Source organism: Bacillus sp. FSL K6-1033 (genome assembly GCF_038630765.1).
Lineage (GTDB): Bacteria > Bacillota > Bacilli > Bacillales > Bacillaceae > Bacillus > Bacillus altitudinis.
On record NZ_CP152041.1, the window covers coordinates 519,042 to 575,364 of the forward strand.

General features: G+C 41.4%; 61 protein-coding genes, 7 tRNA genes and 1 riboswitch (2 of these 69 only partly in view). Of the genes, 54 read left to right on the forward strand and 14 right to left on the reverse strand.

Features of this window, described 5'->3' with window-relative positions:
- Positions 1-890: the 5' portion of an Nramp family divalent metal transporter gene (locus tag MHH31_RS02465; RefSeq protein ID WP_342495239.1), read on the reverse strand. 388 nt of this gene lie to the left of the window's left edge; the window shows 890 of its 1,278 coding nt (coding positions 1-890); it begins with the start codon at positions 888-890; the stop codon falls past the left edge of the window.
- 229 nt (positions 891-1,119) lie between these two features.
- Positions 1,120-1,380, reverse strand: coding sequence for a GlsB/YeaQ/YmgE family stress response membrane protein (locus tag MHH31_RS02470; RefSeq protein ID WP_003214275.1), 261 nt, complete (start codon positions 1,378-1,380; stop codon positions 1,120-1,122).
- Positions 1,381-1,536: 156 nt separating this feature from the next.
- Here MHH31_RS02470 and MHH31_RS02475 point away from each other — a divergent pair, with 156 nt between their 5' ends.
- The gene (locus MHH31_RS02475) at positions 1,537-2,367 is read left to right on the forward strand and encodes an EcsC family protein (protein WP_342473889.1); all 831 of its coding nucleotides are present in this window, start codon (positions 1,537-1,539) and stop codon (positions 2,365-2,367) included.
- A 26-nt stretch (positions 2,368-2,393) separates the two neighbouring features.
- Here MHH31_RS02475 and MHH31_RS02480 read toward each other — a convergent pair whose 3' ends face one another.
- Positions 2,394-3,491 (reverse strand): TRAP transporter substrate-binding protein, encoded by a 1,098-nt coding sequence (locus tag MHH31_RS02480; RefSeq protein WP_342495240.1) that lies wholly within the window; start codon positions 3,489-3,491, stop codon positions 2,394-2,396.
- Between the two features lie 82 nt (positions 3,492-3,573).
- On the opposite strand from MHH31_RS02480, the gene MHH31_RS02485 reads away from it, so the two are divergent.
- The 8 genes from MHH31_RS02485 to MHH31_RS02520 all read left to right on the forward strand — a co-directional run bounded on the left by MHH31_RS02485 (position 3,574) and on the right by MHH31_RS02520 (position 12,250).
- The gene (locus MHH31_RS02485) at positions 3,574-5,178 is read left to right on the forward strand and encodes a sensor histidine kinase (protein WP_342495486.1); all 1,605 of its coding nucleotides are present in this window, start codon (positions 3,574-3,576) and stop codon (positions 5,176-5,178) included.
- Positions 5,175-5,858 (forward strand): response regulator, encoded by a 684-nt coding sequence (locus MHH31_RS02490; RefSeq protein ID WP_017366653.1) that lies wholly within the window; start codon positions 5,175-5,177, stop codon positions 5,856-5,858. Before MHH31_RS02485 ends, MHH31_RS02490 begins: the two co-directional genes overlap by 4 nt.
- 124 nt (positions 5,859-5,982) lie before the next feature.
- Entirely contained in the window at positions 5,983-7,251 is a 1,269-nt protein-coding gene (gene dctP / locus MHH31_RS02495; protein WP_007496516.1) for a C4-dicarboxylate transporter DctP, read from the forward strand.
- A 209-nt stretch (positions 7,252-7,460) separates the two neighbouring features.
- A complete protein-coding gene (locus MHH31_RS02500; RefSeq protein ID WP_007496515.1) occupies positions 7,461-8,483 on the forward strand; it encodes an AI-2E family transporter in 1,023 nt (340 codons plus the stop codon).
- Positions 8,484-8,546: 63 nt separating this feature from the next.
- Positions 8,547-8,680, forward strand: a riboswitch (cyclic di-AMP (ydaO/yuaA leader).
- A gap of 77 nt (positions 8,681-8,757) precedes the next feature.
- Positions 8,758-9,999, forward strand: a complete 1,242-nt coding sequence (locus MHH31_RS02505; protein ID WP_025206789.1) for a dicarboxylate/amino acid:cation symporter — start codon at positions 8,758-8,760, stop codon at positions 9,997-9,999.
- A gap of 126 nt (positions 10,000-10,125) precedes the next feature.
- Positions 10,126-11,052: an ABC transporter ATP-binding protein gene (locus tag MHH31_RS02510; protein ID WP_041092990.1), complete on the forward strand. Its 927-nt coding sequence runs from the start codon at positions 10,126-10,128 to the stop codon at positions 11,050-11,052.
- Positions 11,030-11,797: an ABC transporter permease gene (locus tag MHH31_RS02515; RefSeq protein WP_342495241.1), complete on the forward strand. Its 768-nt coding sequence runs from the start codon at positions 11,030-11,032 to the stop codon at positions 11,795-11,797. The genes MHH31_RS02510 and MHH31_RS02515 overlap by 23 nt, the downstream gene beginning before the upstream one ends.
- Before the next feature lie 117 nt (positions 11,798-11,914).
- Positions 11,915-12,250 carry a hypothetical protein gene (locus MHH31_RS02520; protein WP_017366657.1) on the forward strand — a complete coding sequence of 112 codons (336 nt, stop codon included), beginning with the start codon at positions 11,915-11,917 and terminating at the stop codon, positions 12,248-12,250.
- Positions 12,251-12,348: 98 nt separating this feature from the next.
- Here MHH31_RS02520 and fbpB read toward each other — a convergent pair whose 3' ends face one another.
- Both fbpB and MHH31_RS02530 read right to left on the reverse strand, forming a co-directional pair.
- On the reverse strand, positions 12,349-12,498 hold the full coding sequence (gene fbpB, locus MHH31_RS02525) for a Fur-regulated basic protein FbpB (RefSeq protein ID WP_017366658.1): 150 nt from the start codon (positions 12,496-12,498) through the stop codon (positions 12,349-12,351).
- Between the two features lie 338 nt (positions 12,499-12,836).
- The gene (locus MHH31_RS02530; RefSeq protein WP_008346934.1) at positions 12,837-13,157 is read right to left on the reverse strand and encodes a thioredoxin family protein; all 321 of its coding nucleotides are present in this window, start codon (positions 13,155-13,157) and stop codon (positions 12,837-12,839) included.
- A gap of 185 nt (positions 13,158-13,342) precedes the next feature.
- Between MHH31_RS02530 and MHH31_RS02535 the strand changes: the two genes are divergently transcribed.
- From MHH31_RS02535 to MHH31_RS02565, 7 genes are all read left to right on the forward strand, one after another.
- Positions 13,343-14,425 (forward strand): D-alanine--D-alanine ligase, encoded by a 1,083-nt coding sequence (locus MHH31_RS02535; protein WP_039169882.1) that lies wholly within the window; start codon positions 13,343-13,345, stop codon positions 14,423-14,425.
- A gap of 81 nt (positions 14,426-14,506) precedes the next feature.
- Positions 14,507-15,871 (forward strand): UDP-N-acetylmuramoyl-tripeptide--D-alanyl-D-alanine ligase, encoded by a 1,365-nt coding sequence (murF, locus tag MHH31_RS02540; protein ID WP_024720484.1) that lies wholly within the window; start codon positions 14,507-14,509, stop codon positions 15,869-15,871.
- A gap of 26 nt (positions 15,872-15,897) precedes the next feature.
- On the forward strand, positions 15,898-16,590 hold the full coding sequence (locus tag MHH31_RS02545) for an alpha/beta fold hydrolase (protein WP_008346929.1): 693 nt from the start codon (positions 15,898-15,900) through the stop codon (positions 16,588-16,590).
- Between the two features lie 127 nt (positions 16,591-16,717).
- Entirely contained in the window at positions 16,718-17,056 is a 339-nt protein-coding gene (locus tag MHH31_RS02550) for a hypothetical protein (protein ID WP_017358401.1), read from the forward strand.
- A gap of 166 nt (positions 17,057-17,222) precedes the next feature.
- Positions 17,223-18,713, forward strand: a complete 1,491-nt coding sequence (locus MHH31_RS02555; protein ID WP_041507152.1) for a DEAD/DEAH box helicase — start codon at positions 17,223-17,225, stop codon at positions 18,711-18,713.
- A gap of 110 nt (positions 18,714-18,823) precedes the next feature.
- Positions 18,824-19,303, forward strand: a complete 480-nt coding sequence (locus MHH31_RS02560; protein WP_342462282.1) for a PH domain-containing protein — start codon at positions 18,824-18,826, stop codon at positions 19,301-19,303.
- Positions 19,293-20,789 carry a PH domain-containing protein gene (locus tag MHH31_RS02565; protein ID WP_342495242.1) on the forward strand — a complete coding sequence of 499 codons (1,497 nt, stop codon included), beginning with the start codon at positions 19,293-19,295 and terminating at the stop codon, positions 20,787-20,789. The genes MHH31_RS02560 and MHH31_RS02565 overlap by 11 nt, the downstream gene beginning before the upstream one ends.
- A 56-nt stretch (positions 20,790-20,845) precedes the next feature.
- On the opposite strand, the gene MHH31_RS02570 is transcribed toward MHH31_RS02565, so the two are convergent.
- A complete protein-coding gene (locus MHH31_RS02570; RefSeq protein WP_342495243.1) occupies positions 20,846-21,451 on the reverse strand; it encodes a rhomboid family intramembrane serine protease in 606 nt (201 codons plus the stop codon).
- Positions 21,452-21,545: 94 nt separating this feature from the next.
- Here MHH31_RS02570 and acpS point away from each other — a divergent pair, with 94 nt between their 5' ends.
- From acpS to MHH31_RS02640, 14 genes are all read left to right on the forward strand, one after another.
- Positions 21,546-21,911, forward strand: coding sequence for a holo-ACP synthase (gene acpS, locus MHH31_RS02575; protein WP_342495244.1), 366 nt, complete (start codon positions 21,546-21,548; stop codon positions 21,909-21,911).
- Positions 21,912-22,071: 160 nt separating this feature from the next.
- On the forward strand, positions 22,072-23,088 hold the full coding sequence (locus MHH31_RS02580; RefSeq protein WP_342495245.1) for a DUF4367 domain-containing protein: 1,017 nt from the start codon (positions 22,072-22,074) through the stop codon (positions 23,086-23,088).
- A 135-nt stretch (positions 23,089-23,223) separates the two neighbouring features.
- Positions 23,224-24,405 (forward strand): alanine racemase, encoded by a 1,182-nt coding sequence (alr, locus tag MHH31_RS02585; RefSeq protein ID WP_342495246.1) that lies wholly within the window; start codon positions 23,224-23,226, stop codon positions 24,403-24,405.
- Positions 24,406-24,699: 294 nt separating this feature from the next.
- Complete coding sequence (locus MHH31_RS02590; RefSeq protein WP_003214273.1) at positions 24,700-24,981, forward strand: hypothetical protein; 282 nt, start codon at positions 24,700-24,702, stop codon at positions 24,979-24,981.
- 4 nt (positions 24,982-24,985) lie between these two features.
- Positions 24,986-25,336: a type II toxin-antitoxin system endoribonuclease NdoA gene (gene ndoA / locus MHH31_RS02595; protein ID WP_003214169.1), complete on the forward strand. Its 351-nt coding sequence runs from the start codon at positions 24,986-24,988 to the stop codon at positions 25,334-25,336.
- 114 nt (positions 25,337-25,450) lie between these two features.
- On the forward strand, positions 25,451-26,281 hold the full coding sequence (locus MHH31_RS02600) for an RsbT co-antagonist protein RsbRA (RefSeq protein WP_058336383.1): 831 nt from the start codon (positions 25,451-25,453) through the stop codon (positions 26,279-26,281).
- A gap of 4 nt (positions 26,282-26,285) precedes the next feature.
- Positions 26,286-26,654: an RsbT antagonist protein RsbS gene (gene rsbS, locus MHH31_RS02605; protein ID WP_003214235.1), complete on the forward strand. Its 369-nt coding sequence runs from the start codon at positions 26,286-26,288 to the stop codon at positions 26,652-26,654.
- 2 nt (positions 26,655-26,656) lie between these two features.
- Positions 26,657-27,058, forward strand: a complete 402-nt coding sequence (locus tag MHH31_RS02610; RefSeq protein WP_003214085.1) for an anti-sigma regulatory factor — start codon at positions 26,657-26,659, stop codon at positions 27,056-27,058.
- 10 nt (positions 27,059-27,068) lie between these two features.
- Positions 27,069-28,076 (forward strand): PP2C family protein-serine/threonine phosphatase, encoded by a 1,008-nt coding sequence (locus MHH31_RS02615; protein ID WP_017358394.1) that lies wholly within the window; start codon positions 27,069-27,071, stop codon positions 28,074-28,076.
- A gap of 59 nt (positions 28,077-28,135) precedes the next feature.
- The gene (locus MHH31_RS02620; RefSeq protein ID WP_017358393.1) at positions 28,136-28,465 is read left to right on the forward strand and encodes an anti-sigma factor antagonist; all 330 of its coding nucleotides are present in this window, start codon (positions 28,136-28,138) and stop codon (positions 28,463-28,465) included.
- Positions 28,462-28,950, forward strand: a complete 489-nt coding sequence (gene rsbW / locus MHH31_RS02625; RefSeq protein WP_041507147.1) for an anti-sigma B factor RsbW — start codon at positions 28,462-28,464, stop codon at positions 28,948-28,950. Before MHH31_RS02620 ends, rsbW begins: the two co-directional genes overlap by 4 nt.
- On the forward strand, positions 28,916-29,704 hold the full coding sequence (sigB, locus tag MHH31_RS02630) for an RNA polymerase sigma factor SigB (RefSeq protein WP_012009000.1): 789 nt from the start codon (positions 28,916-28,918) through the stop codon (positions 29,702-29,704). The genes rsbW and sigB overlap by 35 nt, the downstream gene beginning before the upstream one ends.
- The gene (locus MHH31_RS02635) at positions 29,704-30,303 is read left to right on the forward strand and encodes a PP2C family serine/threonine-protein phosphatase (RefSeq protein WP_024719202.1); all 600 of its coding nucleotides are present in this window, start codon (positions 29,704-29,706) and stop codon (positions 30,301-30,303) included. Before sigB ends, MHH31_RS02635 begins: the two co-directional genes overlap by 1 nt.
- A gap of 76 nt (positions 30,304-30,379) precedes the next feature.
- Positions 30,380-32,539 carry a Tex family protein gene (locus MHH31_RS02640; RefSeq protein WP_017358390.1) on the forward strand — a complete coding sequence of 720 codons (2,160 nt, stop codon included), beginning with the start codon at positions 30,380-30,382 and terminating at the stop codon, positions 32,537-32,539.
- 19 nt (positions 32,540-32,558) lie between these two features.
- Here the strand turns inward: MHH31_RS02640 and cmpA are convergent, their stop codons facing one another.
- Complete coding sequence (gene cmpA / locus MHH31_RS02645; protein WP_008346893.1) at positions 32,559-32,693, reverse strand: cortex morphogenetic protein CmpA; 135 nt, start codon at positions 32,691-32,693, stop codon at positions 32,559-32,561.
- 99 nt (positions 32,694-32,792) lie between these two features.
- Between cmpA and MHH31_RS02650 the strand changes: the two genes are divergently transcribed.
- The 13 genes from MHH31_RS02650 (at position 32,793) to MHH31_RS02710 (ending at position 40,882) form a co-directional block, all read left to right on the forward strand.
- Complete coding sequence (locus tag MHH31_RS02650; RefSeq protein WP_216896078.1) at positions 32,793-33,266, forward strand: SprT family protein; 474 nt, start codon at positions 32,793-32,795, stop codon at positions 33,264-33,266.
- A gap of 191 nt (positions 33,267-33,457) precedes the next feature.
- Positions 33,458-34,435 (forward strand): thiamine pyrophosphate-dependent dehydrogenase E1 component subunit alpha, encoded by a 978-nt coding sequence (locus MHH31_RS02655; protein ID WP_061418061.1) that lies wholly within the window; start codon positions 33,458-33,460, stop codon positions 34,433-34,435.
- Between the two features lie 20 nt (positions 34,436-34,455).
- On the forward strand, positions 34,456-35,493 hold the full coding sequence (locus tag MHH31_RS02660) for an alpha-ketoacid dehydrogenase subunit beta (RefSeq protein WP_342495247.1): 1,038 nt from the start codon (positions 34,456-34,458) through the stop codon (positions 35,491-35,493).
- Between the two features lie 17 nt (positions 35,494-35,510).
- On the forward strand, positions 35,511-36,641 hold the full coding sequence (locus MHH31_RS02665; RefSeq protein ID WP_342495248.1) for a dihydrolipoamide acetyltransferase family protein: 1,131 nt from the start codon (positions 35,511-35,513) through the stop codon (positions 36,639-36,641).
- Positions 36,642-36,659: 18 nt separating this feature from the next.
- Positions 36,660-38,039: a dihydrolipoyl dehydrogenase gene (lpdA, locus tag MHH31_RS02670; protein WP_342495249.1), complete on the forward strand. Its 1,380-nt coding sequence runs from the start codon at positions 36,660-36,662 to the stop codon at positions 38,037-38,039.
- A gap of 108 nt (positions 38,040-38,147) precedes the next feature.
- The gene (locus tag MHH31_RS02675) at positions 38,148-39,995 is read left to right on the forward strand and encodes a sigma-54-dependent Fis family transcriptional regulator (RefSeq protein WP_160758187.1); all 1,848 of its coding nucleotides are present in this window, start codon (positions 38,148-38,150) and stop codon (positions 39,993-39,995) included.
- A 209-nt stretch (positions 39,996-40,204) separates the two neighbouring features.
- Positions 40,205-40,279: transfer RNA gene (locus tag MHH31_RS02680), tRNA-Asn, on the forward strand.
- 4 nt (positions 40,280-40,283) lie between these two features.
- Positions 40,284-40,374, forward strand: a tRNA-Ser gene (locus tag MHH31_RS02685).
- A 9-nt stretch (positions 40,375-40,383) separates the two neighbouring features.
- Positions 40,384-40,455 (forward strand) — tRNA-Glu (locus MHH31_RS02690).
- Between the two features lie 25 nt (positions 40,456-40,480).
- A tRNA-Gln gene (locus tag MHH31_RS02695) sits at positions 40,481-40,555 on the forward strand.
- A gap of 31 nt (positions 40,556-40,586) precedes the next feature.
- Positions 40,587-40,662: transfer RNA gene (locus MHH31_RS02700), tRNA-Lys, on the forward strand.
- 7 nt (positions 40,663-40,669) lie between these two features.
- Positions 40,670-40,752 (forward strand) — tRNA-Leu (locus MHH31_RS02705).
- Between the two features lie 46 nt (positions 40,753-40,798).
- A tRNA-Leu gene (locus tag MHH31_RS02710) sits at positions 40,799-40,882 on the forward strand.
- A 428-nt stretch (positions 40,883-41,310) separates the two neighbouring features.
- Here MHH31_RS02710 and MHH31_RS02715 read toward each other — a convergent pair.
- A complete protein-coding gene (locus tag MHH31_RS02715; protein ID WP_058336374.1) occupies positions 41,311-42,285 on the reverse strand; it encodes an NAD(P)-dependent alcohol dehydrogenase in 975 nt (324 codons plus the stop codon).
- 178 nt (positions 42,286-42,463) lie between these two features.
- On the opposite strand from MHH31_RS02715, the gene MHH31_RS02720 reads away from it, so the two are divergent.
- The 4 genes from MHH31_RS02720 to MHH31_RS02735 all read left to right on the forward strand — a co-directional run bounded on the left by MHH31_RS02720 (position 42,464) and on the right by MHH31_RS02735 (position 44,951).
- Positions 42,464-42,799 carry a helix-turn-helix domain-containing protein gene (locus tag MHH31_RS02720; protein ID WP_342495250.1) on the forward strand — a complete coding sequence of 112 codons (336 nt, stop codon included), beginning with the start codon at positions 42,464-42,466 and terminating at the stop codon, positions 42,797-42,799.
- Positions 42,800-42,944: 145 nt separating this feature from the next.
- Positions 42,945-43,739, forward strand: coding sequence for an alpha/beta hydrolase (locus MHH31_RS02725; RefSeq protein ID WP_342495251.1), 795 nt, complete (start codon positions 42,945-42,947; stop codon positions 43,737-43,739).
- Between the two features lie 215 nt (positions 43,740-43,954).
- Positions 43,955-44,461, forward strand: coding sequence for a GrpB family protein (locus MHH31_RS02730; protein WP_144668423.1), 507 nt, complete (start codon positions 43,955-43,957; stop codon positions 44,459-44,461).
- A gap of 286 nt (positions 44,462-44,747) precedes the next feature.
- Positions 44,748-44,951 (forward strand): cold-shock protein, encoded by a 204-nt coding sequence (locus MHH31_RS02735; RefSeq protein ID WP_003214229.1) that lies wholly within the window; start codon positions 44,748-44,750, stop codon positions 44,949-44,951.
- Positions 44,952-45,229: 278 nt separating this feature from the next.
- On the opposite strand, the gene MHH31_RS02740 is transcribed toward MHH31_RS02735, so the two are convergent.
- Together MHH31_RS02740 and MHH31_RS02745 are read right to left on the reverse strand one after the other, a co-directional pair.
- Positions 45,230-45,691: a CarD family transcriptional regulator gene (locus MHH31_RS02740; RefSeq protein ID WP_309173839.1), complete on the reverse strand. Its 462-nt coding sequence runs from the start codon at positions 45,689-45,691 to the stop codon at positions 45,230-45,232.
- Between the two features lie 250 nt (positions 45,692-45,941).
- The gene (locus MHH31_RS02745) at positions 45,942-46,991 is read right to left on the reverse strand and encodes an NAD(P)-dependent alcohol dehydrogenase (protein ID WP_050826995.1); all 1,050 of its coding nucleotides are present in this window, start codon (positions 46,989-46,991) and stop codon (positions 45,942-45,944) included.
- 223 nt (positions 46,992-47,214) lie between these two features.
- On the opposite strand from MHH31_RS02745, the gene MHH31_RS02750 reads away from it, so the two are divergent.
- Positions 47,215-47,616, forward strand: coding sequence for a MerR family transcriptional regulator (locus MHH31_RS02750; protein ID WP_017366673.1), 402 nt, complete (start codon positions 47,215-47,217; stop codon positions 47,614-47,616).
- Positions 47,617-47,658: 42 nt separating this feature from the next.
- Here the strand turns inward: MHH31_RS02750 and MHH31_RS02755 are convergent, their stop codons facing one another.
- The gene (locus MHH31_RS02755; protein ID WP_024719190.1) at positions 47,659-48,390 is read right to left on the reverse strand and encodes a glycoside hydrolase family 16 protein; all 732 of its coding nucleotides are present in this window, start codon (positions 48,388-48,390) and stop codon (positions 47,659-47,661) included.
- Between the two features lie 266 nt (positions 48,391-48,656).
- Here MHH31_RS02755 and MHH31_RS02760 point away from each other — a divergent pair, with 266 nt between their 5' ends.
- The 5 genes from MHH31_RS02760 (at position 48,657) to MHH31_RS02780 (ending at position 53,229) form a co-directional block, all read left to right on the forward strand.
- Positions 48,657-49,229 (forward strand): TetR/AcrR family transcriptional regulator, encoded by a 573-nt coding sequence (locus tag MHH31_RS02760; RefSeq protein WP_342495252.1) that lies wholly within the window; start codon positions 48,657-48,659, stop codon positions 49,227-49,229.
- A 79-nt stretch (positions 49,230-49,308) separates the two neighbouring features.
- Positions 49,309-50,748 carry a DHA2 family efflux MFS transporter permease subunit gene (locus MHH31_RS02765; RefSeq protein ID WP_019743363.1) on the forward strand — a complete coding sequence of 480 codons (1,440 nt, stop codon included), beginning with the start codon at positions 49,309-49,311 and terminating at the stop codon, positions 50,746-50,748.
- A gap of 186 nt (positions 50,749-50,934) precedes the next feature.
- Positions 50,935-51,828 carry an alpha/beta hydrolase gene (locus MHH31_RS02770; RefSeq protein WP_272511998.1) on the forward strand — a complete coding sequence of 298 codons (894 nt, stop codon included), beginning with the start codon at positions 50,935-50,937 and terminating at the stop codon, positions 51,826-51,828.
- A 150-nt stretch (positions 51,829-51,978) separates the two neighbouring features.
- A complete protein-coding gene (locus MHH31_RS02775) occupies positions 51,979-52,356 on the forward strand; it encodes an MmcQ/YjbR family DNA-binding protein (protein ID WP_342495253.1) in 378 nt (125 codons plus the stop codon).
- A gap of 111 nt (positions 52,357-52,467) precedes the next feature.
- On the forward strand, positions 52,468-53,229 hold the full coding sequence (locus MHH31_RS02780) for an SDR family NAD(P)-dependent oxidoreductase (protein ID WP_272511997.1): 762 nt from the start codon (positions 52,468-52,470) through the stop codon (positions 53,227-53,229).
- A gap of 152 nt (positions 53,230-53,381) precedes the next feature.
- On the opposite strand, the gene MHH31_RS02785 is transcribed toward MHH31_RS02780, so the two are convergent.
- A complete protein-coding gene (locus tag MHH31_RS02785; RefSeq protein WP_336619541.1) occupies positions 53,382-53,954 on the reverse strand; it encodes a UPF0715 family protein in 573 nt (190 codons plus the stop codon).
- Positions 53,955-53,979: 25 nt separating this feature from the next.
- Here MHH31_RS02785 and MHH31_RS02790 point away from each other — a divergent pair, with 25 nt between their 5' ends.
- Complete coding sequence (locus MHH31_RS02790; protein WP_048001236.1) at positions 53,980-55,128, forward strand: type II asparaginase; 1,149 nt, start codon at positions 53,980-53,982, stop codon at positions 55,126-55,128.
- 34 nt (positions 55,129-55,162) lie between these two features.
- On the opposite strand, the gene MHH31_RS02795 is transcribed toward MHH31_RS02790, so the two are convergent.
- Both MHH31_RS02795 and MHH31_RS02800 read right to left on the reverse strand, forming a co-directional pair.
- Positions 55,163-56,056 carry an alpha/beta hydrolase gene (locus MHH31_RS02795; protein ID WP_342495254.1) on the reverse strand — a complete coding sequence of 298 codons (894 nt, stop codon included), beginning with the start codon at positions 56,054-56,056 and terminating at the stop codon, positions 55,163-55,165.
- A 56-nt stretch (positions 56,057-56,112) separates the two neighbouring features.
- Positions 56,113-56,323, reverse strand: the 3' portion of a protein-coding gene (locus MHH31_RS02800; protein WP_019743356.1) for a MarR family transcriptional regulator. The gene runs 242 nt beyond the window's last position; 211 of the gene's 453 nt are visible here — the last part of the coding sequence; its start codon lies beyond the right edge, outside the window — the gene reads right to left on this strand; it ends in the stop codon at positions 56,113-56,115.

Here is a 56,323-nt window from a genome sequence, read left to right on the forward strand (position 1 = left end):
AGAGTTCCAAAATGCTGAAATGCTACATCTAAATCCTCAATAAAAAGACCATTTTTAAAAAATAAAGCAGCTGCTACAATCAACATGCTGGCATTGATGGCGCCAGCAACTACCATCGCAATGAGGATGTCTAAAAACTCAAAACGAAAAATCAGCTTTTTCTCTTTTTCCGTTCTGCCGACGACTCTTCTTTGCGTTAAGGCTGAATGGAGATAGATCGCATGCGGCATCACCGTAGCGCCTAAAATACCAGCGGCAAGCAGTACGCTGTCTGTCCCTTCAAACCTTGGAATGAACAGTCCACCGGCGACACTTGCAAGATCAGGTTTGGCGACAAAGGTTTGTACAGCGAAAGCAATCACGACAACAAACAGCATGCCGGTAATTCCTGCTTCTAACGCTCGATAACCTCGTCTTTGGAGCTCTAAAATGGCAAAAGAACCGATCGCTGCAATAATCGATGCTTCAAGCAGCGGGATACGAAAGAGTAAGTATAAACCAAGGGCAGCCCCGATAAATTCGGCTAAATCTGTGGCGATAATGACGAGTTCGCCCTGAATCCATAAACCAATCGAGACTGGTTTTGGAAACTCTTCTCGAGCAATTTCAGGTAAATTTTTCCCTGTTGCGATTCCAAGCTTTGCAGACAAAGACTGGATGAGTAAGGCCATGAGATTGGATATGAGAATGACCCATAACAGAAGGTAGCCATATTTCGAGCCAGCTGCAATGTTGGTCGCAAAGTTTCCTGGATCAATATAGGCAATGGCGGCGATAAAAGCAGGCCCGAGAAAAGGAAGGAGCCTTCTAAATCCTTTCACCTTTCCTTCAAGTGCACGCTCCGCTGCCACTGACATGTGGGCTTGTGCCTCGATGTATTTGTTTGTCATATGTCATCACCTAGATTCTACAAAGTTTTGCTTTGGCACAAAAAGTTTCCTCGATGCAATTTTTAATCATCATATGCCCATCTTCATGAAAAGTCAACTATCTGAACTAATAGGTTTGTTTATCATATGTAAGTGAAAAAAATAGATACCTTGTCAATCAACACATAAAAAACACCGCCTCTTATCTTAGGCGGTGCATCCTCTGCTTCCTCTTCTTTTGTATCGTTTTTTAAGAAACCCTTGATCCAACGCTGCGGAAGATCAAGCTTAAAATAATGACGAAAATGGCTGCTCCTAAGATCGCTGGAATGATCGCAAATCCTGCCAGACTAGGACCCCACGTTCCAAGTAATCCATGACCAATCCAAGCACCTGCAAGCCCAGCAATCATTGAACCGATCCAGCCTCCTGGTACACTGCCTCCAGCGAGTGCACTCCCAATGAGACCAATGACAATCGCCACAACTAATGAAATCAGAAATCCTAACATGTTGATCACTCCTCTTTTGTTTGTTTACTAAGCAATAACCGTTTTAAAAGAGATTAAAACCTTTCGGAACCGCTTCAATGTTCGATACATATGATGGACAAGGATTGTGTATAATAACAGACATATACTTGAACGGCATCTAAGGAGGCAAATGGCATGGAGGAAAGAGAGTGGCTAAAAGCACAATTAAAAGAGATTGAAAAATGGGAGAAAGACCAGCAAAAGGTATGGTTTTGGGAGAAACTTAGCCGGCTTCCATTTCAAATGCTGGACAAGCTGACCCCTGCCTTTATTCAAAAGAAAATCGGTGTGTTATTAGATGAGATGGGGCACTACATTCAATCAGGCGGTGTCTATTTGACGTCAGAGAAAGGCATTATTCATCAATTTCAAAAGAAATGTGCCGATGAATCGATTCAGCGTATTGAAGATATTGAGGCGGCTCCGATCGAGGTTATGGATGTCATTAGTGATCAGATGGGGAAAAACCGAACAAACCTCGCCACTGTACAAGGTGCGACAACAGGTGTCGGAGGTATGTTTACATTAGCGGCAGATATTCCGGCTGTCCTCGGTCTCTCTTTAAAAACATTACAGGATATCGCCGTCACCTATGGCTATGATCCGAAAAATAAAGAAGAACGAGTCTTTATCATTAAATGTTTACAGCTGAATTCTGCTGACGTTGTTGGGAAAAAATCAATATTAAAAGAGCTGAAGAGCTATCATGCATCAGAAGGGAAGCACGAAAACATGATCTCTCAAATTCAAGGATGGCGTGAGGTCGTATATAACTACCGTGATTCGTTTGGCTGGAAGAAGCTGTTTCAACTTGTCCCAATTGCGGGGATTTTGTTTGGTGCAGCGTCCAACCGCTCACAGTTAAAAGGAATTGCCGAAACAGGCATCATGCAATATCGAAAGCGCAGAATATTAACAAGATTAGAGGAGCTCGCTCAGCAAGAACAGCGTGACTCCGGCGCATAAAAAAATCCCTTTCTCGAAGGGATTTTTTATTTGGTCTCAGCATCTTCTTCAAACGCTTGAATCGGAGAATATTCATAGCGTGCCCGGAGCTCGCGGATTTGTTTGATCAAGGTGGAACCGATGATCCTTTCTGCTTCATCATATAAAGGATCGAGCGCCTTCATCCATTTTTGCCGCTCTGCTGGTGTTAATTCGTGTATGGCAATTGGAGATTCGCGTTTAATATCCTCCAGCTGATCCTTATTCATCTGTTCTGCATGTTTTTCGTTCCATGCCGTTGTTTCTTCCATCGCTTCGAGTAAAATTCGCTTCGTCTCAGGTGTTTGACGATCAAAAAAGGATTGATCTGTTAAGACGACATATCCTAAATACCCGTGATTACTGATCGTCATATAGTCTTGTATATGATAGAATTTTTTTGAATAAATATTTGAAATTGTATTTTCTTCACCATCTACTTTTTTTGTTTCTAGCAGCTGAAATGTTGAATTAAACGATTCCTGATAGGGTTTTGCGCCAAGAAGCTTGAATTGCTTTTCAATCATGTCACTTTGCATAATACGGAGAGATTGCTTTTTTAAATCACTAGGCTGCTTGATTGGGCCTTTATTCGAAGTGATTTGCTTAAAGCCATTTGTCCAGTAGGCCATTCCCTTTAGTCCGTCTTTTTGCAGTGTGCCGAACAGTCTCTGTCCAATCGCACCATGTAACCCTTCTTGGACAGCAGCGTAGTTAGAAAAGGCAAAGGGCAGATCAAGTGCCAGCCATTCAGGGGACAGCATGCCGAGCTTTGACGTAGACGGAGCAATAAATTGAACTTGATTCTCTTTTAGTGCATTAATTTCTTCAATATCAGAATAAAGACTCCCGTTTGAAAAGATTTGAATGCTGATCCTGCCGTCGGATTTTTCATGAACAAGCTCAGCAAATTTCTTTGCAGCCAGCCCTTTTGGGGTATTATCTGCGACAACATGGCTGAATTTGAACACAAGCTGATCCTTCAGCCCAGTCTGTTCATCGTCGAAGGTCGTCGCTGATTTAGGCATCATATGATAAAAACCAAAGTATAAAGCGGTTACAAAACCGATGATGAGCAATAGCGTATAGGCGAGTAAATTCTTCATGCGTCAGATCCCCCTTATGTCAAGGATACTTGACAGAGGAAGAATTCGTAAAGATACAGGTGAAAAAATGATGAGAAATCGACTGAAATTACAACAATTATCTATTAGATGGAAGCTCACCATCCTCACATATTTCGTTGTCATTTTTGCCCTTTTAATCGGAGGAATTGTTCTAGTCGGGGGAATTCAGCAAACAGAGGAACGAGAACTTCGAAAAAGGCTCATGAACACGGCAAGGACAGTAGCTGAGATGAATGAGGTAAAGCAGGCATTGGATGATCAGACAAAGGAGCGTGCTCGGTTGCAGCATGCCATTGAAGAGATTCGGATTATCCAAGATGCTGACTACATTGTTGTCATGGATATGGATCACGTGCGATTGACACATCCAGTAAAAACAAGGATTGGCCAGCGCTCTGAGGGGACAGATGAAGAACCTGCCTTTGCAGAGCATATCTATTTCTCAGAAGCACAGGGAGAGCTTGGCACAGCCATTAGAGCCTTTTATCCAGTAAAAGATGAAAAATTTAACCAAACAGGGGTTGTACTAGTCGGAAGAACATTGCCGAGTATGGCAGATATATTAGGAGAAATGAAGCAGGATATCCTCATGATCCTTTTGCTCACGCTCAGCTTTGGTCTTGTCGGTTCATTTTTGCTCGCCCGTCATATTAAACAGCAAATGTTTAAGCTGGAGCCGCATGAGATTGTCAGAATGCTAGAGGAACGCACCGCTACCTTTCACTCCATTAATGAAGGGGTCATTGCCATTGATAACCAGCACATGATCACCATTTTTAATGAAAAAGCAAAGCAAATTTTCAGCGTGACAGGTGATGTAGTGGGCCGAAATATTTGGGATGTGCTGTCAGATACAAGGCTTCCAGAAATCATTGACCGCGCAGAACCCGTCTACAATGAAGAAATTCATATGAGCGGAAAGCGGATCATGAGCAGCCGAATTCCAATTGTGATGAAAAAGAAAATCATCGGAGCGGTTGCGATTTTTCAGGACCGGACAGAGGCGGCCAAATTGGCGGAGGAATTAACCGGGGTGAAGAACTTCGTTGATGGCCTGCGGGTGCAAAATCATGAACATATGAATAAGCTTCATACAATTGCGGGATTAATTCAGCTGGGGAAAGCCGATCAAGCACTCGATTTAGCGTTTCAAACGACCGAAGAGCAGGAGCATGTGACGGACTTTCTCCACCGTGTGATACAGCATGACGCAGTGGCAGGTTTATTGATGAGCAAGATAAGAAGGGGCAAGGAGCTTGGAATCAAGGTTGAAGTAGATGAAAATAGCAGTCTGCGCGATTTCCCAGAGCGGCTGGATCAGCATGATATGACGAAGCTACTTGGCAACCTGATCGAGAACGCCTTTGCCGCGTATGATACTGTAGGAAGAGACACAAAACTTATTTCTATTAGTATTGATCAAACAGAGGATGTCCTTGCGATCTTAATTGAAGATTATGGATCTGGAATAGAAGAGGACATGATTCCTCATATTTTCGACAAAGGCTTTACTCACGGTAAAGAAGGCGGAACAGGCTACGGACTGTATATTGTAAAAACGATTATCGACAAAGGGATGGGAAATGTAGAAGTCACATCAAGCATCGGCATTGGTACCACCTTCTCAATCGAATTCCCAATGACAATAGAGGAGAGAGACAGATGACTCAGATTAAGGTGCTATTAATTGAAGATGACCCGATGGTGCAAGAAGTCAATAGAGAGTTCATTAAGAGCGTCCCTGGCTTTCAAGTTGCGGCTGTAGCAGGAAATGGCGAGCAGGGCATCCAGCTGATCAAAGACATTCGCCCAGATCTTGTGGTGCTCGATGTGTATATGCCTAAAAAAGATGGCGTCAAAACACTGCAAGACATCAGAAAGCAAAAGATGCAGGTGGATGTGATTGTTATTTCGGCAGCAAAGGACAAAGAGACGATCGGCACCATGCTTCAAAATGGTGCCCGAGATTATATTATTAAGCCATTTAAGTTTGAACGGATGAAAGAATCTCTTGAAAGCTATAAAGCGTTCAAATCAAAAATTCGTACCGCAGCAGAATTTTCTCAAGAGATGCTCGATGATATCATACGAAAGCCTGCAGTTAAGCAGGAAGAGACATGGCTTCCTAAGGGGCTGAATGTGCATACGATGAATGAAATTAAAGCCTATATGCGTCTGCAAGAAGGAGCGCAGTCTGCAGAGGAAGTCGCCAATGCACTTGGGATTGCACGTGTCACGGCACGCCGTTATTTAGACTTCCTTGTAAAAGAAGGCGAGCTGAAATTAGATATGCAATATGGCGGGGTCGGACGCCCTGTGAATAAATATATCGTACATTCTGACTAAGAGACCAAAAAGACCAAAATGTACGATATGTCCATAAGCTTCACAGCCTTTGATGAAATCGCTATCATTTACCTACAGATAACAGTTAAGCGTTTACATCAAAGGGTGAGGGAGTTGATTTTTTATGAAGAGGCTATTGAAGAACCTGACATTTCAGGTCATTGCAGCTGTCATTATCGGGATCATTGTTGGGATGGTTTGGCCAAACGTCGGGAAAGAAATGAAGCCGCTTGGTGACACATTTATTAATGCAGTGAAAATGGTCATTGCACCCATTATTTTCTTAACCATCGTACTTGGGATTGCCAAGATGGGGGATATGAAAAAGGTTGGAAAAGTTGGGGGAAAAGCTTTTATCTATTTTGAAGTTGTGACGACGCTTGCGCTTGTCATCGGACTGTTCGTGGTCAATATCATGAAGCCGGGAGCAGGTCTTGACTATAGTAAGCTTGAAAAAGGGGATGTCTCGCAATATACCCAAAATGGGGGACAGGGTATCGACTGGATGGAGTTTGTCACACACATTGTGCCATCTAACATGGTAGATGCCTTTGCAAAGGGAGATATTTTACAGGTCTTATTCTTCTCTATTTTATTCGGTGTTGCGCTCGCTGCACTTGGCGAGAAGGGGAAAGGCATCATCGAATGGCTTGATAAACTGTCGCTTGTCTTCTTTAAAATCATTGGTTACATCATGCGTGCCGCGCCATTAGGGGCATTTGGAGCAATGGCTTATACAATCGGACACTTCGGTTTAGCTTCAATTAAACCACTGGCTAGTCTGATGCTTTCCGTTTATATGACGATGTTCCTGTTTATTTTCGTCGTGCTGAACATCATTTGTAAAATGTATGGCTTCAGCCTGTTCGGTTACCTCCGTTTTATCAAAGATGAAATTTTAATTGTTCTTGGCACAAGTTCTTCAGAATCTGTCCTGCCAAGAATGATGGATAAAATGGAACGCTACGGGTGCTCTAAGTCGGTTGTTGGACTTGTCATTCCGACAGGCTATTCCTTTAACTTAGATGGAACCTCAATCTACTTGTCCATGGCCGTGGTCTTCTTAGCGCAAGTGTTTGGGGTGGATCTATCCATCGGACAGCAGATCACGATTATCCTTGTTCTGATGCTCACATCAAAGGGAGCAGCTGGAGTCACAGGAAGCGGATTTATCGTGCTAGCTTCTACACTTGCTGCACTTCAGGTTATCCCGCTAGAAGGTCTTGCACTGCTATTAGGGGTAGACCGTTTCATGAGTGAAGGAAGAGCGATTACGAACCTGATTGGAAATGGAATTGCTACAATTGTTGTAGCGAAAAGTGAAGGGGAATTTGACGAAGCGAAGAGTAAAACAGCGCTACAGGAAATGCGAAATATAAAGCAGGCTGTTTAGTATAAAAACAACCAAAAACCGAAACCTTATGTCTACATGGGGTTCGGTTTTTTCTTGTGTAAAAAAAGAAAAAACATAAAAGCTTGATTAATTTAGGACGAATCGTAAGACCTCATTGACCTTTTGTTATATAATTTACAGAAAGATCCGATATAATGAATATGAGATCCAACGAAAAATAGACTTTAGTCCTGGCAGGTGTGTAACGTATGGCGGCATTTTTTAAATTGTTCGAAAAACCTGGTGTCAAGAGGTTTTCAGTATTTGTAGTATTAGCCACAGCATTATATCTATTAAGAGGAATGATGAATTTAATCCTCCTGACCTTCATTTTCACTTTTTTAATGAACCGGTTAGAAGAGGTCATAAGAGGCTTTTTAAATCGCTTCCTGAAAATAGGACAGAAATCAGTCATCACCATTTTGTACATCCTTCTGGCTGGTGGATTGACGTTTGGCGGCTTTGTGTTTGTGCCCATCATTGCTAAACAGGTGGAACAGTTATTTCATTTAGGGAAAAAGATTGCAGATCATCCACAAGATTTACCCTTCTTTGACGTCGTCACCAATGTGTTCGGAGATTTCAAAATATCTTCTTTCTTCGAGAAAGGGTTTAATTTCCTCTATACATACTTAACAGATTTCAGCACGTTCAGTATCCAGGTCATTATGTCCTTAATATTAAGCATGTTCTTCCTGTTCGAAAAGGAACGCCTCATTCAATTCATGAATAAGTTCAAAACGAGTAAAATCTCCGTGTTCTATCATGAAATTGCCTTCTTTGGACGTAAGTTTTCCAGAACATTTGGTAAGGTACTTGAAGCACAGTTCATCATTGCAACAGTTAACTGTGTCTTAACGACAATTGCGCTTGGCATTATGGGCTTTCCGCAATTATTTGGATTAGCAGTCATGGTCTTCTTGTTAGGTTTAATTCCGGTAGCGGGTGTGGTCATCTCCCTCGTTCCACTCAGCATCATTGCGTATACACTTGGAGGCGGAATGTACGTCCTATATATTGTGCTGGTGATCGTGATCATCCATGCCATTGAAGCCTACTTCTTAAATCCGAAGCTCATGTCAGCTAAAACAGAGCTCCCTATTTTCTTCACGTTTATTGTCCTGATCTTTTCTGAACACTATATTGGCATTTGGGGACTGATTATCGGCATCCCAATCTTTGTGTTTATCTTAGATATCTTGGAGGTCACGAATAAGGAAGAAAGTAATTAAAAAGTTCATATGAACCTGTTTACAATTTTCTAAAAATAAGGTATAAATAGTATGAAAATATCATATTACCACACGCTTAATCCTTCTAAAGGAATGGGGGACCCAAGTTTTTGGGGTGAATTTTTCTTATTTAAGAAAAAAGGACATCTCTTCGTCCTAACCCGTCAGCTAACCTCATCAGCGTGAAGAGAGTAGACAGTGGTACACGTATGGACACGCAGGCCCACGAGAAGACTCTCTCGTGGGCCTTTTTGACGAGGAAGGGGAGATTTTATTGAAGCTTGCGACGAAAATTATTATTGCTTTAATTGTAGGTGCAATCACAGGACTACTGCTCAACATTTTTGCTCCAAATGTATTCAAAGTGTTAGACCCTTATCTATTTACACCTCTAGGTCAAATCTTCTTAAACCTGATTAAAATGTTAGTTGTACCGATTGTCTTCTTTTCGATCACACTTGGTGTAGCAGGCCTTGGCGATCCGAAAAAACTTGGCAGAATCGGCGTAAAAACCATTACTTACTTTCTACTCACTACAACTTTTGCCATCATTATTGGCATTTCATTGGCCTTACTTATTAAGCCAGGCGCATTTGGCAATTTTGATACGAAAGCGGCAGAATATTCCGCTGAGGAAGCCCCATCAATGGCAGATACACTACTCAATATTATTCCAACCAATCCAGTCCAATCTCTAGTTGAAGGAAATATGCTTCAAATTATCGTCTTCTGTGTATTTTTAGGTCTTGGCATTGCCTTGCTCGGTAAAAAAACAGAAGGTTTGCTGAAGCTGTTTGAACAAGGAAATGAATTAATGATGTATCTTGTCGGTGTTGTGATGAAATTCGCACCGTACGGGACATTCGGTTTGATCGCAACGGCAATTGGCAGTCAGGGGCTCGATGCCATGAAAGCGATGGGACTTTACTTCTCAGTCGTCTTAATTGCGCTGATCTTGCATTTCTTCCTGACCTATGGGTCAACCGTTGCCCTATTAGCTAAACGAAATCCAATGGCATTCTTCAAAGGATTTTCTCCAGCGATGGTTGTGGCATTTAGTACATCAAGCAGTAACGCAGTACTGCCAGTATCAATGGAAACAGCTCAAAAGCGTTTGAAGGTGCCAGAACCTATTTCAAGCTTTGTGCAGCCGCTAGGTGCGACCATTAATATGGATGGTACAGCGATCATGCAAGGGGTTGCGACTATTTTTATCGCACAAGTGTATGGAGTTGAATTAACCCTTGTTCAAATGCTGACAGTTGTCTTAACGGCAGTACTAGCAAGTATTGGCACAGCAGGTGTCCCAGGGGTAGGGCTCATCATGCTAGCCATGGTTTTAAATTCCGTGAATCTTCCTGTTGAGGGCATTGCGCTGATCCTTGGCATAGACCGCTTATTAGACATGGCAAGAACCGTGGTCAATATTACAGGTGACGCAGCATGTGCGGTGATTGTTTCTGAAACCGAGAAGAAACATGAGAAGGAAGCACCAACACCTAATTTATCACTGTAACAACAAAAAGGGCTGACTGGATCAGCCCTTTTTTTCGTGGAACGGCTTGTCTAGCGTGATATACTTTTTACAGGATGAGCGGCCGTAACTGCCGCCATAGGTTTTACATCAGAAGGAGGAACCACTTTGCAGTCTGCTGTTCTACACATAGAGAACGTCGATAAACAAATTGGCCGGCATCAAATTTTACAACATATTTCGATGGACATTAGGCAAGGGGAAATTGTCGGTTTACTTGGACCAAATGGGTCTGGAAAAACGACCTTGATTCGATTGATTGTTGGCTTGATGAAAAAAAACAACGGCCGGATCATCATTAATGGATATTCTCAAGATGATGATCATCTAAAGGCGATGTCATCTGTTGGGGCGATCATAGAAAATCCGGAATTTTATTCATATTTAACAGGTTTTGAAAACCTTGAGCTGTATGCGTCTATGCATGATGGAGTTTCAGAAGAGCGCATTTTTGAAGTGGTAAAAAGAGTTCGTCTGGAGCACGCCATTCACCAGAAGGTCAAAACGTATTCACTAGGGATGAAACAAAGGCTCGGGATTGCACAAGCCATTTTGCATAAGCCCAATCTGCTCATTTTAGATGAACCAACAAATGGGCTTGATCCCGCAGGAATGAAGGAGTTTCGAGAGCACTTGCAAATGCTTGTACAAGAAGAAGGTGTCTCTGTGTTATTTGCTACACATCTTTTGCATGAAGTAGAAGAGCTTTGTGACCGCATGATCATCATCCAAAAAGGACAGATCAAAGCCAATACAAACCTTCGCGACATGGAAGGAAAAGAGCAGGTGCTGATGAATATTCAGCCAGTAGAAAAGGCAGTTTCATGGCTAGATACGCAAGGATATACATATGAACAAAGGGATCAGCATGTGCTGGTTCAACTGAATAAAGACCGTGTGCCGGAGCTGAATAAACAGCTTGTCTTAGCAGAATTTGATGTACTTGAAATGACGCCTCAAAAACAATCAATTGAAGAGGCCTTTATGAAATGGACGGAAGGCGGGACGGCAGATGCTTCAACTCATCAAGAATGAACATAAAAAAATCACGAGACAAAAGATCACATTCATTGCACTTGGACTGATTGTTGTCTTTCAATTGACGATGGCTCTAGCATTGAAACAAGTCATTTCCGGGCTTGGCGGGCAAGATACAGTCGCGAACTATTTTGCTTATTCCACGAATGTTGTGTTTATTTTACAAGTGTTCGCTGTCGTGATTGGCGCCACATTGATCTCAACAGAGTTTCAAAAAAGAACCATCAAGTTCTTGTTGATCCGGCCAAAGACAAGGCTTCATATTTTCTTGTCAAAATACATCACTCTTGTGCTGATGGTCCTTTACCTGTTTGTTTTTTATTATGTGTTCGCTTTTCTTTTTGGCCTTATTTTCTTTGGTACTGATTTTGATGAAAGCACTGGGCGGTTATTTCTGCACACATTTGCTGTGATTGGATCACAGTGGGTGGAAGTGGTCATGATGGCAAGCTTTGCTTTTCTGTGCTCAAGTTTGTTTAGAAACAGTCTGATTGCACTTGTGACTTCATTTTTCGTCTTATACGCGGCGAAATCACTAGTGTCGATCATGTCTCTGTTAGAAAATCAGTGGGGGAAAATTCTACTTTTCGCTAATACGGACTTCACACAATACAGTTTTCAAGGTCCGCCGCTCTTTCAGGGCATGAGCCCTCTGTTTTCGCTATTCATTGTAGGGGCGCATTTCGTTTTCTTTGTTGGTGCTGCTTGGCTCCTTTTTTGGAAGCGTGATGTAAATGTGTAAAAATTGTGTCAAATAACAAGAAAAATTCGTGACATCTTTGTGAAAACGAGTCTGTATTTCACGATAACCGGCTGATTTTGTCTTATAATAAGACAGAGTCATGGAGGTGGCACTATCGTGAAAAATTTTATTACGGCTTTACCTATTTTGCTGCTGTTGTCGTTTTCGTTTGTGTCTTTTGCCTTCCAGTTTGATCATCTTGTTTATTTCAGACTAGCGCTAGGGATCTTTTCATTAGCGGGTCTTTTCTTTCTGTATACACTTAAAAGAAACATGAAATGGTTCATGGTCTATTTATATGCGAGCTGGATCGTTCTTGCTGCCGTTACGACATTTGAAGAACCCGTGTTTTCACAATTCTTCTTCGGTGGTTTAACGATGACAATGGGTTATCTAACATATATGCTCATCTATTTAGGAATGAAGCAAGACCGTGTAGCGAAATCACATTAAAACAAAAGCCGATAAAATCGAAGAATAGATTTTATCGGCTTTTTCTTTTCTTCAGGCAAATAAAAAAGCAGCCATCTGTTTGACTGCTCTTCTTGTGTTTATGATTCACGTCCAGCAGCGGCAAGCTGCTTCTGGTGCTTTTTGTCGATGGTTGCGTATATACTTTCCATCATCTTAGGGTCTCGCATGATCGCTTCTTTGTTTTCTTCAATCAATTGCTGATACGTTTTGATTTTCTTCTTAGACATGTAACTCAACGCTCCTTTGGTAGAATGGACTCTATAAGATTTCACACAGATGAAATTGATAATCATTTTCAATTAGCATCTCCATTATACAAAGCAGAATGTCATAAGTAAAGATTCAATTCAGAAAATTCACGTAACCGACATATTCCCATCCATATCGACGATGAATTCTTTCCCAGGAAATAATCCGCTGTCAAACCTTGTCATGAAATCAGATCAAACATTCCTGTCGATGTTGAAACATTTTAGCCGCACATCTCGTCTTATGAAGAGATTTGATTTAAAAGGATATAAAAAAGACACCAGCATGAGTTGGCTAATGTCTCCATTCAAATGAGTTATGAAACGTGTTCTTGAAGAAACTCTGTTACTTCTTCAGGTGATTTAGCGTTGGCACTGTGTAAATGACCTGTTTTTTCGCCATTTTTGAAAATTAACAGGCTAGGAATTCCCATGACCTGATACGTTTCCGCTAACTCAGGAAAGTCGTCTTTGTTTATTTCAAACCATTCATTCTGAGCATAAGCCTCTAAGATGTCTGGAATGAACATGTCCATTCTAGTGCAATCAGGGCACCATGTCGCAAAGAATTTAACGATGACCTCTTTGTCTGATTGAATGATTTCGTTGAATTGTTCAGTGCTTGTAATTTTTTTCAATTTGTCACAACTCCTTTTCAATGTCATTTTAATATAAAATAAAGGCGAATGACATACAAATGCTCGGGGGGGCGCTTACAACCTTTACAAATCATTTCAATTCCGTAACAACAAAAATTAATTAGAGCATTTTTGCTTGAAAGTGATAAGATAGTAAAGATGAATTTTAGTGGGGGGAGTATCCATTGAAAATAAGTTTAGGATTGGTTTACGGCGGAAAGTCAGCCGAACATAATGTATCACTGCAAACAGCCCTTGCAGTTACGAAAGCACTTAACACTGAGAAGTTCGATATACATCCAATTTATATTACAGAAGAGGGCGAATGGCTAAGAGGAGAAAAACTCACTGAACCAGTATCAAACGTCAAAATGCTTCAATTTGAACAAAATGCAAAGACGTTTTTACCAACTTCTTTAAATGAAAGCATGTTTCCACAACCTGCATCTGCTGATGAAAAGATTGATGTTGTCTTTCCATTGCTACATGGGCCAAATGGTGAAGATGGGACCATGCAAGGGTTACTTGAACTAATGAATATCCCGTATGTCGGTAACGGCGTTCTTGCGTCTGCTGCGGGTATGGATAAAGTCATGATGAAAGATGTGTTTGCTCAAGCTGGGCTTGCGCAGGCAAAGCATCTTTCCTTCAATAAAAAGGATTATGAGAAAGCCATATCAGACAGTCTAGAACAGGTAGAAGCAGTTCTCGGGTATCCTTGTTTTGTGAAACCTGCCAACATGGGATCAAGTGTCGGAATTAGTAAATGCCGCAGCAAAGAAGAGCTGCAAACAGCATTTGATTTGGCTTTCCAATATGATCGTCGTGTTGTTGTGGAAGAAGGCGTTGTAGGACGAGAAATCGAAATTGGTGTATTAGGAAATGACGAGCCGAAATGCTCAGTCGTTGGTGAAATTGCACCTAAAACAGATTTTTATGACTACAAAGCAAAATATGAAGATGGCGATACAGATTTGATCATTCCTGCGAGTGTGTCAGAGGAAGAGTACAAGACGATTCACGATATGGCGATTAAGGCATTTAAAGCCATTGATGGATCTGGCCTCGTACGTGCAGATTTCTTCCTAACAGAAGAAGGCGAAGTGCTGATCAATGAAGTGAATACAATGCCAGGGTTCACACCTTTTAGTATGTTCCCGCTGCTTTGGAAACATACTGGTGTAGAGTATCCTGAGCTAATTGAGAAGCTGGTGTCACTTGCAATTGAACGCCATCAAGAAAAACAAACCATTAAAACCACTTTTTAATGTAAGAAGCAAGCAGACACTATCCTACAGGTAGTGTCTCTTTTCCTTCAAACGTGAAATGAGAAAGAGAGGCGAAAAAACATGATCAAACGTACAGTGAAACAAGTTGCCCAAATGGCTGGTGGCACATTATCGAATGAAGCTTTTGGCGAAGAACAGATACACGGAGTGACAACAGATACACGAAAAGTATCAAAAGGCGCACTATTTATCCCGCTTATTGGGGAACATTTTAACGGTCACACTTTTGCTTCAAAAGCAGTGGAGCTTGGAGCGGCAGCGGTTCTTTGGAATCAAACAGAAGCGAATCCACCGTTCGGTGTACCTGTCATACTTGTAGAGGATACTTTGACAGCACTCCAACAGCTTGCAAAATCATATTTAAAAGAGGAAAACCCTCGAGTTGTCGGTATTACTGGAAGTAATGGCAAAACAACGACGAAAGATATGATCCATTCTGTCCTACAAACGACATACAGAGTCCACAAAACAGATGGCAACTTTAATAATCACATTGGACTTCCACTGACCATCCTTGCGATGCCAGAAGGAACCGAGATTGCTGTACTAGAGATGGGCATGAGTGCAAAAGGGGAAATCGAATTTTTATCTAAACTCGCTGAACCTGATGCAGCTGTCATCACGAATATTGGAGAATCTCATATGCAGGATTTAGGATCAAGAGAAGCCATTGCAGATGCAAAATGTGAGATCACAAAAGGGTTAAAAGAGGATGGGACTTTTTATTATTTAGGAGACGAGCCTTTACTCCGCCAAAGAGCAAATGCCCTGGCACGCAGCGTAAAAACGTTTGGAGAATCAGAGGACTGTGATATCAAGGTGATTCACATCCACCAACTCGCTGAAGGCACTGAATTTCAAGTGGAGGGATATGCTCAAGGGTTTCTCATTCCTGTATTAGGGAAACACAATGTAAAGAATGCTCTTGCAGCTATTGCAATCGGTCAGCATTTCGGTTTGAATGAAAGACAAATTGCCCAAGGGCTAATGCAAACGAAATTGACAGGCATGCGTTTAGAACTGTTTAAAACAGATAAGGGCATCACGGTTATCAACGATGCGTATAATGCGAGTCCTACGTCAATGAAAGCAGCGATTGATCTTGTAGGAGATATGGATGGCTTTGCTAATCGCATACTCGTTCTCGGAGATATGCTGGAGATGGGCAGTGAAGAAGAGACCTATCATTTTGAAGTAGGGGAGTACATCAAGCCTGAGTTTATTGATCATGTTTTAACGTTTGGTCGTCTTGGCGCATTCATTGCTGAAGGAGCGAAGAAAGCATTTGGAGACGACCGCGTGTCTTCTTATATGGACAAAGAAGAACTGAAGAAAAAACTAGCGGATGTGGCAGGACCTGACGATGTCGTTCTGGTCAAAGCTTCCCGTGGCATGAGATTGGAAGACGTTATTACTGCACTATAAATCAGATCGGCAAAGAAGGTGACAGGGTGATTGGCTGTCTATGTATACACGGTTTTACTGGTGCCCCGTATGAAGTAGAGCCGCTTGCAGAATATTTAAAGCAGACGACAGATTGGACGGTACAATCTGTCACGCTTCCGGGGCATGGGGAGGAACTTCAGCTCAAAGGCATTCTCTATCAGGAGTGGATTGCCACCGCTGAATTAGAACTCTTATCCCTTTACCGAACATGTGACACCATTTATTTGGTCGGCTTTTCTATGGGCGGGATGATTGCCTCATATCTAGCAGCGAAGTATCCAGTGGCCCGTCTTGTTCTGTTAAGTGCTGCTGCTAAATATGTAAACCCAAAACAAATGATTCAAGACACAAGGCAGATGGTGAAGGAATCCTTGTCTGGTTTGATTGATACCAACCCATTGTATGATCGATATCGTCATAAGCTGACGAGTACACCGCTATCAGCTGCTGTAGAATTTATGAAATTGGTGAAGCAAACGAAAGGTTCTCTTGAAAAGCTTCATCTACCTGTCTTGATCGTTCAAGGTGAAAGTGATGGGATCGTCCCCGCTTCTAGTGCAGAATTCATTTATCATAAAATCCCGTCCCGTCAGAAAGAAATGTTCTATTTACCTGATTGTAAACATCACGTTTGTCATGAACCTTGTGCACAGCAATTGTTTGAGAAAGTCGAACAATTTCTAAAAAAAACAATTTAATCTATAGAAAAGCTAAAATGTGGCTAAACTAATATAAATTGAATCCCACTTGTTAAAATTTGCATCATTTTTGTCGAATGAGTGACAGGCCTATGTTACAATAGGTAAGAAAAGGTGGTCGATTCGGTTGTTTCAATATGACGGAAAAACCTTTATCCCGCAGTCTAATTCGAGCAATGGGGAAGTATCGGAAGGAACCATATTTCAATATCGTCAGGACGGGAATATTTTAACGGGCACATATCAAGGCGGCAGTATTCAATCTGGCGTGCTTGTAGGAACTGTGAATAAAGACGGAGCACTTCATTTTAGATATCACCATGTAAGTAAGGATGGCAGCATGAGAAGCGGTTCATGTCATTCCACTCCTAAGCAGCTGGATAACGGAAAAATTCAACTGTTTGAAAAGTGGAAATGGATGGACGGAGATCAAAGTGAAGGTGAATCGGTCATTGTCGAGCAGTAGATATATCCATTTCTGTCTTGTTGAAAAACAAATAGTGTAATGGTAAGATATAATGTAGGGTAATTCGGGCTTTGTATATAATGGACCTGTCCTTTCATACAAAGGGCAGTTTTTAATGATCATTCACGAGATTACTGAAACAGCAATTAGAAGGAGTTTGAATAATTTGACTATAACGTTTCAAGATTTTCAATTAAGCGAAAGTCTCATGAAAGCTATTAACCGCATGGGATTTGAAGAAGCAACACCGATTCAAGCGGAAACAATTCCTCTCGGTCTTCAGAATAAAGATGTCATTGGACAAGCACAAACAGGAACAGGAAAAACTGCAGCGTTTGGTATTCCTCTTGTAGAAAAAATCGACCCAGCGTCTCCAAATATCCAAGCGATTATCATTGCGCCAACAAGAGAATTAGCGATTCAAGTATCTGAAGAGCTATACAAAATTGGCCAAGACAAGCGTGCGCGCGTACTTCCGATTTACGGTGGACAAGATATCGGTCGCCAAATCCGTTCGCTCAAGAAAAATCCTCATATCATCGTAGGGACTCCAGGACGTTTACTCGATCACATTAACCGTCGTACAATGCGTCTTCAAAATGTTGAAACAGTCGTGCTTGATGAAGCAGACGAAATGCTAAACATGGGTTTCATCGAAGACATTGAATCGATCCTTTCAAATGTACCAAGTGAACACCAAACACTTTTATTCTCTGCGACAATGCCTGCACCAATTAAGCGTATTGCAGAACGTTTCATGACAAACCCAGAACACGTAAAAGTAAAAGCGAAAGAAATGACTGTATCTAACATCCAGCAGTTCTACTTGGATATCCATGAACGTAAAAAGTTTGATACATTGACTCGTCTTCTTGACATTCAATCACCTGAGCTTTCAATTGTCTTCGGCCGTACAAAGCGCCGCGTTGACGAATTGACTGAAGCACTGAACCTTAGAGGTTATACAGCTGAAGGAATTCATGGTGACTTGACTCAAGCGAAACGTATGGTTGCGCTTCGTAAATTCAAAGAAGGTTCAATCGATGTGCTTGTAGCAACAGACGTTGCAGCACGTGGACTTGATATTTCAGGCGTAACACACGTGTATAACTTTGACGTGCCACAAGATCCAGAAAGCTATGTACACCGTATTGGACGTACTGGACGTGCTGGACGTACAGGTATGGCGATGACATTCATCACACCACGTGAAAAAGATATGCTTCGTGCGATCGAGCAAACGACTAAACGTAAAATGGATCGTATGAAAGAACCAACACTAGATGAGGCAATCGAAGGACAACAACAAGTAACCATTGATCGTCTGCGCACAATTATCAGTGAAAACAACTTAAACTTCTACATGACAGCAGCTGCTGAATTATTAGAAGATCATGATTCTGTTACAGTGGTTGCGGCTGCCATCAAAATGATGACAAAAGAGCCAGATGCAACGCCTGTTCGTTTGACAGATGAAGCACCAATGGTTTCAAAACGCAATCGTAACAACCGCAGCTCTTCAAAACGTAGAGACGGTGGCGGCGGAGGCGGCTATCGCGGAAAAAGCCGTTCATCTTACGGTGATAAAAAGCGTTCTTCAAATGACCGCAATCGTTCTTCTAACGATCGTCGTCAAAAGAAATCTTATAACAACTAATTCAAAAGCGAATCCTTTGCAGGGTTCGCTTTTTTTAACAGGCCTAATGAAACTTTTTAGGCTTTCTTTCGTAATATATTGATAGAAAAGTAAGAGAATGGGGGAAGAATGTGAGAAAACAGCCGCAACGTCAAATCAGTTTAAATGGATTAAAAGTATGGCGTCTTCAAAATGGAATTATCTCATTGATTTTCTTATTCATCATCATTGGGGTATTTGTAGCTAGTTATTATTTTCAATGGCCATATTGGATTGGAGCCATCCTCATCGGTTTGTGGATTTTACAGATCATCTTCGGAATCTGGCTCATACCGAAAATCCGCCATCACATCTGGCGCTACGAAGTATTTGAGAACGAAATTGAAATACAGCACGGACTGATTCGTGTCACACGTGTCATTGTGCCAATGGTACGTGTTCAGCATGTGGATACATCCCAAGGGCCGCTTTTAAGGCGCTACCGGTTGGCATCTGTTCAAATTTCTACTGCTGCGACAGTGCATGATATTCCGGCACTGGAATTAGAAGAGGCAGATGAGCTTCGCGATTACATATCTCGATTAGCAAGGGTGACGGAAGATGATGTCTGAACCAAAACGTGTACATCCAATCTCGATGTTCATTGATTTTATATCAGATGCCGTATCCATGATCAAAAACTTCATTATCCCTTTTTTCGTGCTTATTTTTGTGAACTCGAATTCAAGTATTCGTTTTTATGCGTTTATCATTCTTGGTGTGCTTCTTTTATGGAAAGCTGTTTCAACCGTTTTAGCATGGAGACGATTCACCTATCGAATGGAAGACGATGAATTTCGAGTAGAATCAGGTGTCATCACCAAAAAGAAAAAGTATATCTCGTTAGAACGAATTCAAACGGTGAATACAAGTGAAGGCATCTTCCAGCGGATTTTCGGTTTGGTTCGGGTGCAAATCGAAACGGCAGGCGGGACGGATGGACCTGAAGTGAGCCTGACGGCCATTACAAAAGCAGAAGCTGAGCAATTAAAGCAATCGATTTTCAACCGGAAGAAAAGCTTGCAACAAGAAGAAATGAATGATGAAAATTTAGATCTCCCTGATCCTCTGACAGCGCAACAGCCTGTAGAAAAAGAAATCAGCGTTTCCTACCGAATGGGTATACCAGAGCTGCTTTTGGCTGCGACCACTTCAAGCGGAATCGGCGTCATTATTTCTGGGTGTCTCGCCATTTACACACAAATAGATGAAATTCTGCCTTTGGACGGATTCTTCAAACGGTTTTCTTTTTTAAGTCATGCGAGTGTTGAGATTTATGCGATTCTCATATTTATTGCCGTATTGATTGCGTGGATTCTTAGTGTTGGGGTAACAGCCCTTCAATATGCGAATTTTAACGCAAAACGAAAAGGGAAAGACATCATCATCACAAGAGGACTCATCGAAAGGCATCAAATGACTATTCCGCTTGCGAGAATTCAAGCAGTGAAAATCAAAGAAAATATTCTGCGTGAACCATTTGGTTTTGCGACGGTCATGCTTGTCAGCGCAGGAGGTTCCATTACAGAAAAAGAGACTTCTTCTGTCTTATTTCCACTCATACGGAAGAAAAAAATCAATGAATTGTTAACGCAATTTACAGATCAATATCAGCTGGCACCAGAAAGTGAATTGAAAAAAGTGCCGAAGCGTTCACTAAAACGTTATCTGATATCTTACGGATTTGTTCCATTACTTGTAGGTATAATCCTTTCTGTACGTTTTCCACCATGGGGATATTTGGCGCTGATTCCATTACCGTTTGCCTTGTTTTTTGGGTATTTAGCCTATAAACAATCAGGATATGTGATCAAAGATCAACTGATTCAATTAACGACAAGAGGTATCGGCAAGACCACCGGAATTGTTTTAAGAAAACGAATGCAAAACTATACGATGACCCAATCCTATTTTCAAAAGAAAGGGCGGGTGGCAAGTATTCACACCTTTGTGAAGTCCTCTGCCTTGCTTGATTCCTTTGGTGTGCATCACCTTGAAGAGGAAGATGCTGAACGTGTATGCGATTGGTATTCCTATGAAACGAATCAATCAACTTAAACAAAAAAATGTCGATCAGCTCCCGTTAAACGGAGTGATCGACATTTTTTATGAGCTTAATAGCGTCGTTTTTTTGAATGGAAGAATAGGGTGATCGGTGCTAGGATCATGCCGCCTATCAATCCAAATAAGTGGGCCATGATGTTGATGTTCGAGTTGACGAACGTCATAATAACAGAAACGCCGAGAATCGTTAAGATGACCTGAGAATTACCACGGTCCATCATATGCGGTTTAAATAGGACAAGATAAAGATAGACGCCAAATAAACCAAATATCGCACCAGAAGCCCCGACATGTACGTACTCTAAAGGCTCCACCCAATAGGTTCCGAGATTGCCAATGAATCCAGCACCCAGATAAATCACAAGAAATCGAACCTTTCCAAGCAAATACTCAAGTGCTGGAGCGAATAGGAAGAGCGACATGGAATTGAACAGAATATGTGTCAGACTTCCGTGAAGAAAAATAGGCGTTAAAAGCCGCCACCATTCTCCTTCTGCAACACCATAATTAAAACCAACGAGATGGTCCTGCCCAAGCTGGATCATTGGAATAGGGATTGCAAATAAAAGCCATAGGCCGATTTGCAAAGCAAGGATCGCTGTTACGATTGGATACGATCTAATAAATTGTTGAAAGCTCTCCGTTCGAATAAACATAACAAACCCCTTTTGACTAGATAATGGTAAGTTTATAGTAACACGTTTATGAAGCGAACATCCAAATTAGTACGAGTATCATAGGAGGTACCACATGATTAAAGGAATCGGTATGGATATTGTAGAGATCGGCCGGCTGTCACGAGTGCTTAGCAGGCAGCCCCGTTTACCAGAAAGAATTTTGACTTTACGTGAACAGGAAGTCTTTCGCACACTAAGTGAAAAGAGACAGCTGGAGTTTCTGGCAGGACGTTTTGCGGCGAAGGAAGCATTCGCAAAAGCATACGGTACGGGAATTGGTCAGTATGTCAGCTTTCACGACATCGAGATACAAAAAGATGTGAACGGAAAACCTCTCATCAAAAGTGAGAAAACAAAAGAAGACTACGTTCATGTATCCATTACACACACAAAAGAATATGCTGCAGCACAAGTTTTAATTGAAAGGTTGTCAAGCTAGTCTGCATATTGTTTGTCCCCCCTTCATATATTGGGTAGTGCGATAAGGAAGGGCGAGTTGCTAACAGGCTTTGATGGTTCGCGGTACGCAGTTAACTCTTGAGGCGTACTGTTAAAGTCAAACAAGCGGTTTCTTCCTTTTAACACAATTAACGAAGGGGTTGAAAAGGGTGAGAAAAAGCTTTGTTTTGCTTGTAACGGGGATCCTTTTTGTACTGATTCTCTCCGCATGCGGTCAAAAATCTCAACAGGTTATCGTTGGAGATTTAAACAAAAAGGCAGAGGAAATGACATCATACAAAGCCAAAGCAAAAATGACCATTGAGACAGGAAATGATCCGCAGGAATACCATGTGGAAATTTGGTACAAGAAGCCGGAGCTTTACCGTGTCTACTTAGAAAATCCGAAGAAGGATCAGAGTCAAGTCATTTTAAGAAATGGCAATGGTGTATTTGTGCTGACACCTTCATTAAACAAAAGCTTCCGCTTCCATAGCGATTGGCCGAACAACAGCAGTCAGGTGTATTTATTTGAATCACTTGTGAAAGACATTAAAAATGACAGTGCAGCTCAGTTCAAAGCAAAAGAGTCGAAGTACGTTTTTGAAACAAAAACCAACTATCAGCACAACCAAATGCTGCCGACCCAAGAGATTACCTTTCATAAAAAAACAATGGCGCCTGCTAGTGTGAAAGTACTGGATAGCGATAAAAAGCCAATGGTGAAAGTAGAATTCTCTCACTTTGAATTCAACAAATCCTTTGACAAAGACGCCTTTGATGAGAAGAAAAATATGACACTTTCTCAAATGGATGTTGCCACAAGTGCAGATCCATCTGACAGCTTTGCGGTGAAAACGCCTGTGGATATGCCAGAGGGCGTGAAGAAAATGGAAGAGAAAGAAATGACAACAGATGCCGGGAAGCGTTATGTGATGACGTATGGCGGAAAGAAATCCTTCACACTCATTCAGGAAAAAGCGCGGGTAGCAGAAGCGTCTACGCCTGTGACGATGAATGGTGAGCCAGTCGATCTTGGCATGACAGTGGGTGTTCTGACAGACAAATCTCTTTCTTGGACATCTGATGGAGTTGACTACTTGATTTCTTCAAGTGATTTATCGAAGGAAGAGCTCTTGATGGTTGCAAAGAGTGTAGAAGGACAGTCAGCTAAATAAATACCTCAGGCGAGAGCCTTAGATATGAAACATCAGCCCTATACAAGGGCTGATTTTCTTTGATTTGTTTCACTTTATTCCTGATTTTTAGTATCATATGAGGGGATTGAATCATTCAATAGGGAAGTGTGACGGATGGACACAAACGCCTTTTATAGAGACACATGGGCAGAAATTAATCTATCAGCAATCAAGCATAATGTTTCACATATGAAAGATCATATCGGTCAAAATGTTCAACTAATGGCTGTGGTGAAAGCCAATGCATATGGACATGGAGATATAGAAGTGACAAGAGCTGCTCTCAAAGCAGGAGCAGACGTATTAGCCGTCGCCTTTTTAGATGAGGCCATTTCTTTAAGAAATAAAGGCATCAAAGCACCAATACTGGTACTCGGCGCTGTACCTGCTGAATATGTCAAAGTCGCCGTTCGATACAATGTCATCATGACTGCATACTCCATCGATTGGCTGAGAGACGTCACCAACATGATGAAAGGGCAGATGGGACAGCCTATACGATTTCATTTGAAAATAGACAGCGGAATGAACCGATTAGGTGTGAAAACGATTGAGCAAGTGAACGAAGTGAAAAAACTTGTCAGCGAGCACTCTTATTTACAGCTGGAAGGCGTATTTACTCACTTTGCGACAGCAGATGAAAAGGATGAGTCCTACTTTGATCGGCAGGTCGACACCTTTCAAACACTGCTTGAGCCGCTTCATACGGACAAGCTGCTCGTTCATTGCGCCAACAGTGCAACGGGTCTAAGGTTTAAAGACGTCTTGTTTAACATGGTTCGCTTCGGTATCAGTATGTACGGGCTGTCACCGTCAGAAGAAATCAAGGATGAACTGCCTTTCAAGCTCGAAGAAGCTATGTCTCTTCATACAAAACTTGCCCATGTGAAGCACATTCAAAAGGGTGAGAGTGTCAGCTACGGAGCAACGTATACAGCCAATCAAGATACGTGGATCGGCACGGTTCCAGTTGGTTATGCAGATGGATGGATCCGGAAGCTGGCAGGAACGGAAGTACTTGTTGGTGGAAAGCGCCGGAAGATCGCCGGAAGGGTTTGTATGGATCAATTCATGGTTGAACTGAAAGACAAGCTTCCAGTAGGGGAACCGGTCGTTTTAATTGGTAAGCAAGGAGAAGACATGGTACCAGTCGATGAAATCGCTAAAAGACTTGAAACCATTAACTATGAAGTCACGTGCTCGATTGGCCACCGTGTTCCAAGAGTATATATAGAAGACGGCAAAAGAGTGCAAGTGCGGAATCCACTCCTTCAAGGCGGATCAAGTTTTTTATAAACAACATTCAAAAAGAACGATAGTCAAACTGACTTCGTTCTTTTTTATTCGACAAAAATAGGGTAAACATTCTCCCTTTTTTAGAGATTTTGGAAATACCGTATGATTTTCGGAAAAAAGCGTATAATGGGAAAGAGGAACTCCATTATCATCTTGATTTACGGGTGGCGAGCCGCTTCATGTTCTAATAAGAAATCATGAAAAAACAGCTTTGCTTGTGCATTGAATAATGGTATGATTAGTCTTGGAATGGATCGAAACGGTATCCGTAAGTTTTGTGGAGGTGTATGTTTTTTGTCTGAATCCAGCGCAACAAACGAAATGAAGATTCGACTGCCGGAGGCTTTAATGTCTGAGATCGAACGAGTAGCAGAGCAGGATAAGGTAACAAGAAATGAATTGATCTACCGAGCGACAAAAACGTATATTCGTGAACGTAATATTCGACAAAATCGTGAATCGATGAGACGCGGCTACATGGAGATGGCGAAAATTAATCTGAATATCTCTTCAGAGGCACAATACGCAGAATTTGAGGCTGAGAATACAGTTGAGCGATTAGTCAGCGGGGGTTAAACATTTGATTGTTAAACGCGGTGATGTTTACTTTGCTGATTTATCTCCTGTTGTTGGCTCCGAGCAGGGCGGGGTTCGCCCGGTATTGGTGATTCAAAATGACATTGGAAATCGCTTCAGCCCGACTGCTATCGTTGCAGCCATAACAGCCCAAATACAAAAAGCGAAATTACCGACTCACGTCGAAATTAATGCAAAGCGCTACGGCTTTGAACGAGATTCTGTCATTCTTTTGGAACAAATTCGTACAATCGATAAACAAAGATTGACAGATAAAATCACACATCTTGATGATGAGATGATGGAGAAGGTTGATGAAGCCTTACAAGTTAGTTTGGCTCTTATTGATTTTTAATATGGTGATACTTGGTTGCTCTATTGGGAGCAACTTTTTTTGTGTTCAATTTTTTTTAACGTTATAATGAAGAAAGACTAAAGAAGAGCTTTAAATGTAAGTAGGGGGTAAAACATGTCGAATCATATCGTGTTAGCTTTTGCAAGAAAGCACCAAAAGGAATTAGAAACAGAGTGGACGGACATTTTAAAACGACTCGGAGAAAAAGAAACGGACATGATGCTGAACGACAAAATGTATGAAACCATCTGTTCGGAATATGTTCAACTCATCATTACATCTCTTTCAGAGGGGGATAATGAAGATTTTGAAGAAAAAGTGCAAAATTTTGCTTTGAAAATCGTTCAAATGGGTATATCACTTAAGTTACTGGCAAACGGTCTAACGGAAATCCGTACACATTTATATGAAAAAATGAACGATGACAAAGATACAACACAAGAAAGTCATGACCTCATCTGGCAAATCGATCGATTCATCACACCCATCCATAATGAGATCTTAAACCAGTATTCCATCTCATGGGAAAAAACCGTCAGCCTTCAAAAAATTGCGCTGCAGGAACTTTCTGCCCCGCTAATCCCTGTATTTGAGCACATCACCGTCATGCCACTTGTTGGCACAATTGATACAGATCGTGCGAAAAAAATTATGGAGAACCTGCTTAATGGTGTCGTCAAACATCGCTCACAGGTCGTTTTGATTGATATCACGGGTGTACCTGTCGTAGACACAATGGTGGCACACCATATTATTCAAGCGTCAGAGGCTGTGAGATTAGTAGGAGCGAAGTGTTTACTTGTCGGTATTCGCCCAGAAATAGCCCAAACAATCGTTAACCTTGGAATTGATTTATCTCAGGTTACAACAAAGAATACCCTTCAAAAAGGAATTCAAACTGCTTTGGAAATGACAAATCGAAAAATTGTTTCATTGGAGGGATAACCAATTGAGAAATCACCCGAAGATTCCAATCTTAAAATTATATAACTGTCTTCTGATTTCAATACAGTGGGAGCTTGATGATCAAACAGCTCTTCACTTTCAAGAAGACTTACTGAATAAAATTCATGAAACAGGAGCAAACGGTGTGGTCATTGACTTAACATCCGTCGATATGATTGATTCATTTATCGCAAAGGTATTAGGCGATGTGATCACCATGTCCAAGCTCATGGGGGCAAAAGTTGTATTAACAGGAATACAGCCGGCAGTCGCTGTGACGCTTATTGAACTTGGCATTTCACTGGAAGAAATTCAGACAGCACTAGATCTTGAACAAGGGCTTGAGACACTGAAGCGGGAATTGGGGGAATAGATATGAAAGACCAATCCTGTGTAAAAATATTGACGGAATGGGACATAGTCGCAGCAAGACAATTGGGGCGGAATGTTGCAAAAGAACTTGGTTTTGGAACAGTTGACCAAGCAAGAATTACGACGGCCATTTCAGAATTAGCTCGTAACATCTATTTATACGCTGGTAAAGGTCAGATTTGTATAGAAGAAGTGATGGAGCGCGGAAAGCGTGGACTCAAAGTCATCGCAGCCGATGAGGGGCCTGGCATCATGGATATACGTAAAGTAATGGAAGACGGATTTTCTACATCAGGCGGACTCGGAGCAGGCTTGCCGGGCGTCAGAAGACTGATGGATGAATTTAAATTAGATTCCGCACCAGAACAAGGAACTGAGATACAAGCTGTCAAGTGGCTTCGCTAGGAGGGAAACCATGGATTTTAAGGAGGTAATGGAGCAGCGGTACCATCAGCTGCTCAGTCGTTATATCAGTGATTTAACTGAAACATCGCTTTATCAAGCTCAAAAATTTAGCCGCAAAACCATTGAGCATCAAATACCTCCTGAAGAAATAGTGAGTGTTCACCGAAAAGTGATTCAGGAGCTTTACCCTGATTTGCCGGAAGATGTCTTTCATTCACTAGACTTCTTAATTGAAGTCATGATTGGATACGGACTTGCCTACCAGGAGCATTTAACACTAAGAGGCATCCAGCAAGAAATTAAGTCGGAAATTGAAATTGCTGCAAATGTTCAGCAAACCCTTCTGGAAACGAAAATTCCAGAAGGAGACACATTTGATATCGGAGCCATCAGTGTGCCGGCAAAACAGATGAGCGGGGATTATTACCATTTCGTAACAGATCACGATACAATCAATATCGCGATTGCAGACGTCATTGGGAAAGGCATTCCAGCTGCGCTCTGTATGTCGATGATTAAGTATGCGATGGACTCCTTGCCAGAGTCAGGCAGCGGCCCAACGAAAGTGCTCAAAACCCTTAATCGTGTGGTCGAGCAAAACGTAGACCCAAGCATGTTTATCACCATGTTTTATGGCAGCTATAATAAAGAAACACATGAATTTAAGTACGCATCGGCTGGACATGAGCCGGGCTTTTTCTATTGCAAAAAAGAGAATCAATTTTACGATTTAGATGCAAAGGGTCTTGTGCTTGGAATTGCACCAGATTTTGATTATAAGCAGTATGAGAAGCATTTGGACGTAGGGGATATGGTGATCTTATTCTCTGATGGTGTCACAGAATCCAAATCGGAGGATGGCTTCCTAGAGCGTGAGGATATCAAAGCCCTGATATCTGAGAACCTATCCTACTCAGCTCAGGAAATGGTGGATTCCATCTATGACAGCTTACTCAAGCTGCAAGAATTTCAGCTGCATGATGATTTTACGTTACTTGTCCTCAAAAGGAAGGTTTAGAAAGTGCATAGACGGGTATATAAAATTCAAGGAAACAAGAATTTCGAGGTGAATGCATAATGAATATGTCTGTAAAAGAGCATCAAATAGATCAAAAAACAAAAATTAGTGTTAGTGGAGAAATCGATGTATACTCTGCTCCTCAGCTAAGAGAAACACTCATGCCTAAAGCCGAGGCGGGCGAGCATCTAGAGATCTGTTTGAAGGATGTTACGTATATGGATAGTACAGGATTAGGTGTATTTGTTGGGTTGTTTAAAGCAGCTCAAAAAGCAGGTGGAACACTAAAGCTTGAGAACTTGTCAGAGCGGCTTGTAAGGTTGTTTGAAATTACTGGATTAAAGGACATCATTGACATTTCTGCAAAGTCAGAGGGTGGGGTACAATGAACGAATCAGTAGATCTAATCGAGATGAAAATACCGGCAAAACCAGAATACGTAGGCATCATTCGCCTGACTCTTTCAGGCGTTGCAAGCCGAATGGGCTATGTCTACGAAGAGATTGAAGACTTAAAAATTGCCGTCAGTGAGGCTTGTACAAATGCAGTTCAGCATGCCTATAAAGGAAAAGACGGTGAAGATGGAGAGGTAGCTGTTCGCTTTCTTGTCTACGAAGATCGTCTAGAAATCATTGTCGCAGACAAAGGCGGTAGCTTTGACTTTAAGCAAAAGCAGGAAGACCTAGGGCCGTACACATCTGCTCATACGGTGGATCAATTGGCAGAAGGAGGTCTTGGTTTATACTTAATGCAAACATTGATGGATGAAGTCGAGGTGCAAGCAAACTCCGGAGTTACCGTTGCGATGACAAAGTTTTTAAACAGGGAGCGAGTTGACCATGACACAACCATCCAAAACTATGAAACTAACTAAAGATGAAGTGGATCGCCTCATTCAAAGCTATCAATCCAACCAAGACGAGCAGGCGCAGCTGACACTAGTTGAGTGTTATACAAATCTTGTGGATATGCTCGCGAAGAAATACTCCAAAGGAAAAAGCTTTCATGAGGATTTAAGACAAGTTGGAATGATTGGTCTACTTGGCGCAATTAAGCGTTATGATCCACTTGTCGGTAAATCATTTGAGGCATTTGCCATTCCAACCATTATCGGGGAAATCAAACGCTTTTTACGTGATAAAACATGGAGTGTCCATGTACCAAGACGAATTAAAGAGCTTGGACCAAGAATCAAGATGGCAGTTGATCACCTGACAACGGAAACGCAAAAGTCACCTAAAGTACAAGAAATTGCAGAATATCTAGATGTAACAGAAGAAGAAGTTCTTGAAACAATGGAGATGGGCAAAAGCTATCAAGCGCTGTCTGTTGACCAAGGCGTAGAGGCAGATTCTGAAGGAAGCACTGTGACGATTTTAGACGTCGTCGGCTCACAAGAAGAAGGGTACGAACGTGTAAACCAAAAAATGATGCTTGAAAGTGTGCTTCACGTTCTGACAGATAGAGAAAAAGAAATTATCAATCTCACGTATTTGCAAAATAAAAGCCAGAAAGAAACAGGCGATTTACTCGGCATATCTCAAATGCATGTATCAAGGCTGCAGCGGAAGGCAGTTAAAAAGCTACGAGATGCACTGTCAGAAGATGCGTCTATGGAGCTAGGGTAATGAAGCAGATCGAACAGCATGAGCATGTAAACGCCATTATCTATCAATCGAACAAAGAAGGAAAATCATGCTGCGGGGACAGTTTTTTTATTAAAGCAGATGATGAAGAACTAATTTGTGCTGTAGCAGACGGATTAGGCAGCGGCCAGTTCGCCAATGAATCATCTTCTTTAGTCAGCGAAATTGTCGAAGAATATGGACATGAGGATGTAATAACCCTCATTGATAGATGCAATCAGGCCATGAAAAATAAACGCGGGGCCACTGTAGCCATATTAAAGGTGAATTTTTCCCAACAGCAGTTTACCTATTGTTCGGTTGGTAACATTCGTTTTATCTTGAATGCACCTTCTGGCGACTATATTTATCCACTTCCGACATCAGGATATCTATCAGGTAAACCTAGAAAATACAAAACATACACCTATTCCTACGAAAAAGGTTCGACATTCATTATGTATTCAGACGGGCTGAATGTGCCAAACATGCGAATGTGTTTAAAGCATAGCCATTCAGTTGCAGACATCGCAAAAGAACTTGAAACATACACACAAGACAAGAAAGACGATCTCACCTATGTACTTGGTCAGCTTACATGAAATAGCTGACCTTTTTTCTGTTTTGCCGGTTTTTTTGATACACTAAAAGAGAAGACACAGTGAGAGGATGCAAAGTATGAAGACATCTGACTTTTTATTGAAACAAATTGCGACAGAATTAAAGCTTTCAACAAAACAAATTGGAAGTGTGATCCAGCTATTAGAGGATGGCAATACCGTCCCGTTTATTGCACGCTACCGGAAAGAGCAGACAGGCTCACTAGACGAGGTGCAAATTCAAACCATTTCTGAACGCTATACATATATCCAAAATGTGACGAATCGAAAAGAAGAAGTGATTCGCTTAATCGCTGAACAAGACAAATTAACAGATGAATTAAAACAGAAGATCGAACAGGCGCATAAGCTGCAAGAGGTCGAAGATTTATATCGACCATTTAAACAAAAACGAAAAACGAAGGCCAATGTAGCCAAAGCAAAAGGACTTGAGCCGCTGGCGGAGTATTTACTGCAGCTGCCAAACGATGAGATCAAAAAGAAAGCATCGGCTTTTATTAATGAAGAAAAAGAAGTCACAACCGCAGAAGAAGCACTAGAGGGCGCCCAGCACATCATTGCTGAACAGCTTGCGGATGATCCTGATATGCGGAAATGGATTCGCAGTGAGACGTACCAAAAGGGAAGTCTTGTCACATCAGGAAAAGACGTTGAAAACGACGAGAAAAACGTCTATGAAATGTATTACGACTATCAAGAGCCGATTAAAAAAATTGTGCCTCATCGTGTACTTGCGGTCAACCGAGGTGAGAAAGAAGGGATTTTGAAAGCAGCCATCGAACCACCTGCTGAAAATATTCGTTTCTACCTCGATAAACAAGTCTTAAAAGGCAAGCAAACGACGGCGAGGCCTTACATTGAAGCGGCCATTGATGATGCATACAAGCGCTTGATTCAGCCTTCAATTGAACGGGAAATACGAAAAGAGCTGACAGAAAAAGCAGAGGAACAAGCCATTCATATTTTCGCTGAAAACTTAAGAAAGCTCCTACTTCAACCGCCGATGAAAGGGAAACGTGTACTTGGGGTGGACCCTGCGTTTCGTACAGGCTGTAAATTAGCCGTCGTGGATGATACAGGAAAAGTCCATCATATTGGCGTCATTTATCCGCACCCGCCTGTGCAGAAAAAAGCGGAAGCCAAACAAAAAGTGAAAGAAATCATTCAATCATCCAACATTGAAGTCATTGCGATCGGAAACGGAACAGCCTCAAGAGAGACCGAACAATTCATCGCAGACTTGATCCAAGAGCTGGACCAGCCAGTTTCATATTTGATCGTGAATGAAGCAGGGGCAAGTGTATACTCTGCATCTGCACTGGCAAGAGAAGAGTTTCCAGACTTGCAAGTCGAAGAACGAAGCGCTATATCCATTGCTCGAAGATTACAAGATCCATTAGCAGAGCTCGTGAAAATAGATCCGAAGTCTGTCGGAGTAGGCCAATACCAACATGACGTGAGCCAAAAGCAATTAAACAGCTCGTTAACCTTCGTGGTGGAGACGGTCGTCAACCAAGTCGGTGTGAACGTTAATACAGCTTCACAGGCACTGCTGCAATATGTGTCAGGTCTTTCAAAAGCCGTCGCAGGGAACATCGTCAAGCGCCGTGAAGAGATTGGGAGATTCACAAGCAGAAAAGAGCTGAAGGATATCCCGAGGCTTGGTGCAAAGACATATGAGCAGTGTATCGGCTTCCTGCGCATCACAGATGGACAAGATCCACTTGACCGCACAGGTATTCACCCTGAAAGCTATAAAGAAACAAAACAGTTTTTACGCATGATTAAGATGACGCCAGACGATCTTGGTACAGAGCAGTTAAAAGAGAAAATCGCAGAGGTCAAGCTAGACGAAGCAGCACAGCAGCTTGACATTGGTCCAATTACACTCCAGGATATCATCGATCAGCTCACAAGACCTGAGCGTGATCCACGCGATGAAGTACCAAAACCTCTTTTGAAAACAGATGTGTTGAAATTGGAGGACTTGAAGCAAGGGATGGAGCTACAAGGAACGGTGAGAAACGTCGTAGACTTCGGCGCATTCGTTGATATTGGCGTAAAACAGGATGGACTTGTCCACATTTCCAAGCTAAGCAATCGCTTTGTGAAACATCCGCTCGACGTTGTATCAGTCGGTGATATTGTGACCGTATGGGTAGACTCCGTTGACCAGGCAAAAGGTCGGGTGGCTCTTTCGATGCTAAAACCAGATTAAACAAAAAACGAGGCGCACCTTAGGATGGGGTGTGCCTTGATGTGACTGAATGTTTTTTTCTATAGAAGTACCAGCATTGATTAAGCAATTTGATTTGATAATGATTTTTCTCATAAAATGCTTTCTGCATCTGATTTTTCAGCCAGTTGGGCATCGCCCATTCCTCCTTTGATCAAAACAGTGGGTGTACCTTCAATGTATGCAAAGAGGAAATTGTCCCGTTCGAGGTTTTTATAGAAAGGAACGATCTTGATTGAACGAGAGAGAGTTACAGCAGTTAACAGAAGACATTTCAGAGCAGTTCTTTGGTAAGACGTTTCGCCATCAGGCTGTTTTCAATCCCCGTTTAAAAACGACAGGCGGGAGATATTTACTTGGAACACACAATATCGAATTGAACCGCCGATACCTAGAGGAACATGGACGAGAAGAATTAATCGGGATCATCAAGCATGAGCTGTGTCATTATCATCTGCATCTTGAGGGAAAAGGCTATCAGCATCGTGACCGTTCCTTTAAAGAGTTATTAAAACAAGTAGGAGCCCCGCGTTTTTGTACAGCGCTAAAGACCGTACAAAATAAACGACGTGGACAGAAGCGACAAGAATATGTTTGCACAGGATGCGATCAGTATTTTATCAGGAAAAGGCGAATTGATACCTCTCGTTATGTGTGCGGCGTCTGCAAAGGAAAATTAAAATGGCAGCGTACAATCGGTTCAGAGTGATATGCATTCCTTTATGGGATGCTTTTTTTGTGAGATGAAGTAGACATATTGAGACAAATAGAGACGCGAGTCTCATTTTGTCTCTTTTTGATCGATGTGAATCGCTCAAATCCTAAGCTTTCAAGCGCCATGATGTTGGCACGCTTTTTGCTTGTATAGAAGTGCAAGCAAAAAAGATAGGAGGTTTTAACATGGAAATGGCACTTACAAAAGAAAAAGCCGTTTGGATGTATCAAAAAATGCAGGAAATTCGCCAATTTGAAGATCAAGTACACACGCTTTTTACAAAGGGGATCTTGCCAGGTTTTGTCCATCTTTATGCTGGTGAAGAAGCTGTTGCTGTAGGAGTCTGCGCTCATCTGAATGAACAAGACAGTATTACAAGTACACACCGTGGCCACGGTCATTGTATCGCCAAGGGCTGTGATCTAAAAGGAATGATGGCAGAAATCTATGGAAAAGCCACAGGTCTTTGTAAAGGTAAAGGTGGATCTATGCACATTGCAGATTTTGATAAAGGAATGCTCGGTGCCAACGGAATTGTGGGAGGCGGCTTTCCACTTGCGTGCGGGGCAGCCCTCACGGCTAAATATAAAAAGAAAGATAATGTAAGCGTTTGCTTTTTTGGGGATGGTGCTAACAATCAAGGGACTTTTCACGAAGGAATCAATCTCGCCGCTATCTGGAAACTGCCAGTCATTTTCATCGCAGAAAACAATGGTTACGGGGAAGCGACGCCATTTTCGTATGCTTCAAGCTGCAAATCGATTGTGGATCGAGCCGCCAGTTATGGTATTCCGGGTATTCAAGTGGATGGAAAAGATGTGACAGCTGTTTATCAAGCAGCAGAACAAGCGATAGAACGAGCAAAAAATGGAGAAGGTCCGACATTGATTGAATGCATGACATATCGGAATTATGGTCATTTTGAAGGAGACGCTCAGCGCTACAAAACCAATCAAGAAAAAACCGAACATCAAGAAGAGAAAGATGCCATCACTCTTTTTAAAAATGAATTATTAAAGCAGCAGCTGCTAACAGATCAAGAAATATCAAGTATTGAAGCGTCTGTAGCAGAAGCGATAGATGAAGCCGTGAGATTCAGTGAAGAAAGTGAATATCCAGATCATACTGAATTGCTAACTGATGTGTATGTTTCGTATCAATAAATCTGAAAGGAGAGAGGGAAATGACAAGAGAAATCAGCATGTCTAGTGCTTTGAATGAAGCGATTAAACTGGCAATGAGAAGAGACGAAGATGTCATTTTAATGGGGGAAGATGTTGCGGGAGGTGCTCATGTAGATCACTTACAGGATGATGAAGCATGGGGCGGTGTTCTTGGTGTAACAAAAGGGATTGTTCAGGAATTTGGGCGTGAACGTGTCCTTGATACACCGATTAGTGAAGCTGGCTATATAGGTGCGGCCATGGCTGCTGCTTCAACAGGGCTAAGACCAATTGCTGAACTCATGTTTAATGATTTTATCGGTACTTGTCTCGACCAAGTGCTGAATCAAGGCGCAAAATTTCGATACATGTTTGGCGGAAAAGCAGAGGTGCCAATCACGATTAGAACGACCCATGGGGCGGGTTTTAGAGCAGCTGCCCAGCATTCGCAAAGTTTGTATGCACTATTTACAAGTATCCCTGGATTGAAAGTAGTTGTGCCTTCTTCACCATATGATGCCAAAGGGCTGCTGCTGGCAGCCATCGACGATCAGGACCCTGTCATCTTTTTTGAAGACAAGACGCTTTACAATATCACAGGAGATGTGCCGGAGAGGTATTACACATTGCCGCTTGGTCAAGCAGATGTGAAGAGGGAAGGTTCTGATGTAACCATCTTTGCGGTGGGCAAACAAGTGTATACAGCACTCGAAGCGGCAGAGCAATTGTCTGCTCAAGGTATTGAAGCGGAAGTAATTGATCCAAGAAGCTTGTCGCCGCTCGATGAGGAGGCCATTCTGACTTCAGTAGAAAAAACAAATCGACTTGTCATTGTCGATGAAGCAAATCCAAGATGCGGAATTGCCGCAGATATCTCTTCTTTGATTGCAGATAAAGGATTTGATTTACTGGACGCACCAATCAAAAAAGTGACGGCTCCTCATACACCGGTACCATTTTCACCACCTCTTGAAGATATTTATCTGCCAACACCTGATAAAGTTGTGAACACCGTATTAGAGATGATTGGCAAGAGTCATGACAAGATCTTGAACTAGAGAAAGGAGAGAGGGAGATGGCTGTCGAAGTTGTGATGCCTAAATTGGGCATGTCGATGAAAGAAGGAACGGTATCTGTCTGGAATAAAGAGGTCGGTGAGACCGTAAGTAAAGGAGAAAGCATTGCAAGCATCAACTCCGAAAAAATTGAAATGGAGATCGAATCACCTGCTGAAGGAACCATTTTGGATATAAAAGTGTCTGAGGGAGAAGGTGTACCGCCCGGCATGGTCATCTGCTATATCGGTGAAGGAAATGAACAGGTGGAGAGAAAGAAAGAAAAAGAAATCCAGTCAAAACCAAAGAAAGAGAGAAAGAAAATCTCCCCTGTTGCCCGTAAAATGGCGAATAGCGCAAATCTAGACATTGATACGCTAGTGGGGACAGGACCAGGTGGAAGAATTACGAAAGAGGATGTGCTTCGTGCACTTCCTGAACGGAAAGAGAAGAAACAAAACGAGACAGTGCAACAGCCTATTAACATGATGCGGAAAACAATTGCCTCAAGAATGATGGAAAGCCTGCAAACAAGTGCACAATTAACCATTACGATGAAAGCGGACGTGACAAAACTGACAAACCTACAACAACAGCTGAATGAAACAGCCATCGCACGTTACGAGACAAAGTTGACCATCACCGATTTTGTAGCCAAAGCAGCGATCCTATCGTTGTTAGAACATCCTGCGATGAACAGTCAATATCATAACGGAGTTGTCGAAACCTTTGAGAATGTTCATCTTGGGATTGCTGCTGCGTTAGATAACGGATTGGCTGTACCGGTCATTCGGGATGCGGAGCGGTTAACGCTGATAGAGCTGGCGAAGGGCATTAAATTGTATGGTAAAAAAGCACGTGAAGGAAAGCTTCTACATGACGAAATCAAAGGTTCTACCTTTACCATCACCAATCTTGGAGCGTATGGTGTAGAGCATTTCACACCAATTTTGAATCCGCCGGAAGCGGGGATCCTTGGCGTCGGAACAATGTATGACACCCCTGTTTATCGAGAGGATGAATTGTGCAAAGGGACCATCCTACCACTCAGTCTTACGTTTGATCACCGCGTGCTGGACGGGGCGCCTGCCTCTGCATTTTTATCAACGGTCAAAGCACACTTAGAAGAACCAATATCCATTCTTTTATAGAAAGAAGGTGAATGTACCATGACACTGGTCATTATAGGAGGCGGACCAGCAGGTTATGTGGCGGCCATAACAGCCGCCCGTTTTGACAGGGAGGTTGTGTTAATTGATCAAGGTAAGCTGGGAGGTACCTGCCTCAATGAAGGCTGTATCCCGACCAAAGCACTTTTGCAAAGCGCCGATATGTATGAGCATGTGAAATCGGCTGGACATTTTGGGATTGAGCTTCCAGAACATGAGCCTATCATTCAATGGAATGCTGTCCAAAAGCGGAAACAGTCTGTCGTCAAGCAGCTCACTGATGGTGTTCGTTACTTGATGAATAAAAACAAAATTACCGTGGTAAATGGGAAGGCTTCATTTCTATCAGCACATGAGCTATTCATAGAAAGTGAAGGGAAGTCTGAAATCATTCAAGCAAAACAAATCATTATTGCAACAGGGGCTGTGCCTGTGGCTTTACCGTTTGCACCTTTTGATGGCGGATGGATCATTCACAGCAAGGACGCCATGTCACTTTCTTCGATCCCAGATTCACTTTGTATCATTGGGGGCGGGGTGATTGGCTGTGAGTTTGCGAGCATCTTTAGCAGAATGGGATCAAAGGTTGTCATGGTTGAACGGGCAGTGCACATTTTACCAGAAGAAGATCGTGATACAGCACAATGTCTTCACGAGCAGCTCGAAGAAACGGGTGTAAACATTTTGACGTCCGCCGCAGTCAAACAGCTTGATTCCTCTTCAAGAAAAGTAGTGGTGGAGAATAATCAAGGAGAACGTTGTGACATCCAGTCGGATCTTTGCTTAGTGGCCATTGGCAGAACTCCGCAACTTGGAGAGTTAAATCTTGAACAGATTGGAATTGAATTTGATAGAAACGGAATCTACGTCAATGAACATATGCAAACCAATCTCCCGCATATTTATGCGTGCGGTGATGTGACAGGTGGGGTCCAGCTTGCTCATACTGCCTTTCATGAAGGGACGGTTGCAGCTTCCCATGCATCAGGTGAACATCTAAAGGTCAATGAACAAGTGATTCCGAGGTGCATCTACACCTCTCCAGAAATCGCGAGTGTTGGTTTAAATGAAGAGAGTGCTAGAAAACAATATGAGGAGATTCGGATAGGGACATGTGCATTTTCTGCAAATGGAAAAGCATTAATCTTAAATCAACCAGCCGGTCACGTAAAGGTCATTGTAGAGCCGCAATATCAAGAAATATTAGGCGTTTCAATCATTGGACCGAATGCAACAGAAATGATTGGACAAGCGGCGGTGATGATGCATGCAGAGTTGACCGCTGATACATTAGAGCAGTTTATTGCGGCACATCCGACACTTTCAGAGGCAATACACGAAGCCGTTCTGCAAACCATTGGAAGAGCGGTGCACTGCTGAAAAAGACTCCTTTTCCATCCAATTGACTTCTTGGGTTAGCCAATGATAATTGAAAGCGCTTTTATGTTTATCTATAATGAATAAAAAGCCCCCAGAGGAGAGGATGGAATGAATCCGACGCCTTGTTATTTAAATACGTGGAAACGTTTTGTTCGTGAAGGTTTGCTTGATCAGTCTCGTCTGAATAAGAGAGTGGCAGAATCATGGCACAGGTGTAAACAGGCAAATGTGAATCCGTATTTAGATAAAGGACAGTCGTTGTTAGAAAAGGAACGATTCAGTGCTCAAAAAAAGAAATATTCATTATTCCTAAATGCGGCTCTTCCTTACTTAAATAAAATCAATCAGCAATTAAAAGATTCTGATATGCTGGCCTTACTCATTGATGCAGATGGTTATGTGCTAAGTCTGACAGGAAGCGAAAGAACGATGGTGGAAGCCAGAAGAATTAATTTTATGGAGGGTTCACGCTGGACTGAAACAGATGTAGGGACAAATGCGATCGGAACGGCACTCGTCATCGGAGAAGCGGTGACGATCAACGGAACGGAGCATTTTTCTATCGCCTCTCATCATTGGAGTTGTTCAGCTGCTCCAATTCGCGATGCGGACGGTACAATCATAGGGGTGATTGACATCTCCTGTATGACGGATAACAAGCACCCTTTTATGCTTGGAATGGCTTCAACGGTTGCTTATGCCATAGAGAGAGAAATTCAAGTCCAGCAAAAAAGGAGAGAGATGGAGCTGATCACTCATTGTCTCCAGCAGGTGGAAGCAGATGAACCGTATGTGGTCTGTAATGAAAAAAAGCAAATTGTGTCTGCCAGCAGGTCGATTAGAGATCGATTTTCAGACTGGCATGGAATGGATGTTGAGCGGCTTAAGGATCATTCATTTGTTATTCGGGGAAAGGAGATCATTCAATCAGAGCAAGATGGGAAGGTGCTAGGCATATCCCTTTCTCTTGAAGAAGTAGCGAAAAGCAGCATGACCGTTTCTTTTGCTCAATTTCCCGGGGAATCAGGAACAAGTAAGGTATTTCAACAGACGCTTAGTGAGATGAAGAGAGCGGCACAAACAGATGCTCATGTGTATATTTGGGGAGAAACAGGGACAGGGAAGGAACTCGCCGCTAGAGCCATTCACTCCGCCAGTGAAAGGCATAAAGGGCCGTTCATTGCTGTTAATTGCGGAGCCATTCCTGAAAGCCTGTTAGAAAGTGAGCTGTTTGGCTATGCTGAAGGTGCTTTTACAGGAGCAAAACGTCACGGAGCTAAAGGGAAATTTGAACAAGCCCATAAAGGAACACTCTTTCTAGATGAAATAGGCGAAATCCCATATGCGATGCAAGTAGCGCTTCTTAGGGTGATAGAAGAAAGGGCAGTCGTACCGCTCGGCGGGACACACGAAATCCCTTTGGATATTCGAATCATTACAGCGACTCACCGTAATATGAACGAACTGCTGAAGGAAGGAAAAATACGAGAAGACTTGTATTACCGTCTTCATGTCTATCCGATCAATATCCCGCCGCTTAGAGAAAGAAAAGAAGACATTCATGATTTGTATCGTTATTACCAAAAGAAGCATCACTGGAATGCAGCGTTTCCTGAATCATTTTTTCAGAAATTACAGGCGTATCATTGGCCAGGAAACATAAGAGAGCTTTTTAACCTGTTTGAACATCTAAGGGTCCTCTTTCCGAAAGGCGGATGGATTGGTGAATCGCAATATGCTTCAGTATTAGAGACGATTGATCAGAAAAAACAGAAGCTGCATCCAGCAGAGCCACCCGAGACTTCAAAAGAACTCACATTCAGGGAACGCATTCAAAAGCAAACAGTGATAGACGCACTGCATAAAACAAAAGGTCATGTGTCAGAAGCAGCGAGGTTAGCAGGAGTGCCAAGAAGTACTTTTTATAAGTGGATGCGAAAGTTTCATCTGTCTTAATCTTATGAGGAAGGCTGCATCAAGGCCCTTGGTCTACGTGGAGGTCGGGGGCTTTCTGCCAAGTTAAACAAATGGCATGGAAAAAGGCTTGACTGTTATATTAGTATATGTTAAATTATAAAAGCCGTCGCAAATGGAGCAGGAATGAAACGTTTAAAAATTCTTGACACATTTTTCTGGCATAGATATAATGAAACATGTCTTATTATTCCGCAGTAGCTCAGTGGTAGAGCTATCGGCTGTTAACCGATCGGTCGTAGGTTCGAGTCCTACCTGCGGAGCCATAATGGAGAAGTACTCAAGTGGCTGAAGAGGCGCCCCTGCTAAGGGTGTAGGTCGCGCAAGCGGCGCGAGGGTTCAAATCCCTCCTTCTCCGCCATTATCATATGGCCCGTTGGTCAAGCGGTTAAGACACCGCCCTTTCACGGCGGTAACACGGGTTCGAATCCCGTACGGGTCATGTTTTCTTTTTTATGTTGATTCGTTGGGCTATAGCCAAGCGGTAAGGCAACGGACTTTGACTCCGTCATGCGTTGGTTCGAATCCAGCTAGCCCAGCCATTTTTTATATATGTTTTTCTGCATAGCAGATGAGCCATTAGCTCAGTTGGTAGAGCATCTGACTTTTAATCAGAGGGTCGAAGGTTCGAGTCCTTCATGGCTCACCATTGTCACGCGGGTGTGGCGGAATTGGCAGACGCGCTAGACTTAGGATCTAGTGTCTTTATGACGTGGGGGTTCAAGTCCCTTCACCCGCATTGTTTTTAAACAGTGCACTTATGAATATATGAGCACATCATACACGCGGTCGTGGCGGAATGGCAGACGCGCTAGGTTGAGGGCCTAGTGGGTGAATAACCCGTGGAGGTTCAAGTCCTCTCGGCCGCATCTAAGAAACCAAAGGTTTATAGACCTTTGGTTTTTTTGTGTTATTTTCAATATTTTTATTTTGGAGAGAAAAATTTGTATAATATTATATTCCTCGAGTAAGAGCATTATATGATCTGTGTTAAATTTTTAAACTTTCCCCCTAAGTTTGGTTTTGTTACAAATTCGTCATAAAATGTGAAATATTTTCATTGTATGGATGTCGAGTATATTTCGAAATTTAATAATCTTCAAGGTCTGTATTTAAAAGAAGATAAGCATTTGTTAGACCGATGTTTTGGGTTCTTAAAAAGTAGGAAAATGTATAGTGATATTGAAGATTTTGAATTAGAAGCAGCTGAATACTTTAGAAGAGCTGGAAGATTTGAAATGGCTACCAAGCATGTACCTTTTGCAACAGAAAAATTAATGTCATGTCAATTGATGGTTTATTTTTTATCAAGTAAATTTATGATACGTTTTCCCCGTCCACCTCCAGTTTCTAAGGAATGATGTGCTTTGGCAACATCAGATAAACGATAAATGCTATCAACAACTGGTCTGACCTTGTTGGAATCTACATAAGATGCTAATTCTTTTAAAATTTCATTTTTGGGGTTTGCGCTGAATGTGCGAACTCTACGAGAGCCGAAAATAGTTGAAGTTAATATATATATGAAGGACGAAAAACTAGGAAATCCAATAGTAACCATTCTACCGTTCTTTGCAAGCAAGCGTCTATAATGTTTAAGGTCAGTTCCCACAGTGTCCATGACTACATCAAACTTTTTAAGATCAGTAGGAGATGTTTCTTTATAATCAAATACTTCGTCTGCACCTAGCTCCTGAAGAAAAGTAAGATGTTTTTCGTTTGCAAGAGCAGTTACATGAGCACCTAACATTTTTCCAATTTGAATCGCAATGCTTCCGACCCCACCACTTGCACCACGTACAAGTAACTTTTCTCCTTTTCTAAGGTTCGCTTTATATTTTAAGGCAATAATTGCAGTAGCACCTACGCCAGGCAATGCCGCGGCTTGTATGAGATCAATCTTTATAGGAGTTTTAGATATTTTCTCAGGTGATATAGCTACATATTCAGCAGCACTACCAATTTGGTTCCTTAAATTAATAGGGAGAACCCCCCACACATTATCACCTAATTGATAACTTTTTACGTTCGACCCTACTTCAACAACCTCTCCAGAAAAATCTGCTCCTGTCCCTTTAGGGAATTGATTACCCGTTAATAGTTTTAACTTACCTGATCGAAACAGTGTATCCATTGAGTTTACACTCGACCCATGTACACGAATGAGTACTTCTCCAGGTTCTATAACTGGTCTTGATATAAAATCTTCAAAAAGAACATTCGGTGATCCATAATTAGTGTATTGTGCAGCGCGCATCTTCTCATTTTTCATTTACTCACTCCATCTCCTTGAAAAAGTATTAACTTGAAGGATTTTTATAATCAATTTAGCTCTCTATTACATGGATGACACGGTTTACATATTTGATTATAATAAATGGAATTGATTTAACAAGTACGCAATATAAACTGCTTAAGGAAGGAAAAACTGACGAAGGGGTGGATAAAATATGACTGAAAGTGAGCTGAATAAAGCGATAGCTCCAGCGAGTTATGCATTAAATATATTAGCGGGAAAATGGAATTTAAAAATCTTAGCTGTACTATGTAGTTACAAGGAGATTCGATATAATGAGTTAAAGCGTAAAGTGTATGGAATTACAGGAACAATGCTCAATCAATCATTAAAGGACCTGATTGAAAACGGAATTGTTCAACGAGTTCAGTATAATGAAGTTCCATCAAGAGTAGAATATTCATTGACTGAGGCAGGACTAGAGCTGATCCCTATATTCGAACAACTTCTTTTATGGGGTGAAAACCAATTGGAAAAATCAAAGCCATAATAAAATCCATCTACGTGAGAAGTTCGTTGGGGAATCATAGCATAGCTTCCTAACAAAGATTTTATTCACTTTAAGCTATGATGAAGAAAAACAACAAAAAATCTTGAGATTACTAGGAAAGCGCTAGAAAAGGGGATGCAAATACATGTCAATTTACCATAAAGTCATTGGAGAAGGATTTCCGATCGTGATATTGCATGGTTGGACACTTGACCATCAAGTGATGTTACATGCATTGGAACCGGTATTTGAAAAACAAAACGGTTGGAAAAGAATATACATAGACTTACCGGGGATGGGACGTTCCAAGCCGCATCCGTCTATTCAGAACTCAGATGATATGTTAGAAGCGGTATTGCGTCTTTTGGACGAGATGATCCCTGATGAACAGTTGATTGTTTGTGGTTATTCGTATGGGGGGTACATAGCTAGAGGTATTGTTCATTCACGCCGGGAAATCGTTCGTGGATTACTGCTTGTGGCCCCAATGACTATACCTGTATTCGATAAAAGAGTCGTGCCAGAGAAGACTGTTCTAAAAAGTGACAGTCACTTAATTTCACAACTGTCTTCAGAAGAGGCGGATGAATTTTGCTCCATGGCCGTTGTGCAAGGAAAGATGGAATGGGAAAGATTCCGCGATGAAATTTACCTTCCTTCTAAACAAACAAATCATGAATTCATCAATAACATTCTTCAAAATGGGTATGGCTATACCTTTGACATTTCAGCTGAATTTCAATATCCCACGCTCATGATCACAGGGCGTCAGGACGATGTAGTCGGATATCAAGATGCGTGGCGGCTGATCGAAGACTATCCAAGGGCCACTTTTGCAGTGCTTGATATGGCTGGTCACAACCTGCAGATTGAACAACCCGATGTGTTTCATTCATTAGTCCATAACTGGTTAAACAGACTTGAGTCGGAAAATATGTAGTTGTACACCTTTGTATAAATAGAAATTTTCTTGATTCGGGTTCGTGGCTGTATTAATGATTTTTATAGTTTCTGAACGAAAAAGTCCACTCATCTTATGTGAGTGGGCTTTTTGTATGAGTTATCATATAATAAATGTCATTCTAATCGATCGAATGGCTTCAAACTATTGAAATTTCCAACTAAACAACGAAATGATAAGGTGGGGTTGAGCTTATGCTTGGATTGCCAAGAGGGGAAGTTTTTTTAGTTCCCTGGTCTGCTGAATGGGGCAAAGAATTTGAAAGGGAAAAGAAACGCATAGTAGAGGTCATTGGTCAGTATACAGTGAATGTGCATCATATTGGAAGTACAGCAGTTAATGGTTTGAGTGCGAAACCCATTATTGATATTGCGATTGAAATAGATTGTTTTTTTGACGGGAAACAGTGTGTAACAGCTTTGCAAGGGCTTGGTTATTCATATAGAGGGACCAAAGTTTTACCTGAGAGACACTATTTTAACAAAGGAGAACCACGTACTCACCAAATTCATATGTATCAAACAGGTAATAGATATTTACTTGAACAGTTAAATTTCAGGGATTATTTAAGAAGTAACAAATTAGTAAGAATTGAGTACGAGCAACTCAAACTGAACCTATCTAGCTTAATTAAAAATGACAAACACAAATATGCCGAGGGAAAAACTAACTTTGTCCAATCGATTTTAGAGAGAATTTAGATAAAGATTTCTTTTCATGCTGAAAAAAGCTGATTTTATGCACAAATGATTGAACATAGCTAAATAAACATTTCATCATTAAATCTCTGTCTTATTTGTGTTACCATAGCACATTCGGTGCTCTTTTAAATCCTAAATTGCAATAATTTCCGATTCATGTTACAATAAGAATAATTATTTTTGTTCGGCGTAAAGGATAGCATGAAGAAAGACTTTTCGTCTTGAGGATACTTTGGGCAAGGATAGTATAATACATTGTGTGGTAACGCACTAGGAGGCAACAAACATGGAACAAGGTACAGTAAAATGGTTTAACGCAGAAAAAGGTTTTGGATTTATCGAACGTGAAGAAGGAGACGATGTATTCGTACATTTCTCAGCTATCCAAGGTGACGGATTCAAATCTTTAGACGAAGGTCAAAAAGTAACTTTTGACGTAGAGCAAGGTTCTCGTGGAGCTCAAGCTGCTAACGTTCAAAAAACTGCTTAATCTTCATTTTTTAAAACAGGTTCTCTGTAGAGAGCCTGTTTTTTTGTGTTTTCATTTATTTCTGCAATAAAAAACCCTACTCAACGTACAAGTAGGGAGATGTTACAAGGTAATCGTAAAAAAATTCATGCTTCAAAGGTTTATCAACAGTATAGCATATTGGATTTACAATATGCGGAATTTGCCTAAATAAATTCTTTTTTCTTTACTGGTCGAAGATAGAGGGATTTGTTCGTAGAGAAAATGTATTCAAAAAATGGGGAAGCAGGTAGACAATGTTAGCAGAAACTCTTGATTTGTTTTTCAGTGATTCCTTTGATGACTTCTAGCTCACTAAGCAAATAACCATGAGCATCGTCAAGCATTTTCTTTTCGCTTGCATTCAGTTTTTTTTCTTTCTTCATCCGCATGAGATCACGTACCACTTCAGCGCCTTCTAGTATGTGGCCCGTTTTGATTTTGTCTGTGTTGATTTTATATCTCTCTTTCCATGGTAGTAACTTATCTGATGTTCCATTTTGAAAAGTGTGCATAATGTTCTTTAAGGCAAGTATATCTGTAACAGGTCTTATTCTTGACCTGGACATCTTCCTTGTAGGAATCATCACTTTCATATGGCTAACGGCCATCTTAATGACATAATACGATTGTTTTTCATCAGAGAATTCTTTTTCTTCTATGGCTTCAATTATACCTGCTCCGTGCATTGGATAAACAATGTTATCACCAATTTGAAACATATCATCCGCCTCCATATCATGTATCTACTTTAAGGGTACCACACTTATAGGTAAAATAATCAAATTTTTAATAATAACATGTTTATTTATTTTTTGTCAATGAATTTGGTTCTAAAAAAGAGAGGTTTTTTCATGTGAATTTCGGATGGTTTTTGATCATATCCTCAAGAATCCTTGCTACAAGAAAAACAGAATATCCACCATTAAAAAAAGACCAGCCATTGAGCTGGTCTTTCCAAATAGAATCCGATCATAATGTCGAAATATCAATCACAAACCGATAACGCACATCACTATTGAGCACACGTTCATATGCTTCATCGACTTGGTTTGCGTTGATCACTTCAATTTGTGGTGCGATATTGTGAGCAGCTGCGAAATCGAGCATTTCTTGTGTTTCTTGGATGCCGCCAACGAGTGAGCCGGCGATGCTGCGACGTCCCGTAATTAATGAAAACACATGGAAGTTGTCTGGCTTTGGTGGTGCACCGACGTTTACTAATGTTCCGTCAACACGAAGTAAGGACAAATAGGCATCCACGTTGATATTGGCAGAGACGGTATTGAGAATGAGGTCATATTGACCGGCTAGTGTCTTAAACGTATCAGGGTCACTTGTAGCAAAATAGTCTTTTGCACCAAATGACAGCGCCTCTTCTTTTTTATTCAAAGAACGACTTAATACAGTCACTTCAGCGCCAAGAGCGCGTGCAAATTGAATGGCGACATGACCTAGACCGCCCATTCCGACAATCGCCACTTTTTTGCCAGGCCCAGCCTTCCAGTGTTTTAAAGGAGAATACGTTGTGATGCCGGCACAAAGAAGGGGGCTGGCGACATCGAGGGAAAGCTGGTCAGGAATATTGACAACAAATCGTTCTGTCACAACAATTTTCTGACTGTAGCCGCCGTAAGTTGGTTCTCCATCATAATCCAGGTTATTATAAGTTTGAACGACTCCTTTCTTGCAATATTGTTCATCTCCATTTTGGCAATATTCACATGTACCGCAAGAATCGACAAAACAACCGACGCCTACACGATCACCAATGTTGAATTTCGTGACAGCATCCCCAACAGCTGAAACAACTCCAGTAATCTCATGACCCGGAACCATTGGGAAAATACCGCCGCCCCATTCATCAAAGGCACTGTGGATATCTGAATGACAGATCCCGCTAAACTGAATATCAATTAAAATATCATGTGGACGAAGTGCTCTTCGTTCAATGGTTGTCCGTTCAAAGTTTGCTTTTGCATGGGAAACACTTAAAACGTTTGATTGGTGCGTCTGACACATTCTTGATCATCCTTTCAAAAGTAAGATTCGGTCCTTCCTCTATACTGTACGTCTTAAAGTGAACTTTAAGTCAACATAGAACCCTCTGATCGCCTCAATTCAGGCTTTAGCATCAGCCTTGAATCAAGATTTGAGCCAAAAGTATCTTGTCTTCTCGATAAAAATGGAGATGATGGGAAAAGGGAGATCGTCAAGTAAGAGAAAGAAGGGAAGGGTGAAAACAATGAAAATAGCACAAGCCGCCAAGCAGCTCGATTTATCTACTGCTACGCTCAGGTATTATGAGAATATAGGTTTAATTAGACCGATTAGGCGTGATGAAAATGGTGTTCGTGATTATACAGAAGAAGATATTCAGTGGATAGAATTTATTAAATGTATGAGAAATGCGGGTCTGTCAATTGATGCTCTTAGAGAATATACGGCTTTATTTATCGAGGGAGAGGATCGTACATTGTCCTCAAGGAAGAGGATTTTGGTCAATGAGAGAGAAAGACTCGTAGACAAACAAAAGGAAATCGAAGAAACGATTAAACGGTTAGATTACAAGATCGAAAGTTATGAAGATATTATCCACAGTTATGAACAAAAACTAGTTCATCAATTAAAAACGAGCTCTATTTAAATGAAGAAAAACCTGTGACTTGTCACAGGTTTTGTGATGTGGTTATCTTTTTGTGTAACGCACCCAATTGTAATGAGCGTAAAGTGGAGTAACACCGTTGTAGGAGCCGAGCCATTCATCGACACCTGCACCATTCCATAAGTTCATCATAATCTTTCCCGGTGTTTGAGGGATTTGAGTAGTAGCCGTATGTTTTAATTGACCGTCCACATACCATTTAATTGAGTTAGGCTGCCAGTCGAACGCATATGTGTGATAAGAGTTTGCTGCATCAAAACCAAGGTTGACGATTTTTTCATGATTTCCGACACCGTTGGTATAATAGTTAAACTGAACCTTTGTCGTATCTTTTCCTAGAAATTCGATGTCGATTTCATCCCAAGGTGTACCATCAGTCGGTCCCGTATAAGTAAAGAACGAAGACACGATCCCAACATTTTTGGCTGGTTTCATGCTGACTTCATAAAGCCCATAGCCATATGTTTGAGTAGAACGGTTTTCTCCGCAGTCAAACTTATTATAGGAAGGACTTGTGAGCGATAATCGCATTTCTCCTAACGACGTCATGGAGACATTGTTTGCGCGCCACGTACAGTTAAACATATTTCCGTTCGAGTACCCATCGGCTTTTTGCCATAACCCGGTATTATAGTTGTTGAACGGTTCATAAAACGACCCGCCCGTTTGTGCCGAGGCACTTGCAGCAAATGTGGACAAACTTAAGAATAATCCAGTGACAAGCAGCATCAACATTCGTTTTACACGGTAAGACATGTAGGCATTCCCCTCTCTTTTTGAAAGCGTTTTCTTTTTGATCATACATGATTCTCTCAAAATGGAAAATCGGTCTAAATAATGATAAACAGTGTGTTTTTTTAATAGAATGAAAAGAAAATTGATAGGTAAAAAATAATGATTGACAAAGCGGACAGTTGTCCGTAAGATAATACCGGTACAATTGTCCTAATGAAAATGAAAGAAATTTGATTTACACATAGAGATATATGCAAGGTGGATGAAGGTAAAGAAGGTGAAGCATCATGGAAAAGGATATTGGAAAGGAAATTGAAGAGGTCGCTTTTTCTTTGTTTCAAGAGTTTGGTGTAGAGAATGTCAGTATGCATAAAATTGCTAAAACAGCTGGTGTTGGACAGGGTACTCTTTACCGCCGATATGCCAATAAAAGTGATTTATGCCTTTCGATCCTTGGAGAAAAATTTGAACAACTGATCCCTGCGTTGCATCTTTACTTAAGTAAAATCAGTGATCAGCCGGTTCGTGAGCGTTTACGATATGTTCTTGAAGAAATTCATCTCATCGTCGGTCATCATTTAGATTGGATTCGCATGCTCACAATCTCTGGGAACTTAGAGCAGACAAGTAAAGTATATGATTCTCATTACAGTCAATCACTCAAACAAATCATTCGTAATTTGCTCGAGGAAGCGAAAGAAAAAGGAGAAGCGAACATACAAGACATTGAGTTGACGACATTATGTATGTCCTCTCCAATGACGCCTGAACTCATGTTTTATATTCATGAATCCGGCTACTCAATCGAAAAAATTGCACAATTCGCTGCAGAAAGACAGGTTTTGTCTGTCTTTTCCTAGACATTGAAGTGGCTCATTTCTGTCCAGCCTAACTACTTATGGTTCATCAAAATTGAAAAAGAAAAGGAGCCAACTTAATATGAACAAACAGCAAACAGCAGCTTCCGACATTCGAACGCTGCCCATTATTATTTCATTTATCACAGCTGGATTTATTGGACTGTTCAGTGAAACGGCATTAAACATGGCGCTGAGAAGTTTAACATTAGACTTTGGTATTGAAGCAACGACTGCTCAGTGGCTGACAACCGGCTATTTATTAACACTAGGTATTCTCGTTCCGATTTCTGGCCTCATTCTTCAATGGTTTACAACAAGACAGCTTTTCATCACCTCACTGGTCTTTTCGATCATCGGTACATTTATTGCCGCAGTTGCACCAGTCTTCAGTATTTTAATGGTGGCACGTGTGGTGCAGGCAGTAGGAACAGCCTTGCTCCTTCCATTGATGTTTAATACGATTTTGGTCATCATTCCGCCTCATAAAAGAGGTAGATCAATGGGGATTATTGGTCTTGTCATTATGTTTGCCCCAGCAGTTGGTCCAACGGTCTCTGGTCTGATTCTTAAATCGTTAACATGGCATTGGATTTTTTGGATTTCGCTTCCGTTATTAGTTGCTGCACTCGTATTTGGGTATATTTTTATGCAAAATATTACGGAACCCACAAGACCGAAAATCGACATTTTATCTATTGTGCTATCAACCATCGGTTTCGGTGGAATTGTGTATGGCTTTAGCAGTGCCGGTGAAGGCGGCGGCTGGAGCAGTATGCATGTGATTGTGGCGATTGTTGTAGGTGTCATTGGCATTCTTGTGTTCTCCCTAAGACAGTTAAACATGAAAGAACCGATGTTGAATTTAAGCCCATTTAAATATCCAATGTTTGTGATCGGGTTACTTCTGATCTTAGTGTGTATGATGGTGATGCTGTCTGCTATGATGATTTTGCCATTATATCTGCAAACGTCCTTGGCACTGTCTACATTTACAGCTGGTTTAATGCTATTGCCAGGTGGAATTATCAATGGACTGCTATCGCCAATCATGGGTGGGCTTTTTGATAAATTTGGGCCGAAATGGCTTGTCATCCCAGGTCTTGTCATCGTTGCAGCGACCATGTTTGGCTTCACGAACTTAAGTATGAATACGTCAATCGGTTATATCGTGACGCTTCATATTACGTTAATGGTTGGGATTGCGATGATCATGATGCCTGCCCAAACAAACGGTTTGAATCAGCTGCCGCCAGAGCTATATCCGCACGGTACAGCGATTATGAATACATTGCAGCAAGTGTCAGGAGCGATTGGGACTGCGGTTGGTATCTCGATCCTTTCATCAGGAGCTCGCAGTTTTATGCAAAATGTGGCTGATCCCGCAAATCCAGTCAATCAGCTGCTCGCCTTTACAAATGGCGTCCAGCATGCCTTTATCTTTGCTGTCATTATGACAGTGATTGGCTTGGTGATTGCTTTCTTTATTAAACGAGTGAAAGTAGAACAACAAGTATCATAATATATGAAAAGCACTGAGGACTTAGCGCCGCAGTGCTTTTTTTATTCATAGGGGTGAATGCTTGTTTCAAATGCGATGAAAATGGGGAGATAGATAAAAAGCAACGACTCTCTGACGACATTGAAGGAAAAGGCGAAATTCGTAACGAATGGATAGAGATAAAAGAATAAGATAGGAGCTGAGATCATGAACTTAGACGAACAAATCAAAATGGCTGAGTCATTACGCCAACCACCTGAAGATTCATTAGCTGGTCAATCAGAACTAAAGCCAGTCCACCCTCCTGAAGTGAACAAAATGGAATATGATATCCCAACGGGTGCTGGTGAAACAAAGGTGTGGGTATTTAAACCTGTGAAAACATTGAAACAACCCCTACCTGTTTTCGTGAATTTGCATGGGGGCGGTTTTATACTTGGAAGTGCTGAAATGGATAATCACTGGTGTCCGGTCATAGCAGATCGTGCGGAGTGTATCGTCGTCAATGTGGAGTATCAGCTGGCACCGGAACACCCTTTCCCAGCCGCTCTTCATGAATGCTACGATGTGATGAAATGGTTATATGAACATCCTGATGAACTACAAATAGACCCAAATCGATTAGCCATTGGTGGACATAGTGCAGGTGGGAATTTGGCAACAGCGGTTTGTCTGCTTGATATCCAAAAAGGGAACAAACTTCCGATTGTCTATCAAGTGCTTGACTATCCGCCGCTTGATTTAGCTACTGATCCAGCACAAAAGCCAGCGTTTGAAGAAGCAATTCCAGTTGAAATGGCGAGACTGTTTAATGCCTTCTACCTGCAAGGTCAAGATCCGCACAATCCGCTCGTTTCTCCAGTCTTTGCGGAGAGAGAAGTGTTAGCACAAATGCCCCCAGCTCTTGTTATCACAGCTGAGAAGGATTCACTAGCTGAAGAAGCTGAGCATTATGCGGACAGGTTAAAAGAAGCAGGGGTAGATGTCACATACAAACAATTTAAAGGAGTTCCTCATGCGTTCACTCATGCCGGAGATTTAAAGATAGCTGAAGAGGCTTGGCATTTGATGAGCGATCAGCTTAAGAAGGCGTTTGAATAAGAAATATTCGGATATCAGTAAAAAGCACAGACCTTTATTTCTGTGCTTTTTTTGTGTTCTTGCTGACGTCTTGAAAAGAAGTATAGATACAACAATCGCAGCTGTCGATATAATAGAAAGATAGAAGACATCTAAAAAGGAGCTAATAGAATGAAAAAAGAGACACTACAGGCATTTTGTCTTTCTTTACAAGGAGCAACCCACGACTATCAACATGAGTGGCAGGCAGATCGTTATCATATAGGTGGAAAGATGTTCGCCATGATGGGGGGAGATGTCGATCGCAAGCCAGTCATCACTTTAAAATGTGATCCGCAACGCGCTGAAGAATTAAGAGAAATGCATGAAGGAATTATTCCCGGCTATTACATGAATAAGACGCATTGGAATTCTATTTATCTTGATGCAGATATTCCATCTTCATTTGTCGAAGAGCTAATTGAACATTCCTATCAACTGGTTTTTCACAAATTAACAAAAAAAGCTCAGCAGGCTATCCTCCAACATGATTCAAAAGAAACCGATTAAAAGCTGAACGTTCAGTTGTTCATGACTCTTTGAATCTCTTCAAAATTGACTAGAGTCACATGCTCTCGCTATACTTTAAACAGCTAGAAGATACGAATAGGGGGATATACAATGGGCTATACAGTCATTACAGGGGCAAGTTCAGGTATTGGGTATGAAACGGCTTTGGCCTTTGCAGCAAGAGGAAAAAATCTGATCTTAGCTGCACGCCGGCTTGATAAACTCCAAGAACTGAAAGAAAAGATTCTAGAAAAATATCCCGATATTCAAGTGAAAGTCCAGTCTGTTGATTTAACAGACAGAGAGCAAGTGTATTCTTTCTATGAGTCATTAGCTGGTGATGAGCTGGATACGTTCATTAATAATGCCGGGTTTGGCCATTTTGGTTCAATAGGAGAGCAGGATGTGAGAAAAATTGGGGACATGCTTCATCTCAATATTGAAGCGTTAACGATTTTATCCACTCTGTTTGTCCGTGATTATGAGCAAAAAGAGGGGACGCAGCTAATCAATATCTCTTCAAGAGCGGGTTATACCGTCGTCGCCAATGCTGTCACTTATTCAGCAACGAAATTTTATGTGAGCGCCTTTACAGAAGGGCTGGCCCTAGAATTGAAAGAAAAAGGAGCCAAATTACAGGCAAAAGTATTAGCGCCTGCTGCGACAGAATCGGAATTTGCAAAGCGTTCATTAGATGTCGATCAATTCGAATATGAAGGTACTATTAAGAAATATCACACATCAAAAGAAATGGCAGCGTGCTTGCTTGAGCTTTACGACAGTTCAAAAACAGTTGGTATCGTTGATGGGAAGACATTTGATTTTGAATTGAAGGACCCCATTTTTTCACACGCTGGTACAAGCATGAAATAAAAAGTTCCAGTCACTGAGGATAGATTCTCTTAGCGACTCTTATTCATCATTCAAAACCCATGATCACATCAGTAGGTCACCGAGCCGAAAGAGGTCTTGGATAATGTGGAGCACTATCAACACATACTAGAATAGATAAAAACACCTACACATTAGGTGTTTTTTTTATGCATTCTTTGATGAATGAAAGAATCGCAGGTCCAGTAGATGAGACTGCTGACAATTATAATCGGAAGGGATGTTGAGCTCTCAATTCCATCCATAACAAAAAGCATGACAATCATTGCTATCAGTAAGTAAGCCGCTAAATAAAGAGGATGAAAAGCCTTGGGCTGTAAAGAAAACAACAACTGTAAAGGTACCGCAAAGATGAAATAATAAACAAAAAAGATGGGAGTGTAAAGCATCATAAACGCAGGCTCGCCCTGAATCGGTGGATATAAACATACGAACAAGCTGAGTAAAATGGAACTGAAGAATAGTGTGAGTAGGATTTTGTAAAATGGTTGAACGGAACGCACTGTATGTACTCCTTTTTTGTAAGATTTCCTATATTTTATCATAAATGGGTCGAGAACAATTTCTGAAGTCAATTTAGGTATTAAGATATAAATAAATTTTGATAATAGTGTCCTTTTTCCTTTATTTGGTTCTGTGACTTTCACCTCATGCTGATGAATGAAGGAATGGTATAAAGTAAACCCTATAGACAGATAATTATTCATCACATTTAAGAAAAGAGATGATCTTATGAACGTAACAAAATGGTTTGGTGCTGCCCTTCTTACTGTTTCACTATTGGTGACCGCAGCTTGTGCGAACGATAGCACTCAAGAGAATAATCAAAGTAATCAAGAAAGCACTACCAGTGAAACAAAAGAAAAAAACACGGCTGTTGAGACAGGGAATAAGTCTTTATCCAATATTAAGGTGCTGGCAACAGGCGGAACGATTGCCGGTAGTTCAGACAGTAATACGGATACGACTGGATATAAATCTGGTGCACTTGGAATCGATAAAGTCATTGCTTCCGTACCACAGCTGAAGGATATTGCAAATGTCACGGGTGAGCAAGTAGCGAACGTCGGCAGTGAAAATGTGGATAACGCTCTTCTTTTAAAATTAGCTAAACGAGTCAATCAGCTTTTAAATGATGATCAAGTGGATGGCATTGTGGTGACACATGGTACAGATACATTAGAAGAAACGGCCTATTTTTTACATTTGGTTGTAAAAAGTGATAAGCCTGTGGTGGTCGTGGGTTCCATGAGGCCGGCATCTGCCATTAGTGCGGATGGCCCGCTTAACCTGTATCATGCAGTGAAAATTGCTTCGACAAAAGAAGCCAAAGGCAAAGGTGTAATGGTGACATTAAATGACCGAATTGCCTCTGCTCGTTTTATTACGAAGACAAATACCACCACAACCGATTCGTTCAAGTCTCTTGAGCAAGGGTACATTGGAGAAGTGGCGGGTGAAGTTGTCTCTTTTTATAACGAACCGACAAGAAAACATACAGCTGACAGCGAATTCGATATTTCAAAGCTAAAAGAGCTGCCGCAAGTGGATATCTTATACGGCTATCAAAATGATCAAAAGTATGTGTATGATGCTGCCGTTAAAGCAGGAGCGAAGGGCATTGTCGTTGCCGCCGCAGGAAATGGAACGATGTCAACAGAAGCGATCAATGGGGCAACAGATGCTGTGAAAAAAGACGTGGTGATTGTGAGGTCAAGCCGTGCAGGAAATGGCATTGTCACACATGAAAAAATGGATGATGAACATCATTTTGTCTCATCGGATTCATTAAATCCACAAAAAGCACGCATTCTACTCATGCTGGCTCTGACGAAAACAAAAGATCCAGATAAAATTCAATCCTATTACGAGCAGTATTAAAAAGAAAAAGACCCGACGTATCATTGGGTCTTTTTTATATGTGTACCTGATGTTCAGCCCGTTTTTTTAAAGAGAGTAAAATGTCTCTCCAAACATCATCTATATCAGTCAGAAAATGTCCTGCTTGCTCGATATAGTGCGTTTTGGCGTTTGGAATGTTGGGAGCCATGCTTTCTATCTCTGCAAAAGGGGCCATCTGATCCTCTTTTCCATGCCAGACATCCACAGGGATTTTTATATCTTTCATATCGAATGCCCATGACCGTGAGAGTAAATCTGGTTCATGAATACATTCATCAACCGATTGACGAGTAGCTTCGTATAAATGCCGCATCATTAGCTCCAGTTGCTCATCGGTTTGAAGAAATTGCCGATCCGATGGATGTAAATGTTTGTTCCCTTTTTTCGTTAGTTTCTTGAATTTCTCTGGTTTCTTTTCAATTAGTTTTTTTTGAGCGCGATAACTTGCCTTTAAGAGCCAAGGCATTCTTTTACTGAGGAAAAAGGCAATCTTGTTCTCCTTTAGCATACTTTTAGGCGGTTTACCATCCTGAAATGGGGTGGTACTTGAGACTAGAGCAGCTGAAAGAATGCGGTCTGGCAATTGATAGGCACAACCAGCAGCGAATGCCCCGCCTCCAGAGACACCAATCACTGAAAAAAGGGAGATGTCAAGATGATCGGCCACTTCCTGTACGTCTTTTGCCCAGTCTAAAATAGTGCGGTTCGGTTGCGGATCAGATAAACCAAAACCAGGTCTGTCTAAAGAAATGAGACGAATGCCAAGCTCTTTTGAGATTGGATCATCATCTAAAAACATCACTCTCGATCCAGGTGTCCCATGAAAAAAGAATACTGGGAATCCTTCAAGATCACCGTATTGAGACAAACCAATATGACGTCCATCTTGCAAATGAATCCTGTCCATTTGATCATCCCCTTCATCGTTTATCTAACTTACATACTCATGCATGAAACGCCGGGTTAAGGCGTTTCTTTCGCAATTTGATAGATCTTTTCGTAAAGCGATAATAATGTTTTTAGATCTTCTTTTGAAAGCTTGGCATAGTATTTTTGAATAAGATGCAGCTGAATTTTTTCAATATCTTTATGATAGTCATGGCCCTTTTGAGCAAAATCAACAATGATTTCTCTACGGTTATGTGGATTAATCTCTCTTTTCACATATCCAAGC

What these genes read in the sequence shown, in the direction of transcription:
- MHH31_RS02470 (WP_003214275.1), bottom strand. Translation starts at nt 1,380, where the DNA reads ATGTTAGGATTTCTGATTTCATTAGTTGTGGCGATTGTCATTGGTCTC.
- MHH31_RS02475 (WP_342473889.1), top strand. Translation starts at nt 1,537, where the DNA reads ATGGAGGAAAGAGAGTGGCTAAAAGCACAATTAAAAGAGATTGAAAAA.
- MHH31_RS02480 (WP_342495240.1), bottom strand. Translation starts at nt 3,491, where the DNA reads ATGAAGAATTTACTCGCCTATACGCTATTGCTCATCATCGGTTTTGTA.
- MHH31_RS02490 (WP_017366653.1), top strand. Translation starts at nt 5,175, where the DNA reads ATGACTCAGATTAAGGTGCTATTAATTGAAGATGACCCGATGGTGCAA.
- dctP (WP_007496516.1), top strand. Translation starts at nt 5,983, where the DNA reads ATGAAGAGGCTATTGAAGAACCTGACATTTCAGGTCATTGCAGCTGTC.
- MHH31_RS02500 (WP_007496515.1), top strand. Translation starts at nt 7,461, where the DNA reads ATGGCGGCATTTTTTAAATTGTTCGAAAAACCTGGTGTCAAGAGGTTT.
- MHH31_RS02515 (WP_342495241.1), top strand. Translation starts at nt 11,030, where the DNA reads ATGCTTCAACTCATCAAGAATGAACATAAAAAAATCACGAGACAAAAG.
- fbpB (WP_017366658.1), bottom strand. Translation starts at nt 12,498, where the DNA reads ATGTCTAAGAAGAAAATCAAAACGTATCAGCAATTGATTGAAGAAAAC.
- murF (WP_024720484.1), top strand. Translation starts at nt 14,507, where the DNA reads ATGATCAAACGTACAGTGAAACAAGTTGCCCAAATGGCTGGTGGCACA.
- MHH31_RS02565 (WP_342495242.1), top strand. Translation starts at nt 19,293, where the DNA reads ATGATGTCTGAACCAAAACGTGTACATCCAATCTCGATGTTCATTGAT.
- MHH31_RS02570 (WP_342495243.1), bottom strand. Translation starts at nt 21,451, where the DNA reads ATGTTTATTCGAACGGAGAGCTTTCAACAATTTATTAGATCGTATCCA.
- acpS (WP_342495244.1), top strand. Translation starts at nt 21,546, where the DNA reads ATGATTAAAGGAATCGGTATGGATATTGTAGAGATCGGCCGGCTGTCA.
- alr (WP_342495246.1), top strand. Translation starts at nt 23,224, where the DNA reads ATGGACACAAACGCCTTTTATAGAGACACATGGGCAGAAATTAATCTA.
- MHH31_RS02600 (WP_058336383.1), top strand. Translation starts at nt 25,451, where the DNA reads ATGTCGAATCATATCGTGTTAGCTTTTGCAAGAAAGCACCAAAAGGAA.
- MHH31_RS02610 (WP_003214085.1), top strand. Translation starts at nt 26,657, where the DNA reads ATGAAAGACCAATCCTGTGTAAAAATATTGACGGAATGGGACATAGTC.
- MHH31_RS02615 (WP_017358394.1), top strand. Translation starts at nt 27,069, where the DNA reads ATGGATTTTAAGGAGGTAATGGAGCAGCGGTACCATCAGCTGCTCAGT.
- MHH31_RS02620 (WP_017358393.1), top strand. Translation starts at nt 28,136, where the DNA reads ATGAATATGTCTGTAAAAGAGCATCAAATAGATCAAAAAACAAAAATT.
- rsbW (WP_041507147.1), top strand. Translation starts at nt 28,462, where the DNA reads ATGAACGAATCAGTAGATCTAATCGAGATGAAAATACCGGCAAAACCA.
- sigB (WP_012009000.1), top strand. Translation starts at nt 28,916, where the DNA reads ATGACACAACCATCCAAAACTATGAAACTAACTAAAGATGAAGTGGAT.
- MHH31_RS02635 (WP_024719202.1), top strand. Translation starts at nt 29,704, where the DNA reads ATGAAGCAGATCGAACAGCATGAGCATGTAAACGCCATTATCTATCAA.
- MHH31_RS02640 (WP_017358390.1), top strand. Translation starts at nt 30,380, where the DNA reads ATGAAGACATCTGACTTTTTATTGAAACAAATTGCGACAGAATTAAAG.
- cmpA (WP_008346893.1), bottom strand. Translation starts at nt 32,693, where the DNA reads ATGCCCAACTGGCTGAAAAATCAGATGCAGAAAGCATTTTATGAGAAA.
- MHH31_RS02655 (WP_061418061.1), top strand. Translation starts at nt 33,458, where the DNA reads ATGGAAATGGCACTTACAAAAGAAAAAGCCGTTTGGATGTATCAAAAA.
- MHH31_RS02660 (WP_342495247.1), top strand. Translation starts at nt 34,456, where the DNA reads ATGACAAGAGAAATCAGCATGTCTAGTGCTTTGAATGAAGCGATTAAA.
- MHH31_RS02665 (WP_342495248.1), top strand. Translation starts at nt 35,511, where the DNA reads ATGGCTGTCGAAGTTGTGATGCCTAAATTGGGCATGTCGATGAAAGAA.
- lpdA (WP_342495249.1), top strand. Translation starts at nt 36,660, where the DNA reads ATGACACTGGTCATTATAGGAGGCGGACCAGCAGGTTATGTGGCGGCC.
- MHH31_RS02675 (WP_160758187.1), top strand. Translation starts at nt 38,148, where the DNA reads ATGAATCCGACGCCTTGTTATTTAAATACGTGGAAACGTTTTGTTCGT.
- MHH31_RS02715 (WP_058336374.1), bottom strand. Translation starts at nt 42,285, where the DNA reads ATGAAAAATGAGAAGATGCGCGCTGCACAATACACTAATTATGGATCA.
- MHH31_RS02720 (WP_342495250.1), top strand. Translation starts at nt 42,464, where the DNA reads ATGACTGAAAGTGAGCTGAATAAAGCGATAGCTCCAGCGAGTTATGCA.
- MHH31_RS02725 (WP_342495251.1), top strand. Translation starts at nt 42,945, where the DNA reads ATGTCAATTTACCATAAAGTCATTGGAGAAGGATTTCCGATCGTGATA.
- MHH31_RS02730 (WP_144668423.1), top strand. Translation starts at nt 43,955, where the DNA reads ATGCTTGGATTGCCAAGAGGGGAAGTTTTTTTAGTTCCCTGGTCTGCT.
- MHH31_RS02735 (WP_003214229.1), top strand. Translation starts at nt 44,748, where the DNA reads ATGGAACAAGGTACAGTAAAATGGTTTAACGCAGAAAAAGGTTTTGGA.
- MHH31_RS02740 (WP_309173839.1), bottom strand. Translation starts at nt 45,691, where the DNA reads ATGTTTCAAATTGGTGATAACATTGTTTATCCAATGCACGGAGCAGGT.
- MHH31_RS02745 (WP_050826995.1), bottom strand. Translation starts at nt 46,991, where the DNA reads ATGTGTCAGACGCACCAATCAAACGTTTTAAGTGTTTCCCATGCAAAA.
- MHH31_RS02750 (WP_017366673.1), top strand. Translation starts at nt 47,215, where the DNA reads ATGAAAATAGCACAAGCCGCCAAGCAGCTCGATTTATCTACTGCTACG.
- MHH31_RS02755 (WP_024719190.1), bottom strand. Translation starts at nt 48,390, where the DNA reads ATGTCTTACCGTGTAAAACGAATGTTGATGCTGCTTGTCACTGGATTA.
- MHH31_RS02760 (WP_342495252.1), top strand. Translation starts at nt 48,657, where the DNA reads ATGGAAAAGGATATTGGAAAGGAAATTGAAGAGGTCGCTTTTTCTTTG.
- MHH31_RS02765 (WP_019743363.1), top strand. Translation starts at nt 49,309, where the DNA reads ATGAACAAACAGCAAACAGCAGCTTCCGACATTCGAACGCTGCCCATT.
- MHH31_RS02770 (WP_272511998.1), top strand. Translation starts at nt 50,935, where the DNA reads ATGAACTTAGACGAACAAATCAAAATGGCTGAGTCATTACGCCAACCA.
- MHH31_RS02775 (WP_342495253.1), top strand. Translation starts at nt 51,979, where the DNA reads ATGAAAAAAGAGACACTACAGGCATTTTGTCTTTCTTTACAAGGAGCA.
- MHH31_RS02780 (WP_272511997.1), top strand. Translation starts at nt 52,468, where the DNA reads ATGGGCTATACAGTCATTACAGGGGCAAGTTCAGGTATTGGGTATGAA.
- MHH31_RS02785 (WP_336619541.1), bottom strand. Translation starts at nt 53,954, where the DNA reads ATGAATAATTATCTGTCTATAGGGTTTACTTTATACCATTCCTTCATT.
- MHH31_RS02790 (WP_048001236.1), top strand. Translation starts at nt 53,980, where the DNA reads ATGAACGTAACAAAATGGTTTGGTGCTGCCCTTCTTACTGTTTCACTA.
- MHH31_RS02795 (WP_342495254.1), bottom strand. Translation starts at nt 56,056, where the DNA reads ATGGACAGGATTCATTTGCAAGATGGACGTCATATTGGTTTGTCTCAA.